Genomic DNA, 57,671 nt, shown 5'->3' on the forward strand with positions numbered 1-57,671 from the left:
GCAAGACTTCGCTTTCCGCGGGCGGCCGGTGAGCCTCCTCGTCGCATGCGCTCCTGCGGGGTCTCACCTGTCTCGCTTTTCCCGCAGGAGTCTTCGTCTTGCACTCCAATCAACCGCTGGATAGAGCTAAATCTAAATTTGAACAATTTAAAAACCCGAACTAATTTGCCTCCTTGACAGAAAATTAGTTCGGGTTTTACTCAGACTAAAAAACTTTTGTCCCAGCCTCAGATTTTATACATGAAAATTCATTCAACGATGGTCAGTAGTAATAATAATATCTTTTTCCGAACCCATTAAATGGGCCGCCGACTATCTGGCCTCCTAAAAATCCTAAGCCCAAACCTATCAACCCGGCACTTAACGGATTTAAACCGTAGCCGTAGCCAATGCCAGGTCCGGGTCCCTGCACGGGCGGAGGATAACCGGGAAAACCATATCCGTATCCAGGTGGTCTCCCGACAGGTCCATACTGCGGGCCTCCCCCGTAAAATGGTTGATTTATATTTGAAAACCCGGGACTTTGGTAAAGGTTTTTTCCATAAATATTTCGCTTAAAGTTCATAGCTGACACTCCTCTTTATCAGCCTATTAACAAAATGGAAATATGGAAGGGCTTTTGACTAGTGATTGAAAAGTATTGATTTAAATCACTGAAGTATACACCGAAAAAAAGAAGTCCAAAAGGATTGGACTTCTAAAATCTGTCATGAAAATAGATTTTTAATCGACTTAAAGAACTCAGCTATTGCGTCTAATAAACCGGTGAAGAAATCGGATACCTTTTGACCAAAGCTCTCGTCATTCACTATGTCTTTGATGGTGGATTGAATATCTTTCGTCAAATCCTGGAGCTGCTGCTGCACATTATCAAAGTCGATATCAAGTGATCTGATTTTATCAAATAAATCAATCAATAATTGCCGATCTTCGGGACTGAGCTCGATATTCATACTTTGAAGCTTCTCTTCAACGATTTTCTCTACTTCTTCCTTAGTTGCGGGATCTTGTTCTGCAATCTCTTTTTTTATTTCTGTCAGAAGCTCACTGACTTTTTCTTTATCGATACCTGCATCTTTTGCCAATTCTGTTGCTACGTTTAACTCTTCATTGGCAACTTCCATACGTACAGAATCAAGTTTTTCCCCGCTTACATCATAAGCTTTGTAGATCCCTGTTAGAGCGGAGTGTCCGCTTACCTTTTCCGGTGAGGCAACTTCTACATTTGCATTTTCCACCCCTGCCGTCAATAACGCATTTGCATACATGGATTCCGTCACTTCTGTAATATTCTCAGGAGTAACGATTTCTACATTCAGACCCTGCCCCTTTTCCTGTCTGGTGATTTTTGCTGAAGAAAACATACGGGCATTTCTGTTCTCCCCTTCTATATATTTAACAAGGTCTTCCCCTGTTGCTGTAAATTCCTCAACATCAGCCTTCTCATCAACACCAAGTTGTTCCTGGACTGCCTTCTTTTGCTCTGCAGTAAGTGTCTCACCATATACAACAATCGGAACTCCGAATTTTTCATTTATACTCTCGCTGTTATTATCTGAAGCCGCTGCCGACTGTCCTAAACCAATTACCAATACTATCAGAAGTACTAAACTAACTATTTTTTTCATTTTTAATTCTCCTTTTTTACTGCAATCGATGTTTTATGGGATCTATAAACTTTTAACCATTGTACAAGTCTCTATCTTCATTTGCATCCTTCTCTGGTCTTATTTTTCTACATTGTAATAGACGTTTAATATGAAAATAAGTTTCAAATTTTTTAATCTGCTGCTTTTATTAATTTTTATTTTTTGAAAACTCTTCTAAAAAAAAATACCTGTCACTCGCTGCGATAACGGAGATTAACGCAGCGAGTGACAGGTACCCATCTAACTCTTATAGGATATCCATCCATATTTTAATGGCTGTACCTAAGATCAATACGGCCAAAATAGTTTGCAGTAATTTCGTGTTCATTTTCTTACCTGCTGTTGCACCTAGTGGAGATGCAATTAAACTCGCAACCACCATGATTAATGCAGGTACATAATCTACCTGACCTGTAGTGACCTTCCCGACTGTTGAACCGATAGAAGAGATCAGGGTAATCGCAAGAGAGGATGCGATCGTCATTTTAGTAGGAATTTTAAGCACCACAAGCATGATCGGTACTAATAGGAATGCTCCTGCGGCACCAACGATCCCAGCTCCAACTCCGACGATTAAAGACAATATGGCGGCAAGCCATTTATTGAATGTAACATCTTCAAACTTGATGTCATCAATACCTTTTTTAGGGATGAACATCATGATTGCAGCTGTAAGTGCAAGAACACCATATACAAGGTTTATTCCATTCTCACTCATTGCCTTTGATCCGTATCCGCCAATAAAACTACCGATCAGGATGCTCACACCCATGTAAGCGATGAGAGTCTTATTCAGATATCCGCCTTTCCTATAGGCCCAAACCCCTCCAAGTGTTGCAAAGAACACTTGTACTGCACTGATGCCGGATACTTCGTGTGCAGTAAATGACGCCACTCCAAGTAATGGTGGAATATATAAAAGCATTGGATACTTGATGATACTGCCTCCGATTCCTACCATCCCGGAAATATATGAACCAACAAAACCAATTAAAAAGACTGTAATGATAAATGCCAAATCCATGGTACAGTTCCTCCTTTACTGTTAAATGGGAACCTTTTTAAGTAAGGTTCCCATTTATTTCATAGTCTACCCGGATTCAAATTATCGCACTGCGCAACGATTTGGTCCGATTTCCATTTCACGCTGTTTTTCTTCATCTGGAGTTACTTTACCCATATTCGTTTCACGAATTTCCTGATATGCATTTGGCTGAGGAGGAAGATTTTCAGACACTAATTTTCTGAATTCCTCTTCATCTGAAATGTTAAGACCATGATTCTTCTCAAATAGTGTACCTAATTTTTCTCCTACAGTACCATCTTCGTTTAATTCATCTATGATCATGAAGTGTGCAGGTAATACTGTAAGGTCCATCGATAAATTCTTGTAACGCTTGTATAGACTTTCTCTTAAGTCTGCTACCCAGTCCTGTGCTTTACCAGCCAGGTCAGGACGTCCAATGCTGTCTATAAACAGGATATCTCCTGATAATAAATACTTTTCATCGATCACAAATGAAGTAGATCCGATAGTATGACCTGGTGAATATAAAGCATTGATATCGATAGTTGAGTTACCGATCTCCACTTTATTTCCATCTTCTAGTGCTGCATAGTCGAAAGTAACTTCTTCCGCATCTTTAGGTGGTAACCAATATGTCGCATTCGTCGCTTCTGCAATTCGACGACCGCCTGAAATGTGATCCGCGTGTAAATGCGTATCGAAAATATTTGTAATGACTGCATTCTTTTCTTTTGCAAAATCGATAAAGATATCCGCCATACGAGTAGCATCTATAATGGCTGCTTCACCGTTTGAAACCACCATGTATGAAAGGCAGCCCTTACCTAAACGCACGAATTGATAAAGTTCACCGCCGTCTGTCAGGTCACCGACTTTAACTGGCTCTAAATGTTCACTCCATGCTTTCATACCGCCTTCTAGATACGATACGTCCTTACCTTCATCTGAAAGCATTTCAGCCACCATTATAGAAGACCCTTCTTTCGCACATACAACCAGGATATCTTTATCGTTTGGAAGTTTTTCTAAAATCTCTTCCACTCCATCTAAAAGATCGAAGTAAGGAATGTTCAGGTATTCAAAAGAATGACCGTCAATTTTCCAATCTTCAAACGCATCCGTGTTACGTACATCTAAAATAAATAAATCTTCTTTATTGATCACTTTTTGTGCTGCTTCTTTCGGACTCATAGCTTTAACTGCCATTATTTCTACCTCCCAATGTTTTTAATTAATCTGTTGTTTTTTATTTAATGTCGGATTCTACGTCGCCTGACCATTCGCTCATACCAGGGACAACGTTAATCACGTTTGTAAATCCTTTTTCAGTTAGTAACTGTGCAGCCATGTCGCTGCGGTTACCTGTACGGCATACAACATAAATATTCTTATCTTTAGTTAACTCATCCGCTTTTTCTTCTAATTCCCCAAGTGGAATTGACACCGCTCCAGGAATGCGTTTGAAGGCATACTCAGCTTTTTCGCGGACGTCAAGCACTAGCGTGTTGGCATCACCGAGTTTACTTGCCAATTCTTCATTATTTGTTACAGCTTCATGCTTACGCTCCACTTTATCTTCTCCGCTTGATTTACGAACGAAATGTTTTAGAACATCCCCTTCTTCAATCGTACCCAGATAATCATGTCCTGAACTCTTTGCCCAAGCTTGTAAATCAGCTTTTGAACCTTTATCTGTTGCCTGGATCTCAATCACTTGACCAGCTTCAAGGTTATTAATAGCTTTCTTTGTTTTCACGATTGGCATTGGACATGCTAATCCTTTAGCATCTAATACGAAATTTGCTTCAATGTTCATAAAATAACCTCCGATTACCTCATAGGGTATATTTTTTATCAAAAAAATTTAGATGAATAAGTTTACATTACCGTCTTCTGCATCAGCTAAATAAGCAGCTACACCTGCATATTCGATTTCTTCCATTAACTCATCTTTATGAAGACCTAGTAAATCCATTGTCATTGTACATGCTACCAGCTTAATGTCTTGTTCTTTTGCCATCTCGATTAAGTCAGGAAGTGGCATTGCATTATGCTTTTTCATGACACCTTTGATCATTTTTGGTCCCATTCCTGCAAAGTTCATATTGGATAAACCTAATTTATCTGCACCACGCGGCATCATTTTACCGAACATTTTTTCCATGAAACTTTTCTTTACTGGTACCATTTCTTCTTTTCTTAATGCATTAAGACCCCAGAACGTGTGAAAGATCGTTACCTCGTGATCGTATGCTGCAGCACCATTCGCGATAATGTAAGCAGCCATCGCTTTATCGTAATCTCCACTAAAGAGAATTATATTTGTAGTTTTTGTCTCTGACATCAGTTTTCCTCCTTATTAATACTGAGAGGGGTAAATACCCCTCAAAATACTTTATCCTTTTTTAATCCAGAATGTGAATACTTCATTTTCTTCTTTAGATTCCACAAGTTCATGACCTGTTGTTTTAGCCCAAGCAGTCAAGTCACTCTTAGCACCTTTATCAGTTGTTTGAACTTCAAGGATCTGACCTGATTCAATTTCTTTAATCGCCTTTCTTGTCTTTACGATTGGCATTGGGCAAGCTAGTCCTTTTGCGTCTAATACTTTATCTGCGTTCATTTATTATTCCTCCTAAAAATTTGTTTTTTTATTTTTTCTTTTTAAAATACCTATAAGGGTATGTTAAATGATATAAAAAAAGTTGTCAACACTTTTTATTTATCTGCTTTTAACTAACAAGTTTACTGCTTCTTTTACAATATCCTCAGTGTTTTCTCCTGTTTCGTGTGAATCTCTCACACATTCCACAAGGTTTAAACTTACAATTAAGCCGATAGAACGATCAAGAGCGGTTTTCGCTGCAGATAATTGCGAAATGACATCTTTACAATCATCGCCTTGCTCCATCATTCTTAATATTCCCCGGAGCTGCCCTTCTGCTCGTTTTATGCGGTTTTTAACTTGAGAATTGTATTCCATAAAGACACCTCCCAGAAAATAGCTTATTGCGTTGTTTTCTTGCTACATTCACTATAATATACCCTATAGAGTATATAGTCAAGGAGAAATGAAAATATTTTTTATAATTGTATTCAGAAACCGGAATGTAATAACTTTCTTGATAGATGAGATCGGGGAATCAAGCTGTCGTTTCCTTTGCGGCCGGCTCGCCTTATGCATCTGGTCCCTTGACGAGCCGCCTCCCGGAGAACATACCTGATTTATAGTTGGCAGATAATGTTCCGGTCCTTATACCCCCCTGTATACTTCTTCCCGTAAGTACTGGGCAAACGTTTCAAGATGGTTGACTGAACACACATCTTCTTCTAGTAAAGGAATTTGATATAGCTTTTGTTCGATAAATTTCCTTTTCATCAGCTGCAGGTAATCTTTCTCCTGCTTTTTCCTTTTTTGAAGAAATGAACCGTCGGCTGTTGGTGGAAGGATTTTGTTTACAATCAGCCCTTGAATTTTCAAATCATGCTTATTCATCATTTCAATTGCTTTTTCTGTTTCCAGGATAGGAAGCCTCTCTGGAATCAAGACAAAAATGAAGCCTGTCTTGGCTGAATCCAAAAGGATCGAGCGCACGCGTGCAAATTTATCCCTCCTCTTCTGCAGCACTTCAAATATTGGATCCTCCACAGGCTCTCCATCATTCAATAGCTGAGAATAGTTTTTATTCGTTTTCTTTCTTCTTTCAAGCATGCCGTCCATCCATACCCCCATTAACTCGGGAAGTGAAAGCAAACGGATTGTATGTCCGGTGGGAGCAGTGTCAAAAATAATTTTTTCAAATTCTACTTTTTCTTCTAAGATGATTGATACAATCCGATCGAACAATGCTGCTTCTTCGGCACCTGGTGCGGATGCAGCCATATCGATTTGGCGGTGGACCTCATCAATCATAGAAGACTTAACCATTCCCTTTAGATTGTTTTTTACACCATTGATATACTTCTGTGTTTCCATTTCAGGGTTGATTTCCACACCCCAAAGATTCTCAAGTAAAGGTGTCTTACCCTTACCTATATTAATATGAAAGATATCTCCTAAATTGTGTGCAGGATCCGTTGATACAATAAGTGTCTTCTTCCCGGATTTTGCGTACATCATAGCTAATGCAGAAGCAGAGGTTGACTTTCCGACGCCGCCCTTGCCCCCTACAAAAAGGATCGCCTGATTTTCGATTTCATTCATTTATCTTTTCACCCCTTCCCTGAGCATCAACAGCACCTTATTCCTTCAAGAGGGGAATGCTCCATGCCCATCCGTAAATGCCAATCATGAAATTTCTCTATCATATATGGATAAAGTTCTAATGTGTAATAAAAGACAGGATTGGGCAGCCCCAGCATATCAGAATATAAGAGTAGGAAGAATAAATCATCTTCATCTCTCAGTTCTCTTGCTATTTCTGTTTTATGGGGATGCTTAATAATCTCGTCGTAAAGATTGATTATTCGTTTCAATTTTTCTTTCATGGATGAATCAATCAAATTGTTTCCTCCCCAGAAATATTTTGTACGAACGCAATGGCTGCAGGCTTTCAAAAATAGAGAACCCCTTCAGCACTTTTTAGTTGCTCCAAAAGGTTCTCTATCTTCTTGGCCATCAGGCAGTGAATTGTGTCGGTTCTTCTCCCTTTTTAGACAAAGATGAAGCCGCAGTAACCAAAATCCATAATGTGAAAATCAGGATGATACTGCCAAAGATAAATAAAAGCATGTTTCCTTCTGCTCCACCCATTCCGGACCATTCGAAAATCACCTGATTAATCATTGCCCATAGAGTCATGAACATTAGAAACAACATAGGGATCAATGTTGCCATGTAGTTTCTTCCCTGTCTCTTTAGCCATATTGTAATCAATAGTAAACTGATTCCGGCCAATAGTTGATTCGATGTACCAAATAACGGCCATAGCAGGTACCCTCCTGACCCGAACCCTTTAGGTCCTTGCGGCAGAAGTGTCAGAGCTGCACTGGATACAACGGCTATAGTTGTGGCGACATGTGTTTTTGTGAGTGGCATTACATTATATTCTTCACCTAGTTCTGCAATAATGTATCTCATTAAACGTACAGAAGAATCCAGAGTGGTTGCAGCAAAACTTACAATGATTACGGAAACGATTGTAGCGGCAATATCTGCAGGGATTCCCAAACCTGACGCTAGCTGCCCTGCCCCTTTGATAAATACGCCAAGACCTGCGCCGCTTGCAGCTGCAAACCCGCTGTAAGTAGCTCTAAATTCTTCTACATTTGGGAAAAAGGTGATACATGCAATGATGGCGATCAGTGCCAATGCACCCTCACCAACCGCTCCTAAATAACCAACGAATCGTGCTTCCGTTTCATTGTTTAGCTGCTTCGATGAAGTACCTGATGATACTAACCCATGGAAACCGGATATTGCCCCGCACGCAATCGTAATGAACAATAATGGAAACCATGAAACATCAGCGGAACTATTGGTCATCGGTGCTGTTATTTCAGGATTGGTAAATAACAATCCTAAATACAGTAATCCAAGTCCCACCACCAATTGATGTGAATTGATATAATCCCGTGGCTGTAATAACTTCCAAACAGGAAGGGTAGATGCGATATACACATAAATCATCAATATGACAATCCAGACAAAGAAGGCCATACTGGTTGCACTTAAACCAAACAGAGAAGTTGCACCTTCACCGCCGAAGTATTTAACCATGTCGATTTGAAGGAATTCCACCCTGCTCGCAATAATCGCAGATATATACATCACTGCAAGAGCGACAATGGATGGCAGCAGCATGCTTCCGCTTCGCTTATAAACTCTATACCCGATCCATACAGCTAAAGGTATTTGAATGAAAACAGACAGCACACTTGCCGGAAATGAAATAAATAAGTTCGCGATAACCCAAGCAAAAACGGCATTTACCATTAATACAAGGATAAGGATAATGAATAGAAATAGTACCTTTGCCCTTTTTCCTATCAACTTGCTGGCCAAAGTGCCAACTGATTGACCTTTATTTCTGACAGAAAGAACAAGTGTCCCGAAATCATGGACTCCAGCCGCGAAGACTGTTCCAAGAATCACCCATAGAAATGCGGGAAGCCATCCCCAATAAACAGCAATGGCAGGACCCACAATCGGTGCAGCACCCGCTACAGATGTAAAATGATGTCCCCAGAGCACAAACTTATTAGTCGGTACAAAATCCACACCATCTTTATATTGGTGGGCAGGTGTGACATAATTCGGGTCTAATCGATAAATACGTTCTGCAATCAGCTTAGAGTAATATTTATACCCTGCGAAAAATACAATACCCCCTATTAATGCCAGCCAGATTCCTCCCATAAAACTCCTCCTTGTAAATAAAAATACAGCCACAGCATTCACTTTTCATTCAGGAAGCAATTCATGTTGCAAGAGTATACAGAATTTTTAGAATGTATGCGCTTACTACATTTTACATTGGCTTATCCAGGAATTCAACGGGAAATTTATATTAGAAAAAACAAGAGAACATGAACCGGAACGAACAAATAATGAGTCGATAAAAAAGCACCGGATCAAAATAAGATCCGGCGCATCCGTTAACTTACTATGATGCTATCTTCATCTGTCGGGTCCACGGCTTGAGGGATGTCTATCGTCGTTCTTAAAATGGTTTGATTTGTATCCGTAGTTTTCGGATGATTTGTGTCTGTAGGAAACTGAAAGGAAATTGTCCTTTTTTCCCCTGCTTTTATGGTACCGATATCATTTAATTCAATAGTCTTCAATTCTTTTTCATGATAGGGAAAGTCACTGTCCTCTTTGTCTTCTTCATATTTATGTAACAAGAGTAATTGAACTTTATTAATTGGCTGATCCGCCATACCTCCCTCTATGATTACTTCACCTTTGATCATGTCGCCTTGTTTTATAGACGCTTTACCTACGACCGTATCTACTTTCACATGTCCAATCCCTATACTGGATAGAAATTTCTCTAACATGGATATGACCACCTTTCCACTTCAAAAATAGTATGCAAATCAAACCTTATACATATTTTGCTAAATCTTAGTTGAAACTATCATAGAAACTTATAGAAAGAAGGGATATAAATGAAAAAAATTATTTTCACACTAATCACGGTATGTCTCGTTAGCTTAAGCTTCCAAGGCTATGCTTCTGCTGAAGGACAGCAGCTTGCTCCTCAGAAAGTCAATCTTTCGGACGCTCAAAAACAAGAATTGGATACATTGCATAAGCAGTTGTTCTCTACAAAGAAGGAACTGATTAACAAGTATGTTGAGTACGGGGTTTTCACTCAGGAACAAGGTGATCTTATGCTTAAGAAAATGGAAGAACGCTATCAAAAACTAAAAGATAATGGATATATGATGAGATGGCATCATCATCAGGAAAAAATGCCACACCCTCAAAAAAACAATTAATAATATAGCTGGTTTGAGGCAGCAGCTTCTAACCAGCTTTGCTTACAACCTGCATTTACAGAGATTTGAGTATAATCGCCGTCTTACGGATATCTTCCATAGATACGTCGTAGTGAGTAGTAAACCGTACTGTCTCTGCCCCGAATCCCCCTATTAAAATCCCCTTTTCTTTTAGGAGCTCCACATATTCTTTTGATGAAAGACCTGTTCCTTGGACATCTGCAACCACAATATTTGTATCAACATCATTTATAACTGAGATTCCTTTACTGTTTTGTAAGGCTTCTTTTAGGACGGCGGCCTTTTCATGGTCCTCAATCAATCGTTCCCTCATGGTTGTGAGCGCCACCAAACCAGGAGCAGCAATCATCCCCACTTGCCGCAAGCCGCCTCCAAGTCGTTTTCTCCACTTTCTTGCTCGCTGTATGAATTTTCTATCCCCTGCTATGATTGATCCAACTGGTGCTCCCAAACCCTTGGATAAGCATACTTGGACGGTATCGCAATGTTTGGTGAATTCCTTTACATCCCTTCCGATACCTGCTGCAGCATTAAAAAGTCTCGCTCCATCAACATGAACGGGAACCTGATTTCTGCATGCGACTGAATAGATAGCCTCCATGTTTTCTGGTGAAAGGATTGCTCCTCCTGCACGATTATGTGTATTTTCAACACAAATCAGGCCGGTTTCCGGAAAATGTTGATCTTCAGCCCTAACAGCTTCTTCTACGACTTCAGGGTCCATCGCTCCCTTTACCCCTGGGAGGGTTCTGGTTTGAACTCCTGCCAAAGCCGCCACTGCCCCTGATTCATAATAAAATATATGAGAATTTTCCTCTAAAATAATTTCATTCCCTGGACGGGTATGTGTCAAAACAGCAATTTGATTCCCTTGTGTTCCGCTTGTTACAAATAAAGCAGCTTCTTTCCCCAGTACCTTTGCAGCTTCCTCTTCCAGCCTTGTAACAGTGGGATCTTCCCCGTACACATCATCCCCCACCTCTGCCTCAAATGCAGCCTGCCTCATTTCAACGGTCGGTTTCGTTACTGTATCACTTCGTAGATCAATCATTTTTATCCTCCCTGAACTCATTGTGTATTGAACATTATATCAAACTTTTTTATCTTCTTAGGTTAAAATATACATGTTTGAAAATTGAAGATAATACCAATTACCCAGAAAAAATATAATTATAGGAATATTCTTAACATTCCGTTCTTTTTTATGATACTATTTTAATAATCTATATATGGATGGTATCAGGAATCATAAATTTTGTCCTGCACCATGTTCCTTCTATATTAATTAGACACACTTTCGCTTTCGTGCATATTAACGATAAACGATTATAGGAGTATGAATATGAACATCGGTTCTAAAATCCGCTTTCACAGACAAAAAAGGAATTTAACTCAAGAGGAATTATCAAAAGGGATTATTTCCGTATCATACCTTTCAAAACTTGAGAATAACCAAGTCACTCCCTCCGGTGACATTATTCAATTGTTATGTGAACGACTTGGAGTGTCCTCACTTCAAAACGACAAGCACGAATTGAATCAGCTTCTTGAAAAATGGAATCACTCATTATTATGGAAAGATTTTAAAGCAGCTGACACGTATCATGAACAAATAAAAAAACTGCTTGATGACACGGAAGACTTGTCACCTCAGCTTTTTTATAAAATTTTGCGCATACGTTATCATTTGATTCATTCCGACCTTGACAGTGCCCGTACCAACCTTATACATATTCATTCTCATTATAAAGAATTAAGCGATACATTAAGGTTTTATTATCACAAATATAAAGGCAACTATTATTATTTGCTGCACCAATACGATAAAGCCCAAGCTGAACTGAAAGAGGCTGAAACATATTATGTATTAGGCAGTGTGATCAATGAAGAAGAAAGAGCCGATCTATATTATTTATTCAGCCTGGTCTTGACACGGTTGAACGTGTACAGACTTGCTATTTATTATGGAGAAAAGTCATTATCCATCTTTCAAGGCGTTTACTTTCAAAAGAGATGTGCGGAAGTACACTTGCTGCTTGGTATATGCTACCGCAGAATCCGATATAGTGAAGAAGCCCTCAAACATTATGAGTGGGCAAACTTCATCAGCATGTCAATCAATTACAAGACCCTTAACTCAATGGTTGAACAGAATCTGGGATATTTGAAATCTGTTATGAATAAAAGTGAAGAGGCTATTCATCACTATTTGAAAAGTATTGAACTGAAAGAGTCAGATGTTGAAGGAAAGCTGAATTCCATTTTATCACTTGTAAAGGAGTATTATAAACTAAACCGTTTTAATCAGGTCCCCCTTTGGCTGTCAAAAGGGCTGGAATTATCTTCAAAAGACAAATTCCCTGATAAATATTATCAGCTTTCCTATTACCAATATGCTTTAAATGGGTTCCCCGATGGATTTGAATACTTCATGAAAGAACAGGCACTGCCCTGCTTTAAACAAAGTGGCGAACATCTCTTATATGCTGAGTACTCTAAGCTCTTTGGTCAATATTACCAAGGAGTTAGAAAATATAAAAACGCTGCATTTCATTTAAGGGAAGCCAATACCATTTATGAAGAAATGCTGTCTTTATAAGGAGGTGAGAACATGAAAAAGTTCAAGCAATTTATCATCGTTACTAGCTTAACAGCAATGGCGCTGGGTGGAGTCGTTGTCATCAATTCTCCAGAGGAAGACTTCCCGCCATTCAGTGTGAAACAATAATAATAGAGGGCTTTTTAAAATGCTTTACATCAAAGCACGATAAAAGAGCCTAATAGAAAAAGACTGGTTATTTAAAACCAGTCTTTTTCTATTCCAATTCATCAGGAGGCTCAATTGGATGAGAACCGGAGACTATTTCATCAAACAAATCATTCTCTTTTTGCAAGGAAGACCCCGAAACAGTTGTTGTTTAGACGGAGTAAATCCAAACCGGTTCTGCCCTTCCGAGGCTATATTTTCTACCATAAGTCTCAAAGCATGTGCCAATTATTGAATTTCACTTTTGGTGATCCAATTAAAACTATCCCTTAAATAAATGGAAATTTTCTGAATAAAGTTATATAGTTAGAAAGGATACTTAAAGGGGGAATATAAAATGAATGCAAGATACACAGATAATTTAGAGAGATATGCAGACCTTATCGTACATGTAGGGCTGAATCTGCAGAAAGATCAGGAGTTATTAATTTCCGCTCCTATCTCAGCTTATGAATTCGTCCGTCACATTACGATTAAAGCGTACGAAGCTGGAGCCCTTCATGTCATGACAGACTTTTATGATGAGGAACTGAAGAAAATACGTCTTGAGAAATCGAGTGAGGAAGGTTTAAAGGTATTTCCTCATTGGAAACAAAAAGGATACATAGAGATGGCTGAGAACAATGTTGCCTTGTTGAACCTTATCGCACCTAATCCTTCTCTGCTCAGAGAAGTGGATCCAGGCAGAGTGGCTTTACTGAATAAGGTATCCGCAGAAGCTTCTAAGGAATTCTCAGCATATATCGGAGGAGGAAAAATCAGCTGGCTGATTGCAGCTTATCCAACTGAGGAATGGGCTGAGACTGTTTTCCCTGAACTCTCAAAAACAGATGCAGCCGAAAAACTATGGGACACCATTTTCTACACTACCAGGACAGACCGTGAGCAAACTGTTGAACGGTGGGAACAGCATATTAATGAACTGAATGAAAAAGCCAGCCTCCTAAATGACGCACAGTATACTAAACTTCACTACACAGGACCGGGTACAAATTTGACGATTGGATTCCACCCTCAAACAAAATGGATAAGCGCCCAATTCACAAATGATAAGGGAATACCATTCGTGCCAAACCTGCCAACAGAGGAAGTCTTCACAATTCCTGATAAGACCAGTGTAAATGGAGTGGTGACCTCTACAAAACCTCTTAATTATGGAGGAACACTGATAAAGGACTTTTCAATGACATTCAAAGACGGAAAAGTCGTGGATTTTTCCGCTAAAGAAGGATATGATACACTCAAAAATCTTCTAAATGCGGATGAAGGTGCTTCTTATCTTGGAGAAGTTGCCCTCGTTCCACATAATTCACCTATTTCCAATACAAATATCATCTTTAATAATACATTGTTTGATGAAAATGCATCTTGTCACATCGCACTTGGCCGGGCGTTGTCTGTATGCGTGGAAAACGGAAAAGAACTGAATCCTGAAGAACTGAACGCAATCGGTTTTAATGAAAGCGCAATTCATGTGGATTTCATGATTGGTTCTGGTGATCTGGCTATCGACGGCGAAAAACCTGACGGAACCATTCATCCAATCTTCAGAAACGGCGACTGGGTTTAAATAGAGAAATTTCTTTAAGACAAAAGTGTTTTATTGTCTAAGTAACGCACGAACTAATTTGCATCCTGGGAAGCAAATTAGTTCGTTTTTTTTATAGTTTTTTACACACTTGTGTTAAGGTTTAGCTTGTTCCAGCGGTTGATTGGAGTGCAAGACGAAGACTCCTGCGTAATGTGAGACCCCGCTGGTAAAAGCTAGGAGGCTCACGGGCTACCCGCGAAAAGCGGAGTCTTGCACGGAAATCAATAGCGGTAATTAGAGCCTGCATTCATAACTTCCATAAATTACATACATAATGACAAATTAATTTCTTTTATAACATTTTCAATACCGCGTTTATCGCTTACAATATACATATAGCATCTAAAGGAGCGATATCATTGTCAATCTTCACGAATAAACCTACATTATTTTGGAGCGGACTTATGTTAGTCTCTCTTTTCATCTTAATAGCTTTATTCAGGACATCTAATGTTCAATCAAGCGAAAAGGCATTAACTGCAGTTGAAAGATACCCAACTGTGTTTGTACACGGATATAAAGGAACGTATAATTCGTTCAAAACGATGCTTGAACGCTTTGAACATCATCATGGCTGGGGGAAAAAGAATTTAGAAATATATGTTTCTGAAAATGGGAGCGTTTCTTATAAAGGAACAATTCCTAAAAAACCTACGGCCCCCCCTCTCGTTCAGGTCATCTTTGAAGATAACCGGGCTGCTTTGGACAAACAAGCGGTCTGGCTTGAAAATGCAATGAAGCTTTTGCATCATCAATTTCAGGTTGACAATGTAAATCTCATCGGTCATTCCATGGGTGGTCTTGCATCAACTAAGTATCTGGAAAACGCACAGGGAAAACCCTTGCTGCCTAAAACATATAAATTTATATCTATTGCCACCCCGTTTCTCGGAGTGACGAAAGATTCCTATGACCAAATCAATACCGGTGCTGCTGTAATTGACTTAAAACCCAATTCAAAAGCAATTGAACACCTATATCACAATCGTCATTTAATCGATCCCGCTGTGAAGGTTTTATCCATAGCAGGTTCAGGTGATGATGTAGTGAACGTACCAAGTGCTCTGGCAAGCGAGAAAATTTTTGACAGAAATGAATTCACTTCTAAAATTATTTATGACCCTTCCATTTCACATAGTGGTTTACATGAGACAACAAAAGTAGACCGGCTTGCTGGTGATTTTTTATGGGGGAAATAATGACCTCGGAATCTTACTCGAGAAATCAGGGTAAGATTTTTTTATTTCCCCTCTCGAGAAATAATCGATCTGTGTGTATGACCCGATAACAAGAAACGGGCTTTTACATAGAAGACAGTTGCGTTATACCTTCAGAAGTTCTATACTACACAAGACTAACGATACGTAAGGATGAATAGCATGACAACTGAAATCACCTTAAAAGCTAACCCTAAATACATAAAACAATTTCAAAAAGGTTTCCCTCTATTAAATAAGGAGAATGTCAGTACCCCACTGGAAAATCTTGATGAAGGAAGCATCGTTAACCTTGTAGATACCAACAAGAATTTTATTGCCAGGGGATACTTTGGAAAACAAAACAAAGGATTTGGATGGCTTGTAAGCTGGAAAGAGGATGAACCAATCGATAAGGAATTCTTTAATAAAAAGTTCCAAAATGCAGTCAATCAAAGGCTTCATTTTTTCTATGATGAACAAACAACTGCCTTTAGAGTGTTTAACAGTGAGGGAGACGGGTTTGGAGGCATCACCCTTGATTACTTTGAAGGATACTATCTCATCCATTGGTACAGTATGGGAGCCTATTCTTTCAAAGAAGATATCATCACGGCAATAAAGAAACTTCCTAATTATAAAGGTCTATATCAGAAGAAGCGATTTGCCGTTGAAGGTAAGTATGTTGAAGAAGATGACTTTGTTCATGGGGAACGTCCTTCCTTCCCTCTCCTCGTAAAGGAAAATAGCGTTAACTTCGCCATCTATCTTAACGATGGTGCAATGGTCGGGGTTTTTCTAGATCAGCGTGAAGTAAGAAAGCTGATCCGTGATAAATATGCTGATGGTAAAAGGGTTCTTAATACCTTCTCCTATACAGGCGCTTTTTCAGTGTTCGCTGCCCTGGGAGGAGCTGCAGAAACAACAAGTGTGGACTTGGCAAATCGTAGCCTGAGTAAAACGATTGAACAATTCAGCATCAATGGAATTGATTACGAGGCGCAAAATATTCTCGTGGAAGATGTATTCAAGTATTTTAAATTTGCTGTTAAGAAAGAACTTACATTTGATATGGTCATCCTTGATCCGCCAAGTTTTGCACGTTCAAAAAAGCACACTTTTTCTGCTTCTAAAGATTATACGGACCTTCTTAAAGAAGCGATTGCCATCACTGAAAAGAATGGTGTGATTGTTGCATCAACAAATTGCAGCACTTTTGATATGAAGAAGTTCAAAGGATTCATAGAGACGGCTTTCAAAGAAACCAATGGATCCTATAAACTGCTGGAGGAATTTACACTTCCTGAGGATTTCAAAACGATCAATCAATACAAACAAAGTGATTACTTGAAGGTCGTATTTATTCAAAAACGGTGATACCTGTTTCGGGGAAGTTTCTGTAGAGACTTCCTTTTCTTATTGCTCTCTTCCTCCACTACGTAAATATCCAGTCAAATTGGGTAAACTTAATAACAATATACTCTCATCCTTAACCAGGAGCAGACATGAAACAATTAAAGACAAAATTTTCGCACCGAAATAATGACAGAATAGTCTGTCATTATTTCCTTGGAAACCGCAAGATGCGACAAATAGTACATATCAATGTAGAAAATAATCGAATGAGGAGTGTTATTGTTGAATAAAGCCGTATTTCTGGATCGTGACGGGGTCATTAATGAAGTGAAAACAAAAAGAGTGAAGTTTGTGAACAAGCCTGAACAGTTTTATTTCCTGGAAGGCGTGAAGGAAGCAGTCAAATTATTGACTGCTTCTGGCTATCAATTATTTGTAGTAACCAACCAAGGCGGCGTTGGTCTGGGTTACCTATCACATGAACATTTACAAACCATTCATGAATACATGGTCGGGGAACTTGAAACAGCAGGAGGAAAGATTTATGAAGTTTCCTGCTGCACCCATAAACCTCACGAAGGTTGCGCATGCAGAAAGCCGGAGCCGGGAATGATCCTGAACCTCTCTGAAAAATACGACCTTGACCTCTCTTCTTCCTTTATGATCGGTGACAGGGAGCCTGATATTGAGGCAGGTCGTAAAGCAGGCTGTAAAACGATCTTAATTGCCGATGCCCCTTTCCCTCTCTTTCATGCTGATTATGTCTTTAAGACTTTATTAGAAGCATCGAAGTTTCTGGTGAAGTGATTCATGTATCCCCTGCTTTCTCTAAAGCAGGGGTTTTTGTTTCTTATATTGAAGAGAGTGGCTGATCTTTCTCCCCCCTATAACCCTTGTTTTATCGTTTTCCAAATAGGGAATTCTATGTTAGAGTACTATGGAACTAGTTAGCAAGGGAGGGTATCATTTTGGAACAGCATGAACTTTTGGAAATTATTAAGAATGTCTATCCTTTTGATGTTCTGACTGAAGATCAGTTGCACTACATTATTTCAGGTTCAACTTACACGTCGTTTAAAAAAGGGGAATTTCTTTTCCATGAAGATGAAACGATTGAAGAACTTGATATCTATTTTCTCGTCTCGGGCCTCGCTAAAAACGTCCTTCACAGATCCAGTGGAAAACAATATTCCTTAAGATTCTACTACCCTGGAGATTTAATCGGAATAATGATTATGCTGACAAGCGGAGAAATGACCTTTTCGGTTCAGGCAATGGAAGATTGCAATGTGTTCCGTATCCAGAAGCAGCGCCTTCTTGATATCATGACTAAAAATAACGATTTCTCAAAAATTGTGTTTGAGAGTATCGGAAATCGCATGAAAACCCTATACGATGAAATCAAATCTAAATCATCTGAAAACGATGATGAAAATATCACACTTTTCCGCACAAAAGTACATAATTTAATGGACGTCCCTTCTTTTATAGGGGAAGAGGATACCATTCTGGATGCTGCAAAGTTAATGAAAGAAAGAGATACCTATGGGTTGGTCTCGTTAGATTCAAATGGAAAAATGAAAGGAATCCTCACCCAAAGAGAGATTCTTTCTTATCTAACTGAGCCCACAGGTTCTGAGAAGGTTAAAGATTGGATGAAACGTAACCCTTTCTGGATCCGGGATGAGTCTTTTGCGTACGAAGCACTATCCTATTTCAAACACGAAGAGGTTGATTTTGTCCCCATCATCAGAAAAGAATCTGTGGTGGGTGTACTAACAAGCAGCTCATTCCTGAATATTCAGGACTCCAATTATCTGGACTTATCCTATCGGATTCAAAAAGCAGTCAGTAATGAAGAATTGGTTCAATTGGCTACAGTTAAGAGTGAGACCTTCCAGCAATTCATCGGCGACCTTCTCCTTCAAGACAGTCCTGGATATGATGTATGTGAAGTTATCAGTAACTACAATGACCGCCTTCACCGCAAAATCATTCAATTAACTGAAAAAGAAATGCGTGAAGAAGGATTTGGCCGGGCGCCTATCAATTATTGTTTCATAGTAATGGGAAGCCAGGGACGGAGTGAACAAGGGTTCCATACCGACCAGGATAACGGCATCATTTTGGATGACTACAGTCATTTATCAGATACAAAAAGAGTGGATACGTATTTTCAATCCTTTACAGAAAAGTTAAACCGTAAGCTTGATGCATGCGGATTCCCTGAGTGTACAGGGGGCATCATGGCAAAAGAGCAGAAATGGAAACGCTCCTATACTGATTGGAAAAAAGCAATCGATGAATGGCTGCATGAAATGGACGCTCAAGAAGTACAGAATACAACGATGTTTTATGATTTCCGCCCAATCTATGGTGATTATTCGATTGCTGAAGAAATCCGAAATTATCTGGCTGATAAATCGAAGCGTTCTCTCAATATGCAGCAGCTGCTAAGAAAAGATGCATTGCGATTCAAGCTACCAGTCGGACCATTGGGAAGAGTCAATCTAAAGCCAAAAAATCATTTGTTTAATATCAAGAAGTCAGGTCTCTTACAAATTGTAAATATGATCAGAATCCATAGTGTAAAGTATGGTGTAAAGGAAGTTAATACCATCAAGAGAGTGAATGCTTTAAAGAACATGCAGGCTTTTCATCCAAGAGATGCAGAAAATGTGAAGATGGCCATGCATATCCTATTAAGTCTCCGTACAAAACAAAACCTTATTGAGTTAAAAGAAGGTAAACCTCTGAGTAATGATATTGATGTCCGTAAATTAACGAAAGAAGATCGTCAAAGATTGAAGGAAGCTATCCAGATTGCCAATCGATTACATCAAGTAATGGAAATAAGCTTTAACAGAAATCGGGTGGTCTGATGAATGATATTGGAATTAACGCGGGATACCGTATCTTCAAATATTATTTATGGCATCAATTTTTCTTCAGGGTTCAGGTTAATCGTGAAAAAGCCAGACCATCATATTACAAAGTAGCACAAGCTTTAAAAGAGTTTGAAGCAGAGAAGCCTGTACTTCAACAGAAACACCTGTATCATTGTACATTCACCATTTTCGATTTGGAAACCACCGGCTTCTTTCCTGAAGTAGGTGATGAGATCATATCGATAGGTGCAGTGAAAGTTTCGGAAGGTAAAGTTCAGGAAAATAATACGTTTTATCTGGTCGTCAATCCTCTGCAAACTGTCTCTAGAAACACCAAGAAATTCACGGGACTCAGGAGGAAAGATTTTCGGAACGGTGTCACGCTTCCTGTTGGCCTCAAGCATTTCCTTGAATTCAGTAAAGGGACGATTTTAGTTGCGCATCCTGCAAGCTTTGATATTAATTTCCTTCAGAAAAGGTTGCATAAGTGGGAACTCCCCTCATTTCAACCTGAGTGCATTGATTCATTTTCTTTAGCTAATGCGCTGCTGGAACGTAGTGACTGCTACTTGGATGCAATGGTAGAAAGATTTGAAATCAAAAAGAGAACCCGTCATCATGCGTTAAATGATGCAATCATGACAGCTGAGGTATTTCAGGAACTGTTAAAGCTTTGTTATAAACAAGAGGTGCATACAATCCGCGCAATGCGTGAGCTTATCAATGAAGGTAAAGACTAATGTCAGCATTTAAATTATGGCATTAACTTTAAAGTAAATTAAAAGACTCTCAGGGAGCTGCCCTGAGAGTCTTTCTTATACCATAATCAATTTAGCGAATCTGACCTGTACCATGCATCATATATTTAACTGTAGTCAATGCAGGCAGTCCCATTGGTCCTCTTGCATGCAGTTTCTGAGTAGATATTCCGATTTCAGCACCAAAACCTAATGCTCCTCCGTCTGTAAAGCGTGTTGAAGCATTATGATAAAGAGCTGCTGCATCAACAAGCATCATGAATTTCTTTGCTGTTTCTTCATTTTCAGTGACAACCGCTTCTGAGTGCTTTGTACCATATTGTTCGATATGTTCAACTGCCCCATCAAGTGATTGTACAACTTTTACAGCGATATCAAGACTAAGATACTCGTTCGCCCAATCTTCTTCACCTGCAAGCTTGGCATCTTTAATTGCTTCAACCACTTTTTCATCACCATGAATATTCACATTATACTCAGCTAACTTGGATGTTAAGGCATCTTTGTGTTCTTTAAACCATTGTTCATGAATGATGACAGTTTCTGCTGCATTACAAACAGCAGGTCGATCGGTTTTCGCATTAATTAAGATATTCAATGCTTTTTCGACCTCTGCATCTTTATCGATGTAGATATGACAGTTACCAACTCCGGTCTCTAGGACTGGAACGGTTGCATTGTTAACAACGGCATTGATAAGTGCGCCTCCACCGCGCGGTATCAGTACATCTATATATTCTTTCATTGTAAACAATTCATTTGTTGCTTCACGATCTGTTGTATTAATGAACTGAACCGCTTCTTTTGGAATATCTGTTTGTTCTAACGCGTCGTGCATAACATCGACAATCGCTTTGTTTGAAGTGATCGCATTCGAACCGCCTTTTAATACAATGGCATTCCCTGATTTTAAAGCTAAACCGGTAGCATCCACCGTTACATTCGGGCGTGCTTCATAAATCATGCCGATGACACCTAAAGGAACTGTTACTTTCTGGACTTGAAGCTGATTCTCAAGTGTCCAGTCTGAAACAATTTTCCCGGTTGGGTCTTCTAAGTCTGCTACTTGTCTAAGTCCGTTTGCAAAGTCTTCCACACGCTCTTTTGTCAATGAAAGACGATCCATGAATGCTTCTTCAAAACCTTTTTCTCTTCCTTTTTGAAGGTCTTTGTCGTTTTCATCTAAGATCGTTTGATAGTTTGCGTCCAGGTGGTCAGCAATTTTGTGCAATGCTTTGTTTTTTTGTTCGGTTGTCAGTAAACTTAATGTTTTAGAAGCTTTTTTTGCCTTCATTGCTTGTTTTTTCACATCGGTTTTTTCAATTGTTAAAGTCATCAAATGCCTCCTGTATATAATGAAGTAGTTTCTTTATTTTTTAATAAGTCTGTTTCATAAATTTAATGATCTGTTCATCACCGCTGTTGATTTCCGTGCAAGACTTCGCTTTCCGCGGGTGACCTGTGAGCCTCCTCGGCGTTCCGCCTCCGGGGTCTCACATTGGCCACTTCTCCCGCAGGAGTCTTCGTCTTGCACTCCAATCAACCGCTGAATCTAGCTAAATCAAAGTAACTAGGTTAAACATATCATTTCTGTCCTATACGCCTACCGGAATCGGGAATTCGATGTGGCATACCAGGTGATCGATTTCTACTGCAATTTGGTCGTCTTGGATTTCAGTCGGATTTTTCAGTTGACCAGAACGGTAATTCACCATACCAAGGCCGATTTCTTCATTTCGGTTGTCAAGGATACGTACCACTGCACCTTTGTCAAAACGTCCTTTAACAGTATAGATATCGTTGATTGTCAGGCTTTCCTTCTGTTCCAGGATACGGTCTTTCGCAACTGAATCAATCATGATTTCACCTTCAGGACCAGAGTTGAAAGCAATCCATTGCTTTTTCGAATCCAAGTTTACTGCATCATCTGCTGATTCAAAGTAGGTTCCTTTTGCCGTATGCTGCACTGCATCATATATGATATCTGCGTTTCCGGATTTTCCAAGAAAAGCAGGGATCCCTGATGCCATTGTAATTTTAAATGCATCAATTTTAGAGCGCATGCCTCCGGTTCCCACTGAACTTCCAGGTTCTCCAGCCATATCTTCTATATCGTCGTTGATTTCAGTTACGCTTTCCAGTAATTCTGCTTCAGGATTCTTACGAGGATCAGAATCGTATAATCCATCGATATCAGATAGAATGATTAATTGATCTGCATCCACCAATGCCGCTACTTTCGCAGAAAGGGTATCATTATCTCCAAACTTCAAACGATCTACTGTGACCGTATCGTTTTCATTCACGATCGGGATGATGCCTCTTTCAAGCAGGACATTTATCGTGTTACGCGCATTGTTGTAACGGTCTTCATCTGAAAAGTCACTACGAGTAATCAGAATTTGCGAAGCTACGTATCCATGCGAAATAAACAGATCAGAGTAGGCTTCAATTAATAATCCTTGACCAATTGCAGCTGCAGCTTGCTTCTCCGGTAAAGAGCTAGGACGTGTTAAGCAGCCGAGTTTACGATATCCTGCAGCGACAGCACCTGAAGATACAAGCAATACTTCATGACCGTCATCTTTCAGACGTACAACTTCATCCACTAATCGTTCTAACTTTCTACGGCTCATCTCTCCGTGCAAGCTCGTTAAAGAACTACTTCCAATCTTGATCACAATACGTTTCTTCTTATTATCTTGGGACATCCAATCACTCCTAGTAAAAAGGTCCGTCCCTCGTCCCTTCTTTGTGATGAGGAACGGACTTGTATTTCTTATGTTTCTAATTCTTGACTATTTGGTAATTTACTTTATATGAGGTTTATTTAACGTGTTAATTAGTTCGTCACTAATTGTCGGGACTGTAATTCAGAGCTGATTTCTTTCGATCTTTTTTCTGCTCCTTTTACAGCTTCTGAGATAGCCTTCCCTCCGCCAAACTCTGCTAATGCATCTAGTCCGGCAGCTGTCGTGCCATTAGGGGATGTTACATTTTCTCTTAGCTGTGTAGGTGTTTCTTCTCGTTCAAGCATCATTTTAGCTGCTCCGAAGATTGTTTGGGCACCTATCTTGCGTGCAAGCTTAGGGTCTAACCCTGCTTCAGCACCAGTCTTTTCGATATGCTCCATAAGATAATAGAAGTAAGCTGGTCCGCTTCCGGCAATTCCTGTGAAAATATCCATTTCACTTTCATCGATTACATATACTTCACCGATGCTTGAAAGCAATTCTTTTGCGCTCTTCATATCGTCTTCTGACGTGAATCTGCCGGCACTGATAGCAGTGGCAGACTCTTTAAGCATACTTGATGTATTTGGCATCACTCGAATGACTGATTGACCTGCAGGCAGCTGTTCTTCCATATGGGAAGTAGTAATTCCTGCAAGAACTGACATGATGACTGTATCTCTCTTCACAAGATGGTTAATAGAATCCAGTGCTTTGTCAATATCTTTAGGTTTCATTGCCAGAATGAGAATATCTATTTCTTCAAAAGGAAGATCATCTTTGAGCATTGTGAGCACATTATATTTAGCATTTACTTCTTGAAGTCTTACTTTATTACTGCGATTTGAAACAATGATTTGATCATTTGGAATTTTACCGCTTTGAACCGTACCGGAAATCATTGCTTCAGCCATATTTCCTGCACCTAAAAACGCTACTGTTTTATTTTTCAACAAGCCTATCCACTCCGTTCCATTCATTTAATTTAAAAGGTTGTTTTCAATAATAATTTGTTTGAATGTTTTTATATAGTTGTTTAAATGTTTGTTTTGTCCTGTGTTTTGTTCACAACGTTTATAATCGTAACATGCTGGTAAATGATATCAAGGCGATATTCGGAAGTAGTAAGGAATAAGCCGAAAAAGCCCGTGGAAGCGTTATCATTTCTTTTTCAGTTATTCAAATGCTCTCTGAGAGCTCTAAATCACTGATAATCCCGTATAATCAGAATTATATGGGATATTTTTTTCTGCAAATGGGTTTTAACTTCATTCATTGGGGTAAATGGGCTCCAAAACTGCGCCTCCTACTGAATAAATAAGAAAAAGCTCACCGGGCTACGAGAGCCGGTGAGCTTTTTACTCAATATATATTATTATTCTGTGACTTCCTTCGAGCTTTTTCCGTTAAGAAAATCTTTCAGGGCTTGGATATTTTGTTCATAATCCAATTCAATGACCGAGCCGACACCTTCGTAGCTTCCGAAGTCATATGCTCCTTCCACAGGGATCGTAAGTTTGTCGATTTCATCGCTGTTACTTAAGAGGACATCCTTTACTAGTGAAATCTGATCGAGTTTGGACATGTTTGTTTGGATATAAGGCTGAATGGAGCCAGCGAGTTTAGGCAGCTTGGTGACTCCGTCGATGGTGAGCACCTCTCCTTTTAAGGCTGTGATAACCTTCTGCTGTCTTTCCACCCTGCCGAAATCCCCTTCTTCATCGGCGCGGAATCTGGCATAGCCTAATAATTCTTTACCATTTAATTTCTGCACCCCGGGTTCAAGTGCGACTCCGATATTCTCGGACATTGCTTTCTCAACATCCAACTCAATTCCTTCAGGAGCCAGAGTATCAACAGATTGTTCAAATCCTTTAAAATCTACCATCATATAGTATTGAATATCAATATCAAAATTGTGTTTGATCGTTTTTCTTAATAATTCCGGACCACCTAAGTAGAATGCAGTATTCAACTTATAATTTTGGTACCCGGGGATTTCAACATAAATATCCCTCATAAATGAAACAAGCTTCGTTTCATTTGTTTTAGGATCAACTTGGGCGAGCATCATCGTATCTGTTCGTGATTTTTCTTCTCCCCTGCTGTCTACACCCAATAACAACACATTAATCTTACCATTTTCGTCTTTAACTCCATTGAATTTATATTCTTTCATATTCTGGTTGCCGTCAGCCATCTGATACCCTTTATAAAATTGATAAGCAGAGTAGCCCAGTAAACAAAAAATAATTAATAATAGCACTACGATAATTTTTCTGCCTCTTTTTTTCTTGCTCTTCTTGCGATCGAGTCTTGAATCCATTTATCCACCTTCTTTGCAAAATGAAATGGCAGCAAGCTAATGAGAGATTTTACTCTACGATCAGGCATAACTCAATACTCAGGTTATGGAGGAAGTAGAATGAATTTCCAAAATGATAAGAATATATAGTCTATAGTATCATAGATGCTTTGATATCTCTCTTTTATTTAGGTGAACGTCCTAAAACCACATGCCATTTAAATGATACTTGAAGTTATTACCCCGATATATCTTAAAATTAAACTAAAAAAGCTGAGGCTGTTTAAAACTGCCTCAGCTTTCATATATTCATTCTGTTTTCTTGTTAAAGGGCTCGCATTCTATTTCTATAGGATTCAATTGCTTTCTTAGTTGTTTCAAATACGCCTTTCCCTATGAGTCTTCCCAATGGCGTGATACTGCCGGCAAACGGGTAAGTGATTCCTTTGTGAGTGGATGCGATAAGTATACTGTCTGTGGGGGTTCCGGTAGCAAGCGTTTGAGTTCTGTGATCATACACTTCTTGATGCTGCAATGCCCTTACTTTTGCTTCAGTAGAAGTTACAACAGCCTCTATAAAAGCCTCATCCGAAAGCTTCCCATTTATAACCACCCAAGTATTTATAGTCCCCGGCCTTATCTCTTGAGGGAACAAATGACTCCCGGTTACATCGATCGCATTCCCTATACCTGCTGTCACTACTACAAATATAGAGTGTTCTTCAATGGTAAACGTACCATACTCTACATCCTCCATATTGACAGCAGTCATCATGCCCACTGTGAAAGAAGGATCAAATTCATTTTCTGTAAGGAACTTGATCATATCCTTCCTGTAGTCGGTGCAATCATATTCAGGAGGTACATGCCGGTTCACAAAGGTTTTATACCAGCCAAATCCTGAACCAACAACGCCGGATGACATACATTTTAAAGGAAAGGGTGACTGATAGGTGATCATTCCGCGGGAAACACTCAGTAAGCTTTCTCCAGAAATCCCAGTGTCCTTTTCCGCTTTCTCATCAGGAAGTAAGACGATTTGAGGCTTAGCTATATGTGGATGAGCTTGTTTATGTACTTCTGTATCATATACTTCTTTAATATTGTGTTCGTTTAGTACCTCTTCAGGGTGATCGACTACTTTGGATCGTCCATTCTGCAGGAGAAGAAGACGGTCACAGTAAAGGCTGGCAAGATTCAAATCGTGAAAAATGGAAATAACTGTAAGGTTACGTGCTTTTGTCTGATTCTTTAACAATTCGAGCAAATTTTTTTGAAAAGCCAAGTCCAAGTGATTGGTCGGTTCGTCTAAAAGTATGACCTTAGGTTCCTGGGCAAGAGCCTGGGCAAGAAATACCCTCTGCTTCTCTCCCCCTGATAATTCATCCAGTTTCCGGTGTTGAAGCCCTTCCACCCCCGTATGGGTCATTGCTTCGTATACGATTTCTTCATCATAAGTGGACATTGCCTTGAAAAGCCCCTTCTGATGAGGATAACGGCCAAGCATCACCGTTTCTTTAACACTGTAAGAAAAGGAGTACGAGGAATTCTGCGGCAGCACTGCTATCAGCTTCGCTAATTCTTTTGAAGAATAATCACTCAAATACCTCCCATTAAACAAGATTTCTCCCGAAGAATGGGATAGGATGCCTGAGAGTGCCTTCAGGAGTGTCGTCTTTCCACTGCCATTTGGACCTAATATGCCAAAAAACTCACCTGTTGCTACCTGAAATTCAACTTTGTCCACTATAACAGTTTCCTCATAACCAACAGATAATCGGTGAACATTCAGCATGTCACTGCCCCCTTTTCTTTAGCAATATATAGGCAAATATCGGCGCCCCGATTAAAGCGGTGATCACTCCGATTGGTAATTCCGAAGGACTAATCACCATACGGGAAATCAAGTCTGCTACGACCAAAAAAGCCCCGCCTGAAACCACCGAAAGCGGAAGTACATGCTGATGATTATACCCGATGATCCTGCGGATAAAATGAGGGATCACCAAGCCTACAAAACCGATCGTACCTGACACTGCAACCGCTGCGCCAGTAAGCATGCTGCCGGCTATCAGAATGATGAATTTTCTCTTTTGGACCGAGATTCCTATATGGCGTGCTTGTTCTTCGCCGAAGCTCATGCCGTTCAGTTCCTTGGCATTAAACATCAAAATCAATGTCCCGGCAATAAAGAAAGGAAATACAATGAAGATATAATCCCATCCTCTCATTGAGACGCTGCCGAGAAGCCAGCTGATGATCTGCCTTAATTCTTCTCCCGAAAGAGCAATCATTAAAGAAATGACCGATCCTAGAAATGAACTAAAAATGATGCCTGTCAGGATAATCGTTTCGACTTTCATCGTGCGGTCGACTTTCCGCGCAAAAGTCAAAACAAGGAATACGGTAAGCAAAGAGCCAAGAATACTGATGAGCGGCAGTGTGAATAATCCAAAAAACGGCAGGTTTATATTGAAGAACAATGTAAGCACGGCACCGACCGATGCTCCAGACGACATTCCAAGAGTATACGGATCAGCCAGCGGATTTCTTAATAAGCCTTGAAAGGAAGCCCCTGCAACTGCTAAAGAGCCTCCTACTATTAAAGCTAATAATACACGCGGTAAACGAATGGAAAACACAATGTTAGAATGCATGGGATCGACATTCTCTGCTAGGTTTCCCCCTATGATTTCGGCACCGATAATGTTGAGGATATCATCTATCGGGACATGTACAGTACCAATTGAGATGCCCAGCAGCAATGATAGGATAAGAATACATATTGCCAACAGATAGATAATCCATATTTTATTCTGTAAATATCTCCGGATAAACTGATTTGGCAATTTCCTCTACTCCTTCAACTAATCTCGGACCGGTTCGCGTCACCAAGTCTGAATGCACATCATGCACATTTTCATCTTTGATCGCATTTATATCCTGCCAGCCAGCCCGAGCCAACAACTGTTCTTTTGACTTATCATTATAGTATCCGTAAGTTGTTATAATAACATCAGGATTTGCTGCAATGACCTCTTCTTGATTTACAGCTATCCATCCCTCCTGGTCCTTTAAAGCATTCTCAGCATTAATCAACTCAAGCATTTCATTGATAAACGTTTTATCCCCAGTTGAATAAATATCTGGTGAAGGGGCCACTTCAACGTATACCTTCTTCTTTTCTTGTACGTCTTCGGCTTTTGCTTTAATTTCTTCTAAATCCTTTTTCATTGAAGATACCAGCTTTTCAGCTTCTTCTGTCTTTCCAGTCAATTTTCCAATATTGTCAATAATTGTATAAACCTCATCTATCTTTTGCGTATCACGCACAACGAATACGTTGATTCCTGCATCCCTTAATTGATTTAACCCTTCTTTCGCACTTACTGCGGTGGATTCATGCGCGAGCACAAGATCAGGGTTAAGACTGATGATTTTCTCTACATTAAATTCCATTCCCCCGATTTTTTCTTTGCCCGCTGCTTCTTCAGGATAGTTATCGAAATCTGTTACTCCCACAACTTCCTTACCAAGACCCAATTCAAATAGTATTTCCGTATTACTTGGAATTAACGAGATGATTCTTTCGGGCTCTGAATCTAATTGTATTTCATCACCTAAAGCATCCTTAACTTTTATGGTATTACCTGCTGCTTTCTCTTCCTGACCTTTTTCAGCTTGTTGATTGGTGGAAGATCCATTTCCACACGCTGCTGTAAATACCATTGATAACATCAAAATAATGAGTAATCCAATAATCTTCTTCATTTTTACTCTCCTTCTCTCCTCATAATAAAAAAACATCCCCGAAAAGGAGATGCTGTGTAATATGCACAATGGGTCGACCAATCATAATTCAATCATGCATGTTACACCTTCCTATCCGCGTAGTACCAGTGTCAATGATGATAGGCAGGTCTCCTGGCTTATGGTCATTGCTTACTGCACCTTCCCGTACAATTGTACAGTGGCTGATATCGCAGCTTACTCCCATTTACAGTGGCGGGACCGCGTTGGATTTGCACCAACTTCCCTTTTAAGAAGCAGAGGAATATGAAAACACATTCCGCTTCACCCAATCATTCAACTATGTAATTTTCCGTTCACAAGAATTATACAGGAGCTCAAGTGTTCAGGTAAACATATTTTTTGAAGTATTTTTAAATGTTCAAATTAGATAATGGAGTTTAAAACAAAAAATAAATTCATTGTCAAAAATGGATCATAAGTGATAAAATTTGTTCAATCTGATATTTCTTTAACACATTAGAGCACCAAATACTGCAGGAGGTTTTTTAAAAATGAAGAAAGAGATAGAACTTGCTACCTTTGCCGGAGGGTGTTTCTGGTGCATGGTAAAACCTTTTGATGAATTACCCGGCATCATTGATGTTGTCTCCGGATATTCAGGGGGACACATCGAAAATCCCACTTATAAAGAAGTTAAAGAAGGAAATAGCGGGCATTATGAGGTAGTACAAATTACGTTTGACCCTTCTGTTTTCCCATACGAAAACCTATTGGATCTTTATTGGCCACAAATAGACCCGACAGATGATGGAGGACAATTCCATGATCGCGGTGATCAGTATCGTACCGCTGTCTTTTATCATAACGATAATCAAAAACGAGCTGCAGAAGATTCCAAACATAGAATCATCGAGAGTGGTCGATTCAAAAAGCCGATCGTTACAAAGATACTTCCTTCAGCTGCCTTTTATTCTGCTGAAGATTATCATCAAAAATTTTATAAAAAAAAGCCAGAGGACTATAAAGCTGATCGTAAAGTATCCGGCAGGGATGAATTCATCAACACTCACTGGCAGCAATAACAACGAATGAACAAACCCCCTTTCTCACATACTAAAGAGCAGAAAGGGGGTTTGTTCATGAAAAAGCAAAATCAAGACAAAGATCAAGTTGCGGGGTACGATAGACCGGGTGGCGTTGTAAACTTTTTCGACCCTTATCCTGATGAAGACAAAGTAAATTACAAAGATGCAGAAAACGGTGAAGAAGAAACCACAGAGATTAAGTCTAAAAAAGGTCAATGAATATAATGATAACTTTTGTATAAGTTAAGAAGAAGGAACCGAGGAAGTCCTCCACCAAGAAAAGCCATCAATCGCTAGATTTTCTCGGTTCTACTAATTTTTCATATTCACTGTAATCCCCATAAAAATCAGCTGCCCCTGTAAATGCAAATCTCTTCTGATAGTATTGATTTAAATCCCTATTACTGAATAAACACTCTTATCTTATCTTCTTAAATCCCTCCTGTTTTAAAATAAGTCTCGGCCCAATCGAGAAAGGCTGCTCCAATACCTCTATTTTTCAGTTCCCGTTTTATTATAAAACAATGCAAATACACGTACCCATTCTCTTCTGCCTCATTTCAATATTTCACGATCCCTGTCATTCCATTTCCAGGTATGATGCTTGAACCTGCCTGCCCTTTTGGACCTCCTCACAAAAATTTCACATTTTTGCCGTAAAATAAGCTACGATAAAAGTAAAGGTAAACACTAGGAGGTCAGCAAAGATGGGCATGACGATAATGATCATAGATGATGAAGAGCAAATGAGAAAGTTGGTCCAGACCTTTCTGCAAAATGAAGGATATACAGTAATACAAGCTTCAAACGGGATGGACGCCTTATATAAACTACGCCAAACTCCACCTGATCTTTTATTAGTGGATGTGATGATGCCTTATATGGATGGTTTTTCTTTTGCAGAGGAAATGAAGAAGATGAATGATATTCCGCTTATATTCTTGTCTGCCAAGGGTGAGGAATGGGATAAGGTGCACGGGCTGCGCTTAGGAGGAGATGATTATATCGTCAAACCATTTCATCCGGGTGAACTGATCGCAAGAATTGAATCGGTATTAAGAAGATCAAAAGCTTCGGCAGTTCAATCTTCCACCTTCACTGCCGGACCTCTTACAATAAGCGTGGAAACTCATTCCGTCCTCCTTCATGGAAAACCGCTTTCTTTGACCTTGAAGGAATTTGAATTACTCCTTTTATTGATTAAGAATCAAGGAAAGCTCTTTACAAGGGAGCAGCTTCTTTATTTGATTTGGGGCGACAATTATACAGGTAGTGAACGTACGGTAGATACACATATAAAAACGATACGATTGAAATTGAAAAATAATGGACAGCTCATTCAGACGGTTTGGGGCAAAGGATATAAATTAGAGGTGCCGCTTTGATTAAACAAAGGAGTTCATTAAGCCAAAAGGTCTTTCTTCTCATCCTTGGGAGTATTGGTGCTACTATCCTTTTTTCTTTCTTCTTCCTTCATTTTCTATATAAAGATTTGTATCTGAAGAGCATTCGGGAATCCGTTCTTCACCAGGGAGAGAATACGGCTGCTCATTATCATTATGGTACATTGAACGAAGAGATCATTGAAAAGATCCACTGGTTTAATATTGTTTCTGAATATGAAGTTCTGGTTGTAAATAACTTTGAGGAACTGGGTGAACATTTTCCCTATAGAATTGAGAACAAACCGCTGATAAGTCCTGACGATCGATCCGCACTTTCAGAAGGTAAGTCAGTGATGAAGGAAGGCTATGTCCAACACTTCGACCGGGACATCGTCAGTGCCGTGTTTCCTATCCAAGGTGAAACTGACTTGATCGGATTAGTTCTCATCTATGTCCCCCTTGAGGCGATGCAGGAAGTCTTTCAAGCAAGTATGCCGATTTTGATTCTTGCGGGTGGGCTTTATTTTATTCTCTTGTTTCTGGTGGTCAATCGCATCCGGCAAACATTGTTCAAACCTTTGCATGATATGCAAAGGCTTTCGACTGAAATAGCACAAGGAAACTATTCTCACCGCCTCCATCCTGCTGAGTATGATGAAGTCGGACAGCTTGCTGAAGCATTCAATATCATGAGCTCTTCCCTGGAAAAACAAGAAACACGGAAAAAGGAATTCATTTCAAATGTGGTCCATGAGCTCCGGACGCCTTTGACCTATATCAATGGGTACACAGAAGCGCTAAAAAAGAATATGTATTCATCAAAGGAAGAAGCGGAGAGCTATTTGACCACGATCCAGAGGGAAACGGACCGGCTGAGTCAAATTGTCCATGACTTAATCGACCTAAATTACCTGGAAGAAAACCTATATATGATCAACAAAGAACCGATCGCCATTGCCCAGGTCCTATATGACACACTGGAACTATTCAAGATCCGCTTATCTCAAAAACAGCTTCATACGAACGTAAAGATTGAAGAGGATATAATCATTCTTGGTGATCAAAAGCGTATGGAACAAGTCTTCTATAACGTTGTTGATAACGCGATCAAATACTCCCCGGATAATGAAGAGATCATGATTGAGCTAACCCGCAGCCAGCACCAAATGGCATTCACGATTACTAATAAAGGCATTACGATAAGTCAAGAGGATCTTCCGCGGCTGGGTGAACGCTTCTTTCGTACTGACAAGGCGCGAAGCCGGTCCAGCGGCGGAACAGGCCTGGGCCTGTCCATTGTAAAGCAGATCGTTGCCCTTCATAATGGGACGATCAAGATAAACAGCGATGTTAAATCCGGTACAGAGGTTAGGGTGATGATTGATTTGATGGATGATACTTTTTAATGGAGCTTCTTAGCGGAAGTCAACGGCCCCTTTTAAGAGCTGAAGGAAAAGAGGTTTTATATATGAAGAGAGTCTACATCCCCTTTCTCCTGCTCCTGGTCATGCTGATGACCGGCTGCGGAATCGATAAAAACAAAGAATATCAAATGGACTCATTTAGCTATACCGACCAAAACGGACAGCCTTTTGGCAGTAAAGACCTTGAAGGTAAAGTTTGGATTGCAGACTTCATCTTCACAAGCTGTGAAACCGTCTGTCCCCCGATGACCGCCAGCATGGCAGCATTACAAGAGGAAATGAAGAAACAAGGGATAGAAGTGGAATTTGTTTCATTCAGTGCCGATCCCGAAGTCGATACACCAAAAACCTTGAAGGATTTTGCAGCGAAATTCAGTGAGGAAACTGCCAATTGGCACTTATTAACCGGCTATACACAGTCAGAAATTGAAGTGTTTGCCAGAGAAGAGTTCCAAACACTGATTCAAAAACCAGATTCATCAAACCAAGTCATCCATTCGACCAGCTTCTATGTGATCGATCAACAGGGCAGCATTGTCAACAGCTTCGGTTTCCAAAAAAGCCACTTTGAAGAAATCATACGAGAGGTGAAGAAGCTGGATTGACAAATGAATGCTTGAATCGATTCACGTTAGCATTAGCGTGCGCCTGTCTCCATGAATGTGAAGGGGTAGTCGAAGTATGGGGACAGGCATTCTTACCATTATATTTTCCCGATGTTCTTCGGATCTCTACTGATTCCTGGTTGACCCGGCACCCAATTGGCAGGTACACCTTTTCCAGTGCGTCTGTTATATTGCAAGCCTTGGATTATCCTTAACAGTTCGTATACATTCCGGCCGACTTCTAAAGGATTTACGAATCTTGAAACAATCATTCCATCCGGGTCGATAATGATGGTTGCCCTGAATGTAGCTCCCGTTTTCTCATTCAGAACCCGATAAGCTTTACTGACTTGATGTGTCCGGTCACTTAAAAGCGGAAACGTAACTTGTGAAGCAGAAGGGGAAATCTCTGTAAATACTTTATGTGAGTATACACTGTCCGTACTTATAGCAAGTACTTCAGTATTAAGTAATTTCAATTGCTCATAAATAGCAGCGACCGCTGCCAGTTCTGTCGGTCAGACAAAAGTGAAATCACTTCCATAAAAAAATAAAATCACCCATTTTCCCCGATAGTTTTCGAGACTGACCTCTTTTATTTTTTTCTCTTTATTATCATAAGCTTCTGTTGTAAATAAAGGGGCTACATCCGTTGTTTGTGCACAATATGGAAGAGCACATCCTGCTGTACCTTCATCTTCCCTTTTATATGCCATGTTCTCACCTCCTTTACATATAAAAAGTGAATTCGGAGTGCTGCTATCAGAAACATGATTTGCCTTACAATCTCACCTTTCACTCCTTTTATTACTTTACTAGTGTATGTGGGGGTTTTTGTCCAGATGAGACCATAAAAAAAAGCGGCCGTCCGCTTGCGTTGCGATATGTACACAAGCGGGACGGTCACCCGATTTACATTCCATATTCTTTTCGATAATCATCGTGTTTAGGGTAAAATATATGTTCATCTGAATCCCTCACGACAGAGAAATGATCAACGTTATAATGCCCATGCAGCACTTGGTTATGATGCTTGATAATTTGTTCCCCTGTCAAAACCGCTGAATCCTTCGTGGAATGTCCATCGGCCACCAGTGTCACGTCCATTCCGTTTACGGTTGCATACCGGACGGCAGTATCGATGCAATATTCGGTCTGACAGCCCACCACCACAATGTGTCCGATTTTTTCCTTTTGTAAAAAGTCGATCAGCCCAGTGCCATAAAACGAATTCGTCGCCAATTTATCAAAAGTTACAGCATGTTCCGGTATTTTAATTCCGTTATGCACCTGAAATCCTTCACCTTTTCCTCCGGCAACATCTCGATCCCGAACAAAAATGACTCCCGCATCCGCTTCTACCGCCTTTTCGATAACACGATTGATCGTTTCAATCAGTTTTTCCTTTTGAACGACCCCCTGTTCCTTCTCATTTCCTTCAATTAATTCTTGTTGTGCATCAATGACGAGCAATGCCTGTTCCAATACCATCTCCCCTTTTTAGTTCTATGTTATTATTGTTCGACTTTAAAGGGAGGGAACCCTTCTTCATTACTGATTGGGAACGTTGAACTAGAAGAATTGGGGTGGAGACTGATTTCTATCCTCTCATGAACGTAATCGTTTCTGCTATCCCTTGTTCATACGGGGTCCCCTTCATTTCTCCCATGAATTTTTCTAGTTTTACACCGGAGAGAATGGTAGGCTCCGAGTTTATATATTGCATTTCGAGTGCTTCACGCATCGCTTTTCCAGCGAAAAGCGCGAAGACAGTAAACATCGGCTTTGAGATGTAATAGAGTTGTTTCTCAGCCCCGAGCTGTTTCTTTAGAAGTTTCTCCAATTCTTGTCCGGTGATAGGTGCTACGGCAGGAACATTCCAACTTTGCCCATACGCCCCCGGACTGCATGCCAGATCCACCATCATCTTAGCCCCGTCCATTGTATACATAAACTCACGCGGAACATTCCCCGGACCGACGAATCCCGCCTTCCTCTTATTCAATATTTGTTGCAATGTGTAATGGATATAAGTGTTGGCGGCGTTCGGTCCATAGAAGTCCGGAAAATGACAGATAAACGAAGGGACTGAGGATTGCTTGATCATTCGTTCCATTTCCAATCGGAGTTTTCCTTTTCGCGTATGAGGATGCTTCACTGTATCTTCAGTCAGCTTGGCTCCTCCGCTTCTTCCATAAGAATAAATATTGTCCACTACTGCCAGCTTCGCTTGATTTTTTTCGGCTGCCACGATCACGTTTTCCGTGATGGCAGCTAGTTTATCTTTCCAATCATAATAAGGAATGTTCATGGCATGGAAAATGACATCACATCCCTTCCCCGCATCAATCAACTGTTCTTTCATTTCCGCGTCCCCGGTCTGGATTTTGACGTGGTCCGTAGCGCCGAATAATCCGCTTAACTTCTCTTTTCCCCGGGCAAATGCCACCACTTCTATCCCGCGGTTTACCAGCTCCGTGACGAGCGCGTACCCCATTCCACCAGAAGCCCCGACTACCATTGCCTTTTTCATTTTTGAATCCCCCTTTAATTAACCACCGGTCAAATAACTTCAAAAAAATTTCATCCTATGGATTTGAGGATAAAATTCACGTGGGAATGCGCGAGATTTTCCACGTCTTCATATGTTTCATCACAACGGCAATAATGACTGACGAAGCCATGCAGCGACAGAAAAATCGACCATGTCTGCTGGATAGTGATCTCTCTCTTGCTAAGTTCTAAAAGCGACTGTGAGAATTTTTCATATGACTCATTCGGTCCCTTGTTCACATAGCTTTTGACTTCTTCGTCAGCAAGGAGGAACATCATTTCATACTGACTTTTGTGACTCAGCCCGAAGCGGATGAACGCTAACAGAATCTCTTTCAATTTCCTATCGTTATCCATTTCCAGATTCATCATGTCATCAAGCCATTGATCCAAAAGTTTAAAATCCGTCTCGATCATCGCATAAAATAATTCTGCTTTGTTTTTAAAATGGTAGTAAATTGAGCCGTGAGTGTATCCCAGTTCCGATGCAATCTGCCTCATCGAAACCTGCTGATACCCTTTTTCTCGGAAAAGCTTTCGCGCCGCCGCCATCACCATTTCTTTTGTGAGTTCCTGTGCTACTGCTTTTCTTGGTGACATTTTGTACCTCATCCTTTTTATTGACCAGTGTTTAATTAAACTATATTCCGGGGACAGCAAGTATGTCAAGAATATTTTCCCAACATTTTCTAACAACCTGTAAACTAAAGGCCCATCCCTGACTGCTTTAAAGCGTTAGCGCAGTCTGGGACGGGCCTTTCAATCATTTATTCAGCGTCAATGTAGCGACACATTCGACGTGAACGGTATGTGGAAAAAGATCCACCGGCTGAACGGCATCAAGCGTGTAGCCGAATGGTTCAAGTTCCTTGATGTCCTCCGCGAATGTATCCGGGTTGCATGAGACATACACGATCCGTTCAGGCTGGGAACGACCGATTCTTCTCATGACTTTACCGCCTGCACCTGAGCGCGGCGGATCGAGCATCAATAATTCAGGGTGGCCAAAGCTTTCCAACACTTGGTCTATCCCTTTGCGTGCGTCCTTTGCAAGGAAGTACGTGTTGGTGATTCCATTATCCTCAGCGTTGCGCTTCGCCGACTCGATCGAGCTTTCGACGATTTCAATGCCGGCAAGCTCTCCTACTCTGCTGGCAAACGGAAGGGAAAATGTACCGACTCCGCAGAAGAGGTCGATCATTTTCTCCGTCTTCTTCGGCTGGCTCATTTCAACCGCCAAGTCAACGAGTTTCTGCGCCTGCACCGGATTCGTCTGGAAGAATGTATCGAACCAAAGTCGGAACCGGTATCCATCCATTTCGTCATTAATGTAATCTCGGCCGGCAAGCAGATGAATTTTCTCCGCCTGTGTGCGGTCAGCCCAGTCTGTGTTTTCCATCCAAAGGAAACTTTTCACATGCGGGAACTTTTTCTCCACACGGGCTTTTAAATCATCCACTGCAGATTGCAGTTCACCTTCAGGAGCCTTCGTTGAGAATACTGCAAGCATCAGTTCACCTGTTGCAAATGATTGACGCACCATCAAGTGGCGGAGCAGTCCTTCATGGGTATCCTTGTTGTACCCTTCCAGTCCGTGCTCCTTTACCCAGCCAGCCACTTCCATTGCAGCTTCCACCATTTGCTCGCTGGCGATCAGGCACGTTTCAAGCGAAATGACCTTTCGGAAGTTCCCTTGCTCATGAAGGCCCATTGAACCGTCAGGAGCGAATGTGAATTCCATTTTATTGCGGTACTGCCAAGGCTCGTCCATCCCGAGCGTATCAAGGACAAGAGCCGGGTCGAAGCCTTGAGATTCAATCGCCTGCCTCACATGTTTCGTCTTTTCCTTCAACTGACCTTCATACGTCCAATGCTGCCACACGCAGCCGCCGCAGCGTTCAAAGTGCGGGCACGGCGCGTCAGTCCTTTCAGGGTGAGCATCCACGATCTCGTCAGGCATCGCTTTCCGTCTCTTTTTTTCTGGATGATCGACCGTGACGCGCACCTTTTCCCCCGGAAGCGTCTGCGGGATCAACAATCTTAATTTCTTCGGATTTCCTAGTTCATTCTCACGCCAAACCTCGGCTTGTCCTGAACCTTTCTTATCCAATCCATGTATAGTCACAACCATTTCTTCATTGGTAGTAGGCAATTTTTGGTCCTCCTTGATACATACTGTCTAACATAATACTTTATTAAAACTGGAGAGGGAATGCAACCTTTTTTCGGCGATGGGGATTGGATCAACTTGGAGGTCGAATCAAGGGCTTGAAATCAAAGGCCCGTCCCAGACCTTGGTAACGCGTTAATACACCGCGGGACGGGTCTGCATTGTCAGTCGATCTTTTTAGCCCGGCATGCAAATAAGCATTGAATGTGATGTAGAATAATGGAATAATATGGTTATAGTTTGATATTTTTCAAGGGGGAATGTCCTATCCAAATACAGGGACCTGAAATTGAACAATATTTACACACGGTGGAGATCAGTACGTTCACAGTGAGTGAATATGGAGAGAAATTGGTCTTCAGTACGAATTTGAATGGTAAATATAATTTATGGGCGATGGATTTGCCCAATACGTTTCCTTATCCGCTGACTTCCATCAATCAAAATAGCAGCCTCATTCATATCGATAGGAAGAACCATACCATTGCTGCTACTTTTGAAAACGATGGAGATGAAAATTTTCAGCTGCATTATCTGCCTCTTTCAGGCGGCAAGCCGATACCTTTCAATGAAAAGGAACAGCAATCGACTTGCTATCATGCTTGTTTTACACAGAAGCATGAAATGTACTATTCGGCCAATCATGATAATCCGCTGTTGAATATTTATAAGACGGATTTGAAGTCGAATCAAACGATCCTCATCCAGAAAGGGGAAGTCGCCCCGATTGTCGTGGCAGCCGTTTCACCAGATGGATCGGCCTACATATTCACCGAGACCTACTCAAACACTCATGCAGCGGCATTTTATCAATCAACCGGGGGGAGGGTATCCATGGTCCCGGACTCGACGATTCCCCATCTCATCAAAGACGTTCGATTCTACGATAACGAAACCGTCTACTTCGTGACAAACTATCAAGAGGACTTCTCTTATCTTGCATCTTTCAGTCTTTCAACCTATGAATTCCAACCTGTATTAAAAGTGGAAAATGAAGACATGAAAGCCTTCAAGGCTCATACAGGCAGCTTGTTTATCGTGACTGAAAAAGGCGTAAGGGATCACCTTTATCAATATGACATCACATCAGAAAAGATGGTTTTCATTGACTCACCCTGTGATCTGATCAAAAAAATCGAATTGACCGTTGAGGGGACACTGTTTGCATTAGGCATTTCGGCACATCGAATCGATACTATTTTTAAAAGGAAAGCAAATGGCGTCTGGACACAGCTGACCAACAATAAAGTGCTCGGCATTAGCGATGAAAGTATGATCAAACCTGACGTCGTCCGCTACCCTTCCTTTGACGGATTATCGATTGAAGCATTACTATTCAAACCGGCTGCCGAAAAAGCGAATGGCTGCACGATCCTTTGGCCCCACGGCGGGCCTCAGAATGCCTCACGATTGAAGTACAGACCATTATTTCAATATCTGCTCCAGAGTGGATATGCCATTTTCGCCCCTAACTTCAGGGGAAGCACAGGGTACGGCGCCTCTTTTCAACGAATGGTCGAACAGAATTGGGGTGACGGTCCGAGGCTTGATTGTGTAGCCGGGCTGGATTGGCTAATTGAAAACGGTCATACCCAAAAAGGAAAAATTGTTGCGATGGGCGGCAGCTACGGTGGATATATGAGCTTGCTGCTGGCTGGCAGACATTCGGAGTATTTTTGTGCAATCGTCGATATTTTTGGGATTTCCAATCTACTGACCTTTTTGGAAAATGTCCCTCCAAGCTGGAGGACCTTGATGGATCAGATGGTGGGTAACCCTGAGAAAGATTATGAGAAACTGGTAAGGGACTCTCCCATTACGTATGTAGAACAGATGAATAAGCCGATGTGCATTCTGCACGGGGAAAACGACCCCCGGGTGAAAAAGGAAGAATCAGAAAGAATCGTAGATAAATTGAAAGAAAAAGGAGTATACGTTGAATACCTCCTCTTTGACGATGAGGGGCATGGTTTCTCGAAAAAGGCAAATGAAATGGAAGCTTATACACGAATCCGGTCTTTCTTAGACACTGTCATTGATTAAAAACGGGGACTGCCCTTTGGCGCGTTAACGCATCGCGGGACAGTCCCCAATTTTTATATGACCGCCCTCTTTAAATCTTCGGACGCCTTCTTGACATCATCTGCCGCTGCGATAGCTGAGATCAGGGAGATGCCGTTTGCGCCTGCCTGAATGACGTCCCTTGCGTTGGCTGAGGTGATGCCGCCGATTCCAACGATCGGGATGGTGATGCCGTTTTTCCGGAAGTTTTCGATGATTGTAAGTCCGCTGACCTCCCTCGCATCGTCTTTGGAGATGGTCGGATAGATTGGGCCGAGACCGAGGTAATCCGCTCCGTCTTCGATTGCTTTCTCAGCTTCCCCAATTGTATGTGTCGACACGCCAAGGATCATATCGGCTGCCTTTTCACGGACCAAGTTGGCAGCTAGGTCCTCCTGGCCGATATGAATGCCATCAGCATCCAACTCCACTGCCAGTTCGACATCGTCATTAATAATAAACGGAATGCCTGCATCTTTGCAGACTCGATGCAACTTTTCTGCGAGTTTCTTTTTTTTCAGACCTTCCAACGAACCGACACCCTTTTCACGAAATTGAAAAAGGGTAATCCCGCCTTCGATGGCCTGTTTTAGGACATAAACAGGATCTTTCTTGCAGTTCGTACTCCCCATAATAAAATAAAGCTGGAGGAATTCTTCGATTTCATGCTGTCTATAAATCGTCAACTTGGGCCACCTCGTTTATTATAAGCCCAGTGATTTGTCGGACCGTGTCCGCCGCCGATCCCAAGCTCGTCTTCGATGGCAGCCCGGATGAATTCCTTGGCTGTTATAACAGCATCCTTCATCGATAGGCCGTTGGCGAGCTGTGCCGTGATAGCTGCTGAGAAGGTGCATCCGGTTCCGTGAGTATGAGACGTGTCTATTCTTGGTGAAACGAGCTCTTCAAAGCTGCCCCCATCATAGAATAAATCGATCACTTCCTTGTCATCGGCGTGTCCTCCCTTGATGACGACAGATTTTGCCCCCATGTCCACCAGAATCTTCGACGCTTCCCTGCGATCATCAATTGAATGAATTTTCATATCCGTCAGCACTTCTGCCTCGGGTATATTTGGTGTGATGACTGCTGTCAACGGAATCAGTTTTTCTTTCATCGCCCGTACAGCTTCATCTTGCAAAAGCTTCGCCCCGCCCTTCGCGATCATGACGGGATCTACCACAACATTTTGCCAGCCGTAATGATGGATGCGTTCACTCACTGCTTCGATCACCTCACTGGAAAAAAGCATGCCTGTCTTCAGGGCGTCAGTCCCTAGATCCTCTCCGATCGCATCGATTTGTTTCACGATCCCTTCAATGCTTACAGGGTAAACGCCATGGACACCCAGTGTATTTTGTGCCGTCACCGCGGTGATCGCTGACATCCCGTACGCGCCAAGTTCCTGGAACGTCTTTAAATCCGCCTGGATACCGGCACCGCCGCCGCTGTCAGACCCGGCAATCGTCAGTGCTTTCTTTATTGACATGTTCAACCCCGCCTTTACTCTTTTATGATCTCTATTTTAGCAAATGCTTCGTCTTCTTTTCGAATCTTGGAAAGTTGATCAAGGAAATCGATTTGAAAGCTGCCCGGCCCTTTGTGAGCTGTGGTTTCAGCTGCTTTCTCAGCCGCAATGCCATATACTGATACCGCTGATGTCGCAGCCTTCACCAGATTCTTTTCAATCGCCGCAAATGCGCCTATGACAGATGATAGAAGGCAGCCCGTACCGGTGACCTTTGTTAATAAGGGATGTCCATTGGCAACCGTATTGGTCGTCTTTCCATTGGAAATTACGTCTATCTCACCCGTGATTACCACCGTGCTGCCGAACTGTACCGCCACTTTCTCAGCTAGCTCAACCGTGCTGCCGTTGCCAGAACCTGTATCGACGCCTCTGATTTCCCACTTCTTTCCTGCTATATTGGCCACTTCCGCTGCATTTCCTCTTATAACTGAAACCTTTACTTCCTTAAGAATTTTCTTGGACATGTCCGTACGGAACGATGTTGCCCCCGCACCCACGGGATCAAGCACAACTGGTACACCTTGTGCATTCGCTGCTTTTCCCGCGATGATCATTGTCTCCACCTCATCATGAGACAAGGTACCGATATTCAGGACAAGCGCACCGGCGATCCTCGCCATGTCCGCGACCTCTTCCTTGGCATACGCCATCACCGGTGATGCACCAATTGCAAGCAGCCCGTTTGCCGTGAAATTCGTCACCACGACATTCGTGATATTATGTACCAGCGGATTCTTCTCTTTCACTTCATTCACCAAACAAAACATAGTGGATTCCCTCCCTCTGATTGAAACCTTTACAAAAATCATTCTACCATGCACTCGGATGATCTGTCCTATCTGCGAAAAAGCTGCGAAGATGTGGACTTCAATTTAATAGGAGGCATTGCTATTGCTCACCTTTTCACTTAGATAATGATATAGTAGTAGTATCATTGCATAGAGAGAGGCTTGATAAAGTTGGCGCTAACAAAAAAGAAACGCGTTGTGAATGAAGTGAAGCAGATCATTATGATCACCATCGGAGCAATGATTGCTGCGGCCGGCCTTGAATTTTTCCTTGTACCGAATAACATCCTGGATGGCGGCGTAATCGGGCTATCGATCATTGCAGCGGAATTGACCGGAACGACGATGAGTATCTTCCTCATCCTACTGAACCTCCCCTTCTTATACATAGGGTACAAGAAAATTGGCATGAAGTTCACCGGGCACACATTATATGGAGTCGTTGTATTATCCGCAAGTACCGCTTATCTGCATCATTTTGAACCGGTAACGGACGATTTATTCCTCGCAACTGTCATCGGCGCCGTAATACTGGGTACCGGGGTCGGGCTTGTGATCCGGACTGGAGGAGCTTTGGATGGGAGTGAGATCATCGCCATCCTTGTCAGCAAAAAACGCCCGGTTTCTGTCGGACAGTTCATCATGATCATCAACGTATTTATCTTCATTCTTGCCGCTTTTCTTGTTTTCAGCTGGGAAACTGCGATGTACTCGATCATCACCTATTATATTGCATTTAAAATGATTGATATCGTCGTTGAAGGAATCGAGGAATTGAAGTCCGTTACGATCATTTCAAATGTACCTGAAGAAATCGCAGGGGAACTCACGAAACAACTAGGCCGCGGAATGACGTACATTCAAGGTCAAGGCGTGTATTCAAAAGAACCTAAGAAAATCATCTATACTATCGTTACCCGTATCGAATTATCCACCCTCCGCTCAATTGTGAACGAAATCGATCCCGACGCACTCGTCGCCATCGAGAATATCGCGGACGTCAGCGGAAGCAACTTTGATCGAGGCACTGCTCATTAAAAACAAGGCAGCTCCGTTTGCGCGGAGCTGCCTTTTCTGAAGGAAGGTGGTATTTTAAAGGCCCGTCCCAGCGTGCATTAACGCGTTTATGCATGTTGGGACCGGCCTTGACTCTTCGATACGATGATGTCGGGGCTACTCTTTCACCTTCAACCCGAACACCGATGCAAACGAAACCGCCTGCTGTGGCGAAACGATGCACCCTCTAAGGTTTTCTGCTTCTACACGGATTCTCTCAAAGAAGCTGGAGCTGATATCGATTCCATTCAGATTCGTCACCGTGAAATCAATGTCGTCCAAGTCGCACTGATCAAACGTTGTTTTTTCTAAACGGCAGTCGTAGAAATTGGCCGTGTGCAGAGTGGATTTTTCAAAGAGCACCTGCTTTAATTTCGCATCAATGAAGCTGCTGATGTTAAGGATGCAATTATCAAACGTGACGTTTTTTAAATTGGCTTGCGACAAATCAAGCCCGAGCAGCTTGCAGTCCTTGAAATGAACTCTATGTAGTATTCCTTCTTCAAACCGGGTGTTCGATAAGTCGCAATTATCAAAGACTGCATCGGTGACATCCGCTCTTCTAAACGACGAGTTCAGAAGCCGTACCCCTTTAAATGAAACCCTCGATAACACCAGCTTGTTCAGCTCTTCCCCTTCTACAAATGCATGCTTGACCTCGCAATCACTCAACATGGGATCTTCATCAAAATAGATATCCTCAAATTGAGCCTGCTGCAAGTCCGAATGGATCTTTGGCTTTTCTATTTTAAATGTCTTTGTCATAGTAGATCTCTTCCTTTCATGTTTCGTCAGGAACCTCTTTACAAGTTTAGTAGATATAAAAAATGAATATAAGTCTTTTAATCCGGGAGGGAGTCTGCTACTCATTGGGGTGATTTCATTCGGGGACAGTCCCGCGGTACGGTAATGCGTTAAAGTCGGGAGTATGCCCTTGTCCCCCTTCCTTTAAAAAACCACCGGACCCTCATCCCGGCCGGTGGTTTGAATTTTATACATTTTGTCCTGAAATACGTGTTATGTGTTATCCCTGTTTTACTTTCGGACTGCCGATGTTCTTCGTGACGAGCAGGCTGGTGCGCTTTTTGTTGGTTGCAATGACGTAGATGGCTGCCATGGCGATCAATGCGGCAATGAATGTTCCGAGATTGAATATCCCTTTTTGTGAATACCAGACGATCGAGTATCCGAGTGAACCTGCAAACAGGGCATAGTACGCAAATGGCAGCAGTGTTTTCCGGATGACGGCTCCTTCTTTCCCTACTAAACCTACTACAGCTGACGCAGCGACAACGTTATGGACGCAGATCATGTTCCCGGCTGCTCCGCCGACTGCCTGCAGGGCCACGATCCAGCTGGCGTCGACTCCCATTTGTGACCCCACATCATATTGGAACAGTGAGAACATCATGTTGCTGACGGTGTTGCTTCCGGCGATGAATGCACCGATTCCTCCGATGAATGTCGAGAAGAACGGCCAGTAGTCACCTGCGATTGCCGCCACCCCGTTCGCAAGTTCGATCGGCATCTTTTCAAAGCCGGCCGCTCCGCCCCCTGTGTTCAGGAACACCTGGACCATCGGGACCGTGAAGACAAGTGCCGTCGAGGCTGCTATCATTGTTTTCCCAGATTGTGCCCACGCCCTCTTGTATGCGCTTCCATTCATTCCGTGAAGGAAGAATGTAATGACCGACACGGCGATGAAGATGGTGCCCGGTAAATACAGGGGCTGAAAGCTGGAGCTGATATCCGTCCCGAACAGATTTGGGAACGAGACCGTCCAAGATTGAAGCCACTCCAGGAATGGAAGCGATTTCAATCTTGTCAATACCAAGAACAGTCCTACCAGGATATAAGGGGTCCATGCGCGGACCATGCTCATGCTTCCGCTCTTATGGGCGATATCCTTGATTTCAAGACTTCCGCTCCACTCTGAATCCCACTTCGACTTTTCTTCAAAATCCCATACTTCTTCCTTCTTCGATATCAGGAATCCTTTTTTCGCTGCTGTGATTACGATTGCCAGACCGACCAGGCCGCCGATCATGGAAGGGAATTCCGGCCCGAGCACATTCGCGACGATCAGGTATGGTATCGTCATGGAAAAGGCTGCAAACAATGCGAATTTCCATACTTTGATTCCTTCCGAGAATGATTTATTTTTCCCGAAAAACCTTGTCATTAACGCTACCACGAACAACGGAATGAGTGTACCTGTAACCATGTGCAATAACGCTACCTTTGTCCCGATATCCGTTACGAATGCCAGCAGATCGGAAGTGATGCCTGCATCAGCGGACAATCCTGTTTGAACACCGACCAATATAGGTGTACCCACGGCCCCAAAGGATACCGGTGTACTTTGAATCACCATTCCGGCAATTACGGCAGCCATGGCCGGGAATCCGAGACCAACGAGCAGCGGTACTGCCACTGCTGCAGGTGTCCCGAAACCTGCAGAACCTTCAATGAATGACCCAAATAGCCAAGCGACGATGATCACTTGAATTCTTCTGTCTGCCGAAATGTCCGTGAAGCCTTGACGGATCGTCTTGATTCCGCCGCTCTCCTGCAGCGTGTTCAATAATAGAATCGCCCCGAAGATAATGAACAGGAGTGTACCTGCCACCACCAGTCCATTGACAGACGCAGCAGCTACATTGGCTCCCGGTACTTTCCATACAAATAACGCAAGCCCGACTGCGACTATGTAAGAAATGGGCATTGCTTTACTTGCCGGCCATCTGAGGCCTACAAGAAAAATACCTACTGCCAGGATGGGTAAAAGAGATAGAATTGCCAACACACCAGTACTCATGAAACGTTTCCCCTTTCCGTTTTGTAATACCAAACAACGTTTCTTTAAAACTGCATAAAAAGCAACACTGTTATATAACCATTTCATCTTGTGTTATATAACATTACGAAATCCTATCTAAAATTATACATACATTCCAGCTTGTTTCAATGATTATTTTGAAAATTTATAATATTATAATAAAAAGGTTCTGTTTTTCCTATAATAGAAAAACAGAACCTTTCTCTCACATGATTTAATTAGTATGAACATGTCCCAATCTCGCCGAAATTCGCTTTGCCATTTGCGGGATCCTTATTTTCAATTCTTCCATCCGCTCTCCCGACATACGCATCGTCGGCCCTGATATACTGAGGGCAGCCACGACCTTCTCCAGATGATCAAAGATTGGTGCGGCGATACAGGTAATCCCGTACTCGTTCTCCTCGAGATCAAGCGCATAGCCTTTTTGCTTCACACCGATCAGTTCTTTTAAAAATCGATCTTTATCCGTTATCGTTTGATCGGTATGCATCGGCATCCCCTTGCGATCAAGGATCTCGATGACATCATTGGCCGGTAAATGCGCGAGTATTGCTTTCCCCACAGACGTACAGTGCATAGGGGCCCTTTTCCCAACCTTTGAATGCATTCTGAGCACTTCATTGCCTTCAAGTTTCTCGATATACACCACTTCGCCCTGATCGTAAACAACGAGATGGATGACTTCATTTGTCTCTTCTTCAAGCTCTAGTAAAAAAGGCTTCGCTTCCTCACGCAGATCAATCGATTCCAGAAGCTTCGAGCTTATCTCCAGAAACTTATATCCAAGCTTGTAGCGGCCTGTCAGTTCATCCTGTTCTATGAATCCGTACTGAACGAGGGTCGACAAAATCCGGTATACTGAGCTTTTATTTATGTCGATCTGATTCGCAATTTCCGTCACACCCATGCCGCCCTTTTTCATGCTGATTAACTGGATGATATCCAGGGCACGGCTTACAGACTTAACCATATTTTCTCTTTCCACAACTTTCACCTCTGCTGACAATACATCTTGCCTTCCATTATAGCACAACAAACACGAGCGCTTATGAAACTCCAACGCCCTCCCCGACAGCCGCGAATGTATTCTTCAGCGTGCCGATTTCCTTGATTTCACATTCGATTACATCTCCGGCACCTACCATTTCAGCGCCTATGGGACTTCCCGTTAAAATTACATCACCAGGCTTCAGGGTCATCACCTTTGTCAGATATGAAATCATCTCCCGGATTGGTACAATCATCAGTGAAGTCGGACTATTTTGCTTCTCCTCTTCATTCAGCCTTGCCTCAACGTTGATGTTAAAAGGATCCAGTTTTGTTTCAATCACGGGACCTAACGGTGTAAAGGTGTCGAACGACTTCCCGACCGTCCAGTGTCCAGCCTCATGGAAGTATTGTGGAGCAGTCACATCGTTACCGACTGTATAGCCAAATACATAATCGAGGATATCCTCTTCTGACACATTCTTTGCTTCCTTTCCGATAACCACTGCAAGTTCAGACTCAAATTTCACAGAATCAATTTCATCCGGGATCATGATGTTTTCATCAGGTCCAATAACCGATGATGACGGCTTGAAGAAAAATACAGGGATTTCAGGTAATGAGTCTGGAAGTTCATCTGCCTTTGTTACGAAGTTGGCTCCGATGCCGATGATCTGATTAGGTGCGAGGGGTGCGAGGAGCTTCACCTTATTTGTTTCGTAGACGCGGCCCGTATATTCCCAATCTGAAAAAATGTCCCCCTTGATTTGTTTAACCCTGCTGCCTTCGAGTACTCCGGCAGATACTTCATTATCTGTTTGGAATCGAGTGAATTTCATTGTGTTTTCTCCTTTCTGTGAGTAGAGTGACTGCTTTTTTGAACAATACTGTGCTTCGAGTGAAAAGTGAAGCAATGACTTCATATTGTCTTTATCCAAGTATCTCCAACGCCGATATTACAGAACAGGGCATTCCAAAAACAGAATGCCCCATTCACTTTCCTATTCTTGATTCACTGGATACTTTGCTTTTGCCTCAATTCGTCTTCGGTGTAAAATTGGTTCCGTGTAACCGTTCGGCTGTTCATTGCCTTTGAAGATCAAGTCGCAGGTTGCTTGGAAGGCGATTGAGTTATCGTAGTCTTCTGCCATTGGTCTGTATTCCGGATCCCCTGCGTTCTGCTCATCCACGACTTTCGCCATTCGTTTCAGGGTTTCCATCACCTGCTCCTGCGTACAAATGCCGTGGTGGAGCCAATTTGCCATATGCTGACTGGAGATGCGCAGCGTAGCTCGGTCCTCCATCAAACCCACATTGTTGATATCTGGCACCTTCGAGCAGCCCACTCCCTGTTCTACCCAGCGGACGACATAGCCTAAGATCCCCTGCGCATTATTATCGAGCTCCTGCTGGATTTCTTCAGCTGACCACGAAGGAGTCTCTGCTACAGGAATCGTTAAGATATCATCACGGACGTCCACAGCAGTTTCAGACATCTTATCTTGGACAGACGGTACAAAAACTTCATGATAATGGAGGGCGTGAAGCGTCGCAGCAGTCGGCGAAGGCACCCATGCCGTATTGGCGCCAGCATTGAGATGACCGATTTTTTGCTGCATCATATCTGCCATCATGTCCGGCATTGCCCACATCCCTTTACCGATTTGAGCGCGCCCTTGGAAGCCAGCAGAGAGCCCGACCTGTACGTTTGATTTTTCATAGCCCTGGAGCCATTTCGTTGCTTTCATATCATTCTTTCTGATCATAGGGCCAGCTTCCATGGATGTATGCATTTCATCACCCGTACGATCGAGGAATCCAGTGTTGATAAATACGATTCGTTCCTTCACCTTGCTTATGCAGTTCTTTAAATTAAGCGTGGTTCGGCGTTCTTCATCCATGACACCGATTTTTAGTGTATTTCTGTCTAAATCAAGAAGATTTTCAACGCGGTTGAACAATTCATTGGCGAATGCCACTTCTTCAGATCCATGCATTTTCGGCTTAACGATGTAAACAGAACCCTTGCACGTATTTTGATAGCTTCCCGTTCCGCGAAGGGTGTGCTTGGCTATTAAGCTCGTAATCACTGTATCAAGGATACCTTCATGCACCTCTTCACCGTCCTGATCCAAGACCGCACTGTTGGTCATGAGGTGGCCGACATTTCTGACGAACATCAGGGAACGGCCGGATAATGTAAGTTCTTCTCCCGAAGGAGCAGTGTATGCCCGGTCGGAATTCAACGTCCGTGTAGTCGTCTTGCCTGCTTTTTCAAAAACGGCCGCCAAATCACCTTTCATCAGGCCCAGCCAATTCCTGTAGACAAGCACTTTGTCCTCAGCGTCGACTGCAGCTACCGAATCTTCGCAGTCCATGATCGTCGTGACAGCTGATTCGAGTACGATGTCTTTTACATTTGCATCATCTGACGCTCCGATCGGATGCTTCCCGTCAAATTGGATCTCTATGTGAAGACGGTTATTTTTCAACAGGACGGCTGAAGGGTTTGATGCGTCCCCCTTATAGCCGGCAAACTTAGATTCTTCTGCCAACCCTGCCGATTTTCCGTTTGAAAGCGTCACGGCTAATTTGCCGTCAACGACTTCATACTTCAAGGCCTCTTTATGTGAAGCGTCTTTTAGCGGTACAGCCTGATCCAAGAAGTTTCTGCCGAAATCGATGACCTTCTCGCCGCGGACAGGATTATAAGCACCTTGACGGCCGGCGCCATCATCTTCACTAATTGCATCAGTTCCATATAACGCATCGTACAGACTTCCCCACCTTGCATTAGCAGCGTTGATGGCGTAACGTGCATTATTCACGGGAACGACCAGCTGCGGACCAGCCTGCAAGGCCACTTCGTCATCGACATTTTCAGTCGTTACGCTGAAATTTTCTGTTTCTGGCTCAAGGTAACCCAGCTCTTCCAGAAACGCTTTATAACTAGTAAAATCAAATTCTTCATTTTCGTTATGCCAATTGTTGAGCTTTTCCTGAATTTCATCACGGCGTGCTAACAGCTCTTTGTTTTTCGGTGTCAAATCCTGTACAAGTACACCAAACCCCGACCAGAAATTTTCACTCTCCAGCCCAGTTCCCGGAAGAACTTCGGAATTAATAAACTCATATAACAGCTGATCTACCTTCAAGGATCCTGCATTAACATAATTACTCATTATTCGATTCCTCCTATTTAATTTTGCTTTGGCTTTGTATCCCGGTTGTTGATTCCCTTGCAAGACTTCGCTTTAAACAACACAAAGAGTCAAAACTGCCAGATGTTTCTTATTATGAAACACCGTTTCGTATTTGTTAAGAAAATGATACCATGTTCATTCGCGTCATTCAATTAATTTTCTAATAATTCCGCATTTTCATTAAGTTATTCGGGAATATGGAGCGGCTTCTTTCGCAACACTTTCTTCATTCTTTTTGTAAGTCCTGCCTCTAACCCGTTAAATCTATGAGCCAACCGCTTCTTGCTGGGCTTTCAATTCTCTCTTAATTTCCACACAGCGTCCGGGGCTCGGGAACAGCTTGCCGGCATTGAGTAGATTATGAGAATTGAAGACTTCCCTGATGTTGCTTTGGGCGATGATTTCATCATCGTTGAAAACAAATCGCATTTCTTCTTTCTTTTCAATTCCTACGCCATGCTCGCCGGTGATTGAGCCGCCTGCATCGGCGCATGCCTTCAAACATTCGCTTCCTGCTTTTAACGCTTTATCCGTTTCACCCTTGATCCTCGCATCGAACAGGACTAGCGGATGAAGGTTTCCATCTCCGGCGTGGAAAATGTTTGCGATCCGAAGGCCGTATTTTTCACTGATTCCGTTGATTTTCTTCAGCACCTCCGGCAGTCTGCTTCGCGGTATGACACCGTCCTGTACAAGATAATCTGGTGAAATGGCACCCATAGCGCCGAATCCTGTTTTCCGGTTGGCCCACCATCTGCCTCTTTCAAGCTCATCCTGGGCCACTTTCACTTCCCGGACATTTCTCGTTCGGCACACTTCTAAAATTTGATGGATCTGCTCATCAATGCCTGCCGATATCCCATCCACTTCGATCAGCAGGAGGGCTTCGATATCCTTAGGATGTCCCACAGGGAAGGCGGCTGCCTCGACTCCTTCAATGGCGATTTTGTCCATCATTTCAAGGGCTGCAGGGACGATTCCTTTTGAGATGATATCTGAAACGGCCTGACTGCCATCTTCCACACGGTCGAAATAAGCCAGCACCGTCTGTTTCGCTTCAGGACTCTTTAATATGCGCACAGTGATTTTCGTCACGATGCCGAGCGTCCCCTCTGATCCTGTCAGCAGGCCAAGTAAGTCATAGCCAGGTACATCAGGAATACCGTTATGACCGATTTCAATGATGTCCCCGCCCGGAAGCACAACCTCCAATCCGAGAATGTGGTTGGTGGTGACGCCGTATTTTAAACAGTGGGCACCGCCCGCATTCTCCGCCACATTTCCCCCGATCGTACAACAATATTGACTGGAAGGATCGGGTGCGTAGTAATAGCCCTTATCTGAAATAGAGTTTGTCAGCTTTAGATTTACGAAACCCGGCTGGACGACTGCGCGGCGATTTTCCAGATCGACACTCAAGAGCTTTTTCATTCGTACCAGGCTGATGATAACTTCTCCATTAATGGGAATCGCACCGCCGGAAAGACCAGTCCCTGCCCCCCTTGCCAAAAAAGGCAGCCCGTGGTCCGAGCAGTATTTCACAAGCCCGGCAACCTCATCCGTGTCTTTTGGAAACACGACCGCTTTGGGCAGATGCTTATGAAGGGTGAAACCGTCGCAGTCATAGGCGATCAGGTCCTCTTTGTGATATAGAATACCGTTGGGACCGCTAACTAGACGGGCAAGAGCTTTGATATGCGGATCCTTCGTTTTCAGTTTTTTCGTCCCCATCATTCTCCCTCCTTCTGCTGATTCTCTTTTTGATATGCCCAGTCAAGGAGCTGGACGGTATGAACGACCCTTTGGTTCTTGCCGTATTTCTGTACGCCCATTGCCATTTGCAGCATGCAGCCAGGATTCCCCATCGAGATCATTTCGACATCATCAGGGACATTCTGCATTTTGCTTTCCAAGACGGCTCCGGCCATTTCAGGATTCGTGATATTATAGATTCCTGCACTTCCGCAGCAGCGGTCCGAATCCGTCATATGAACCATTTCGACCCCAGGGATATTGAGCAGTAGATCTCGCGGCTCCTCACGCACGCCTTGCCCATGCGCCAAGTGGCAGGCATCGTGATACGTAATCCTTGTGTTCACCTCCGCCTTGGGCTTTTCATAGCCAGTGTCATAGAGGTATTTCGAGATGTCGTCGACTTTATCGGAGAATTCCTCTGCTTTCGCTCTCCATTCGGGATCCTCATGGAACAATTCAGGGTAATCCTTCATCATACAGCCGCAGCCAGCAGCGTTTACGATGACCTTTTCGGAATCCTTGAACGCTTCGATATTCTGCTTCGCAAGCTTGCGTCCCATTTCACGGTCACCGGAGTGGACATGCAGTGCACCGCAGCATGTTTGATTCTTCGGAATGACGACATCGTTCCCGTTTCTCGTCAGGACATTGATCGTCGCGTCATTGATTTCCCCGAACATCACATCCATCACACAGCCCGTCAGCATGGAAACTTCGTGCTTCGTTTCCCCTTTTGCTTTGATGATTTCTTCATTCTTATATTTTTTCCGGACGGATTGTTTGATCTCAGGCATGATTGCTTCCATTTCGACAAGATGCTTTGGCATCACATTGATTAGGCCGGTCTTCCTTACAAGCGTCTGTACGCCGCTCTTCTGGTAAAATTTCAGCATTCCTCCGAGTGTATTTAACCGGTTCGGATGAGGGAACAACCCTTCGAGGAATGTCTTGCTGATCATCCCTTTCCAGCCCTTCAAAGGCATGGCTTGGCGTATCTGTCCGCGAGCTTCTTCAATCAATCCCCCAACATCTACATCGGCAGGGCATGCGGTCGTGCAGGCACGGCAATCGAGACAAGCGTACACGGGGTCCATGAATTGCTCATTCACTTCAAGCTTTCCTTCCGCAACTGACTTAATCAAATGGACTCGGCCACGGGGGGAATGTTGTTCCTGCCCCGTCAATTCATACGTCGGGCATGATTCCAGGCACATTCCGCAGTGAACACAATCGGCCCATTTGTTTTCGTCAGGTTTGTCACTCCATAGATAGTTGCTTAAGCTTGTGTCTGAGCAGGGCGGCGTTTTCGTAAGCTCTTTTACACTCACCTATATCCCTCCTACAAATCGTTTGTGGTTCAATACTGAATTCGGGTCTACTTTTGCTTTAATGCCTTGGAGTAAAAAGAAATATGAAGGGTTGTCTCCCCATACTTTGATCCTTTGACGATGAACAAATGGCAGGCTTTTGACAACGACGTACCCGCCGCGTTTGGTGACTGTAGCTCTTAGTTCATTAATGGCTGAGAGTACATTCTCTCCATCTCCTGTCATATGCATGGAGCATAATCCGTGGCCAAACCCGCCGTGCGCATCTATCCGGACTCGATGCCTGTCTGCGAGTAATTCCCCTTCTTTCAAAACGTGGAGGACGTCGAGATTGACGACACCAATTTTCAAAATGGCACTTACTTCGCTATCTGGATTGCGAGCTGCCCCCAGATTTGAAAAATCCCTCCAAAACTGCCGGGCTTCACTCTCCTTATAAATGGAGAACTCACTGCCCTCCGGCTTCAATTTTGCTGCTATTTCTTCCTGATAAAGGACCGAGCTTTCCACATCCTCAAAGCTCATTGTGACTGTAAACTGCTTTACACCTGTCAATTTCTCAGCAAGCGCAGGGTTCAGGAGCTCAACTGAAGTCGGTTCGAGTGTTGAATCGAGGATTTCGACGACAAATGAGCGTATGCGCTCCGCCTTATCTGCCGGAAAAGATACAAGCACCAGGCTTTCACACTTTGAGATCGGACGCAGTTTAAGTGTCACTTCAGTGAGTACGCCCAATGTCCCCATGGAGCCGATGAACAACTTGTTCATGTCGTACCCTGCCACATTTTTCACAACCTTACCGCCTGAACGGATGATGGTTCCGTCCGGGTAGACAATTCGGAGCCCAATGACATTATCCCGTGCTGAACCATAGCCGAGTCTTTTGGGACCGCTTTCATTTGCGGCAATGATACCACCGATTGTTGCCTCATCAGTCAAGCCCGGATCAAGTGCAATCTTCTGTCCATGTTCAGACAAATAGGTTTGAAGCTCGTTGAAGGTCGTGCCCGCTTTAACGGTTATCGTCAGATCACCTGTTGCGTGCTCCACCACGCCTTTATACTGTGCCAATGAAAGAATAAAGTCCGCGGATTCAACAAGACCTCCGTACCCCTTTTTTGTTCCTCCCCCTTCTACGTTTACTTTCTTCCCATTTTCGTTTGCATATTTTAAAATCGAAGCAATTTCTTCCTCTGACGTTGGATATACGATGAGACTTCCGCCATTCCCGAATCTGTCAAGCTTCCCCTCTTTTATCCGATCCTCGGGCACTGTATTTTTCAACTCTGTCACAAGTTCTGCCAGCATATTAAACACCCCTTGTTTCGTATTAAGAAACACCGTTTCTGAAAAATGATTAAAAAAGAAACGTCTTATGTATGGATAAGTACGTTATTAACTAATACCTTTTCAACATAGTCTAAATGAAGAATCATGTTTTCCTTGGCTTTATTTGACTCATTCGATTGGATCGATTTGAAAATCTGGACATGCTGCTCATTAAGGAAGTTCGAGATCGATTCCTGGGTTTGGATGTGCTGATGAACATCAATCATCGCTTTCCTCGTCGCAGCTGAAATGAACTCTATTAATCGTACGACTATCCCATTTCCGGTAATGCTGGCAATCTTCATATGAAACTGGTAATCGGCTTCCCACTTGTTCACGGATTCTTTGGTAAGCAGGTTCTCTAGCCTCACGACGTCCTCTTCAGTTCTCTTTTCTGCTGCAATTTCTGCCAGCCCCGGCTCCAGCAATTTTCTTACTTGAAACAGTTCCCTGATATCCTTCGTGTCCGGAAGCATTAACTGAGAGGCAAATAAGTTTTTGGAATCAAACGCACACACATAGGCGCCCTAACCTTGCTTCACCTGCAGGATGCCCTTCCCCTTGAGGGTCGTCATTGCATCCCGAACAGCGGATCTCCCCACTTCGTACATCTCGCAAAGCTCACGTACAGATGGAAGCTTCTCGCCTGCTTTAAACATCCCCGACTGGATCATCCCTTCAATCTGTTCCTCCACAAAGTCGGAAACTTTCTTAGTTGAAATCTTTCCTGCTGCCACACTCTCACCACCTTATTACAAAGTCTTCTTCACAAGTTGTCACATATCTGATAAGTATGACTCTATTTAAACACCAAAATATTGAAATTTCAATAAGTTTTTTGAATTTGTCTAAAATTCAAAAAAATAATAATCCGATGGACCTAATTTAAAGCTCCCACCCCTAAAGAAGAACCCCTCCTAAAATAAAAAAGTGTCAAACATATTCGTTCAACACTGGATACTTGTTTCATATTTATCAAAAGTTAGTCTATAAATTTTCTTACTCATTTAATAGTAAAAATGGACAGTCATAACAATCATCGCTTATACCTGTGCAGGTAGCGATGACCTCTTCTGATGAATCCTCGCTCCTTTTTGCTACGGAAATTTCTACGTTGACTTTTTCTTCAGTCCTGCTACATGTTCCCGCCATCCGATATGTTTCGCATAAAATAAAGATACCCCCTTTGCATTCATTAGAGGTATACCCTATACAGGAAACCGTAAACTATATTTTTGAAATACTTTTAAATTCTACTATTATTCATGTCAATTTTCATTCCGGTATGCTGCACCTTAAGAATTAACTTGTCCAGTTTTTCACTGAAACTCACCGTCTCAGGATGCGACAATCCTTTAGACAGTCCGGCATCGATCATTTTATCCTTGAGGAAACTTATTTCTTTTATGATGGGTTGTTCAGTGCTCATGTTCATTGCTTTGTTCTCTCCCTGTTCAATTAAGCTTTGACGATTCACCCAATATATCGTTTATTTCCTCCTCCTTTAAAGCCTTTCGATAAAACAAGTCATGATTCTACAAAATCCCACCGTTTTCGACATGCTGTTTCAGCAGGGTCATAAGGTCACCCTGTTGATTAAAAAGATGCGACAAGTGAAATATTCAAAACTACTGAAACTATTTACTTATAGTCAAAGTTCCATCCCTTCATCCATTAAATACTACTATCATGCTCAAGATTTATGCTACGATGGTGATACAAAGAAGGGGGATGAGTTCATGTCAATGTTCAATAAAGTGATTGCCAGTTTTGGAATCGGTTCCGCCACTGTGGATACAAAATTGAAGAGTGCCTATATCCAGCAGGGAGAAATACTCGAGGGGATTATAGAGGTTAAAGGCGGAAGCACTGAGCAAAGGATTGAAACGATCAATCTAAAGTTAATGACGATGGTTGGGCATGAAGGCAGCGACCGATTGTCACCTGCCACTGTCGAAGACCAGCAGCTGAACCAGCCTTTCACGATTTCAAAGGGTGAGCGGAAGACCATTCCTTTCTCATTCCAAGTACCTCTGGATACTCCGATCACGATGATTGACCCCGAAACGCAGAAAAATGT

Annotated in this window: 56 protein-coding genes and 1 riboswitch (1 of these 57 running past the window's edge); of the genes, 16 read left to right on the forward strand and 40 right to left on the reverse strand. The window is 42.3% G+C overall.

All coding sequences use genetic code 11. From position 1 onward, the window contains the following. Positions 1 to 262: 262 nt before the first annotated feature. The 12 genes from AAEO50_RS12735 to AAEO50_RS12790 form a co-directional block, all read right to left on the reverse strand. Entirely contained in the window at positions 263 to 565 is a 303-nt protein-coding gene (locus tag AAEO50_RS12735) for a hypothetical protein (RefSeq protein ID WP_341984183.1), read from the reverse strand. Positions 566 to 707: 142 nt separating this feature from the next. Next, positions 708 to 1,628 (reverse strand): DUF1002 domain-containing protein, encoded by a 921-nt coding sequence (locus tag AAEO50_RS12740; RefSeq protein ID WP_341984185.1) that lies wholly within the window; start codon positions 1,626 to 1,628, stop codon positions 708 to 710. A 268-nt stretch (positions 1,629 to 1,896) separates the two neighbouring features. Beyond that, positions 1,897 to 2,673 carry a sulfite exporter TauE/SafE family protein gene (locus AAEO50_RS12745; protein WP_341984187.1) on the reverse strand — a complete coding sequence of 259 codons (777 nt, stop codon included), beginning with the start codon at positions 2,671 to 2,673 and terminating at the stop codon, positions 1,897 to 1,899. A gap of 81 nt (positions 2,674 to 2,754) precedes the next feature. Continuing rightward, on the reverse strand, positions 2,755 to 3,882 hold the full coding sequence (locus AAEO50_RS12750; RefSeq protein ID WP_341984189.1) for an MBL fold metallo-hydrolase: 1,128 nt from the start codon (positions 3,880 to 3,882) through the stop codon (positions 2,755 to 2,757). A gap of 40 nt (positions 3,883 to 3,922) precedes the next feature. Next, the gene (locus AAEO50_RS12755; protein WP_341984191.1) at positions 3,923 to 4,492 is read right to left on the reverse strand and encodes a sulfurtransferase TusA family protein; all 570 of its coding nucleotides are present in this window, start codon (positions 4,490 to 4,492) and stop codon (positions 3,923 to 3,925) included. A 48-nt stretch (positions 4,493 to 4,540) separates the two neighbouring features. Next, a complete protein-coding gene (locus AAEO50_RS12760) occupies positions 4,541 to 5,020 on the reverse strand; it encodes a DsrE/DsrF/DrsH-like family protein (protein WP_425383197.1) in 480 nt (159 codons plus the stop codon). 51 nt (positions 5,021 to 5,071) lie between these two features. Continuing rightward, a complete protein-coding gene (locus tag AAEO50_RS12765) occupies positions 5,072 to 5,299 on the reverse strand; it encodes a sulfurtransferase TusA family protein (RefSeq protein WP_341984193.1) in 228 nt (75 codons plus the stop codon). 99 nt (positions 5,300 to 5,398) lie between these two features. After that, positions 5,399 to 5,659 (reverse strand): metal-sensitive transcriptional regulator, encoded by a 261-nt coding sequence (locus AAEO50_RS12770; RefSeq protein WP_341984195.1) that lies wholly within the window; start codon positions 5,657 to 5,659, stop codon positions 5,399 to 5,401. Positions 5,660 to 5,929: 270 nt separating this feature from the next. Next, the gene (locus AAEO50_RS12775) at positions 5,930 to 6,880 is read right to left on the reverse strand and encodes an ArsA family ATPase (protein ID WP_341984197.1); all 951 of its coding nucleotides are present in this window, start codon (positions 6,878 to 6,880) and stop codon (positions 5,930 to 5,932) included. Positions 6,881 to 6,906: 26 nt separating this feature from the next. After that, positions 6,907 to 7,164 carry a cory-CC-star protein gene (locus AAEO50_RS12780; protein ID WP_341984317.1) on the reverse strand — a complete coding sequence of 86 codons (258 nt, stop codon included), beginning with the start codon at positions 7,162 to 7,164 and terminating at the stop codon, positions 6,907 to 6,909. A 130-nt stretch (positions 7,165 to 7,294) separates the two neighbouring features. Continuing rightward, positions 7,295 to 9,034, reverse strand: a complete 1,740-nt coding sequence (locus AAEO50_RS12785; RefSeq protein ID WP_341984200.1) for a carbon starvation protein A — start codon at positions 9,032 to 9,034, stop codon at positions 7,295 to 7,297. A gap of 239 nt (positions 9,035 to 9,273) precedes the next feature. Continuing rightward, complete coding sequence (locus AAEO50_RS12790) at positions 9,274 to 9,678, reverse strand: sporulation protein (protein WP_341984202.1); 405 nt, start codon at positions 9,676 to 9,678, stop codon at positions 9,274 to 9,276. A gap of 111 nt (positions 9,679 to 9,789) precedes the next feature. On the opposite strand from AAEO50_RS12790, the gene AAEO50_RS12795 reads away from it, so the two are divergent. Continuing rightward, positions 9,790 to 10,122, forward strand: coding sequence for a YckD family protein (locus AAEO50_RS12795; protein WP_341984204.1), 333 nt, complete (start codon positions 9,790 to 9,792; stop codon positions 10,120 to 10,122). 55 nt (positions 10,123 to 10,177) lie between these two features. Here the strand turns inward: AAEO50_RS12795 and AAEO50_RS12800 are convergent, their stop codons facing one another. Continuing rightward, positions 10,178 to 11,194, reverse strand: coding sequence for a GntG family PLP-dependent aldolase (locus tag AAEO50_RS12800; protein ID WP_341984206.1), 1,017 nt, complete (start codon positions 11,192 to 11,194; stop codon positions 10,178 to 10,180). A 291-nt stretch (positions 11,195 to 11,485) separates the two neighbouring features. On the opposite strand from AAEO50_RS12800, the gene AAEO50_RS12805 reads away from it, so the two are divergent. The 7 genes from AAEO50_RS12805 (at position 11,486) to AAEO50_RS12835 (ending at position 20,681) form a co-directional block, all read left to right on the forward strand. Then, complete coding sequence (locus AAEO50_RS12805; protein ID WP_341984208.1) at positions 11,486 to 12,742, forward strand: helix-turn-helix domain-containing protein; 1,257 nt, start codon at positions 11,486 to 11,488, stop codon at positions 12,740 to 12,742. Between the two features lie 505 nt (positions 12,743 to 13,247). Next, positions 13,248 to 14,480: an aminopeptidase gene (locus AAEO50_RS12810; protein ID WP_341984210.1), complete on the forward strand. Its 1,233-nt coding sequence runs from the start codon at positions 13,248 to 13,250 to the stop codon at positions 14,478 to 14,480. Between the two features lie 425 nt (positions 14,481 to 14,905). Then, positions 14,906 to 15,700 carry an alpha/beta hydrolase gene (locus AAEO50_RS12815; RefSeq protein ID WP_341984319.1) on the forward strand — a complete coding sequence of 265 codons (795 nt, stop codon included), beginning with the start codon at positions 14,906 to 14,908 and terminating at the stop codon, positions 15,698 to 15,700. Between the two features lie 180 nt (positions 15,701 to 15,880). Then, the gene (locus AAEO50_RS12820; protein WP_341984213.1) at positions 15,881 to 17,074 is read left to right on the forward strand and encodes a class I SAM-dependent rRNA methyltransferase; all 1,194 of its coding nucleotides are present in this window, start codon (positions 15,881 to 15,883) and stop codon (positions 17,072 to 17,074) included. 261 nt (positions 17,075 to 17,335) lie between these two features. Further along, positions 17,336 to 17,860: an HAD family hydrolase gene (locus tag AAEO50_RS12825; RefSeq protein ID WP_341984215.1), complete on the forward strand. Its 525-nt coding sequence runs from the start codon at positions 17,336 to 17,338 to the stop codon at positions 17,858 to 17,860. Between the two features lie 161 nt (positions 17,861 to 18,021). Further along, complete coding sequence (locus tag AAEO50_RS12830) at positions 18,022 to 19,935, forward strand: DUF294 nucleotidyltransferase-like domain-containing protein (RefSeq protein WP_341984217.1); 1,914 nt, start codon at positions 18,022 to 18,024, stop codon at positions 19,933 to 19,935. Then, positions 19,935 to 20,681: a 3'-5' exonuclease gene (locus AAEO50_RS12835; RefSeq protein ID WP_341984219.1), complete on the forward strand. Its 747-nt coding sequence runs from the start codon at positions 19,935 to 19,937 to the stop codon at positions 20,679 to 20,681. Before AAEO50_RS12830 ends, AAEO50_RS12835 begins: the two co-directional genes overlap by 1 nt. 91 nt (positions 20,682 to 20,772) lie before the next feature. On the opposite strand, the gene AAEO50_RS12840 is transcribed toward AAEO50_RS12835, so the two are convergent. The 7 genes from AAEO50_RS12840 to AAEO50_RS12870 form a co-directional block, all read right to left on the reverse strand. Beyond that, positions 20,773 to 22,035 (reverse strand): glutamate-5-semialdehyde dehydrogenase, encoded by a 1,263-nt coding sequence (locus AAEO50_RS12840; protein ID WP_341984221.1) that lies wholly within the window; start codon positions 22,033 to 22,035, stop codon positions 20,773 to 20,775. A 259-nt stretch (positions 22,036 to 22,294) separates the two neighbouring features. Beyond that, positions 22,295 to 23,410, reverse strand: a complete 1,116-nt coding sequence (gene proB, locus AAEO50_RS12845; protein WP_341984223.1) for a glutamate 5-kinase — start codon at positions 23,408 to 23,410, stop codon at positions 22,295 to 22,297. Positions 23,411 to 23,541: 131 nt separating this feature from the next. Further along, on the reverse strand, positions 23,542 to 24,411 hold the full coding sequence (gene proC / locus AAEO50_RS12850) for a pyrroline-5-carboxylate reductase (RefSeq protein WP_341984225.1): 870 nt from the start codon (positions 24,409 to 24,411) through the stop codon (positions 23,542 to 23,544). Between the two features lie 395 nt (positions 24,412 to 24,806). Then, the gene (locus tag AAEO50_RS12855) at positions 24,807 to 25,757 is read right to left on the reverse strand and encodes an LCP family protein (RefSeq protein WP_341984227.1); all 951 of its coding nucleotides are present in this window, start codon (positions 25,755 to 25,757) and stop codon (positions 24,807 to 24,809) included. Positions 25,758 to 26,061: 304 nt separating this feature from the next. Continuing rightward, the gene (locus tag AAEO50_RS12860) at positions 26,062 to 27,531 is read right to left on the reverse strand and encodes a heme ABC transporter ATP-binding protein (RefSeq protein WP_341984229.1); all 1,470 of its coding nucleotides are present in this window, start codon (positions 27,529 to 27,531) and stop codon (positions 26,062 to 26,064) included. 1 nt (position 27,532) lies between these two features. After that, the gene (locus tag AAEO50_RS12865) at positions 27,533 to 28,585 is read right to left on the reverse strand and encodes an iron ABC transporter permease (protein ID WP_341984231.1); all 1,053 of its coding nucleotides are present in this window, start codon (positions 28,583 to 28,585) and stop codon (positions 27,533 to 27,535) included. Next, positions 28,548 to 29,507 (reverse strand): ABC transporter substrate-binding protein, encoded by a 960-nt coding sequence (locus tag AAEO50_RS12870; RefSeq protein ID WP_341984233.1) that lies wholly within the window; start codon positions 29,505 to 29,507, stop codon positions 28,548 to 28,550. Before AAEO50_RS12870 ends, AAEO50_RS12865 begins: the two co-directional genes overlap by 38 nt. Before the next feature lie 126 nt (positions 29,508 to 29,633). Continuing rightward, a riboswitch (cobalamin riboswitch) is annotated at positions 29,634 to 29,831 on the reverse strand. Between the two features lie 209 nt (positions 29,832 to 30,040). Here AAEO50_RS12870 and msrA point away from each other — a divergent pair. The 5 genes from msrA (at position 30,041) to AAEO50_RS12895 (ending at position 33,988) form a co-directional block, all read left to right on the forward strand. Continuing rightward, entirely contained in the window at positions 30,041 to 30,571 is a 531-nt protein-coding gene (msrA, locus tag AAEO50_RS12875) for a peptide-methionine (S)-S-oxide reductase MsrA (protein ID WP_341984235.1), read from the forward strand. Positions 30,572 to 30,628: 57 nt separating this feature from the next. Then, on the forward strand, positions 30,629 to 30,793 hold the full coding sequence (locus AAEO50_RS12880) for a hypothetical protein (protein ID WP_341984237.1): 165 nt from the start codon (positions 30,629 to 30,631) through the stop codon (positions 30,791 to 30,793). A gap of 488 nt (positions 30,794 to 31,281) precedes the next feature. Further along, complete coding sequence (locus AAEO50_RS12885; RefSeq protein ID WP_341984239.1) at positions 31,282 to 31,959, forward strand: response regulator transcription factor; 678 nt, start codon at positions 31,282 to 31,284, stop codon at positions 31,957 to 31,959. Then, the gene (locus tag AAEO50_RS12890) at positions 31,956 to 33,365 is read left to right on the forward strand and encodes a sensor histidine kinase (protein ID WP_341984241.1); all 1,410 of its coding nucleotides are present in this window, start codon (positions 31,956 to 31,958) and stop codon (positions 33,363 to 33,365) included. Before AAEO50_RS12885 ends, AAEO50_RS12890 begins: the two co-directional genes overlap by 4 nt. 62 nt (positions 33,366 to 33,427) lie before the next feature. Then, positions 33,428 to 33,988: an SCO family protein gene (locus tag AAEO50_RS12895; RefSeq protein WP_341984243.1), complete on the forward strand. Its 561-nt coding sequence runs from the start codon at positions 33,428 to 33,430 to the stop codon at positions 33,986 to 33,988. 98 nt (positions 33,989 to 34,086) lie between these two features. On the opposite strand, the gene AAEO50_RS12900 is transcribed toward AAEO50_RS12895, so the two are convergent. From AAEO50_RS12900 to rlmD, 5 genes are all read right to left on the reverse strand, one after another. Next, positions 34,087 to 34,704, reverse strand: coding sequence for a peroxiredoxin (locus AAEO50_RS12900; RefSeq protein WP_341984245.1), 618 nt, complete (start codon positions 34,702 to 34,704; stop codon positions 34,087 to 34,089). Positions 34,705 to 34,900: 196 nt separating this feature from the next. Next, positions 34,901 to 35,473 carry a cysteine hydrolase family protein gene (locus AAEO50_RS12905; RefSeq protein ID WP_341984247.1) on the reverse strand — a complete coding sequence of 191 codons (573 nt, stop codon included), beginning with the start codon at positions 35,471 to 35,473 and terminating at the stop codon, positions 34,901 to 34,903. Positions 35,474 to 35,588: 115 nt separating this feature from the next. Continuing rightward, the gene (locus AAEO50_RS12910) at positions 35,589 to 36,521 is read right to left on the reverse strand and encodes an NAD(P)H-binding protein (RefSeq protein WP_341984249.1); all 933 of its coding nucleotides are present in this window, start codon (positions 36,519 to 36,521) and stop codon (positions 35,589 to 35,591) included. A gap of 50 nt (positions 36,522 to 36,571) precedes the next feature. Then, positions 36,572 to 37,141, reverse strand: a complete 570-nt coding sequence (locus AAEO50_RS12915; RefSeq protein ID WP_341984252.1) for a TetR/AcrR family transcriptional regulator — start codon at positions 37,139 to 37,141, stop codon at positions 36,572 to 36,574. 163 nt (positions 37,142 to 37,304) lie between these two features. Continuing rightward, positions 37,305 to 38,672 carry a 23S rRNA (uracil(1939)-C(5))-methyltransferase RlmD gene (gene rlmD, locus AAEO50_RS12920; RefSeq protein ID WP_341984321.1) on the reverse strand — a complete coding sequence of 456 codons (1,368 nt, stop codon included), beginning with the start codon at positions 38,670 to 38,672 and terminating at the stop codon, positions 37,305 to 37,307. Positions 38,673 to 38,951: 279 nt separating this feature from the next. Here rlmD and AAEO50_RS12925 point away from each other — a divergent pair, with 279 nt between their 5' ends. Continuing rightward, complete coding sequence (locus tag AAEO50_RS12925) at positions 38,952 to 40,754, forward strand: S9 family peptidase (RefSeq protein ID WP_341984254.1); 1,803 nt, start codon at positions 38,952 to 38,954, stop codon at positions 40,752 to 40,754. Between the two features lie 53 nt (positions 40,755 to 40,807). Here AAEO50_RS12925 and thiE read toward each other — a convergent pair whose 3' ends face one another. From thiE to thiM, 3 genes are read right to left on the reverse strand one after another with little or no spacing between them, the layout of a single operon-like run. Further along, complete coding sequence (gene thiE, locus AAEO50_RS12930; RefSeq protein ID WP_341984256.1) at positions 40,808 to 41,458, reverse strand: thiamine phosphate synthase; 651 nt, start codon at positions 41,456 to 41,458, stop codon at positions 40,808 to 40,810. After that, a complete protein-coding gene (gene thiD, locus AAEO50_RS12935) occupies positions 41,455 to 42,261 on the reverse strand; it encodes a bifunctional hydroxymethylpyrimidine kinase/phosphomethylpyrimidine kinase (protein WP_341984257.1) in 807 nt (268 codons plus the stop codon). Before thiD ends, thiE begins: the two co-directional genes overlap by 4 nt. Positions 42,262 to 42,275: 14 nt before the next feature. Continuing rightward, complete coding sequence (gene thiM, locus AAEO50_RS12940) at positions 42,276 to 43,070, reverse strand: hydroxyethylthiazole kinase (RefSeq protein ID WP_341984258.1); 795 nt, start codon at positions 43,068 to 43,070, stop codon at positions 42,276 to 42,278. Positions 43,071 to 43,262: 192 nt separating this feature from the next. Between thiM and AAEO50_RS12945 the strand changes: the two genes are divergently transcribed. Beyond that, positions 43,263 to 44,129: a YitT family protein gene (locus AAEO50_RS12945; RefSeq protein WP_341984261.1), complete on the forward strand. Its 867-nt coding sequence runs from the start codon at positions 43,263 to 43,265 to the stop codon at positions 44,127 to 44,129. Positions 44,130 to 44,264: 135 nt separating this feature from the next. On the opposite strand, the gene AAEO50_RS12950 is transcribed toward AAEO50_RS12945, so the two are convergent. The 12 genes from AAEO50_RS12950 to AAEO50_RS13005 all read right to left on the reverse strand — a co-directional run bounded on the left by AAEO50_RS12950 (position 44,265) and on the right by AAEO50_RS13005 (position 57,068). Further along, on the reverse strand, positions 44,265 to 44,912 hold the full coding sequence (locus AAEO50_RS12950; protein ID WP_341984263.1) for a pentapeptide repeat-containing protein: 648 nt from the start codon (positions 44,910 to 44,912) through the stop codon (positions 44,265 to 44,267). Positions 44,913 to 45,171: 259 nt separating this feature from the next. Then, positions 45,172 to 46,965, reverse strand: a complete 1,794-nt coding sequence (locus AAEO50_RS12955) for an L-lactate permease (RefSeq protein ID WP_341984265.1) — start codon at positions 46,963 to 46,965, stop codon at positions 45,172 to 45,174. Positions 46,966 to 47,200: 235 nt separating this feature from the next. After that, on the reverse strand, positions 47,201 to 47,974 hold the full coding sequence (locus AAEO50_RS12960) for an IclR family transcriptional regulator (protein ID WP_341984323.1): 774 nt from the start codon (positions 47,972 to 47,974) through the stop codon (positions 47,201 to 47,203). 61 nt (positions 47,975 to 48,035) lie between these two features. Then, the gene (locus AAEO50_RS12965) at positions 48,036 to 48,815 is read right to left on the reverse strand and encodes a fumarylacetoacetate hydrolase family protein (protein ID WP_341984267.1); all 780 of its coding nucleotides are present in this window, start codon (positions 48,813 to 48,815) and stop codon (positions 48,036 to 48,038) included. A gap of 162 nt (positions 48,816 to 48,977) precedes the next feature. Further along, complete coding sequence (locus AAEO50_RS12970; protein WP_341984268.1) at positions 48,978 to 51,158, reverse strand: malate synthase G; 2,181 nt, start codon at positions 51,156 to 51,158, stop codon at positions 48,978 to 48,980. Between the two features lie 285 nt (positions 51,159 to 51,443). Beyond that, entirely contained in the window at positions 51,444 to 52,910 is a 1,467-nt protein-coding gene (locus AAEO50_RS12975) for an FAD-linked oxidase C-terminal domain-containing protein (protein WP_341984272.1), read from the reverse strand. Next, positions 52,910 to 54,262, reverse strand: a complete 1,353-nt coding sequence (locus tag AAEO50_RS12980; protein WP_341984275.1) for a (Fe-S)-binding protein — start codon at positions 54,260 to 54,262, stop codon at positions 52,910 to 52,912. Before AAEO50_RS12980 ends, AAEO50_RS12975 begins: the two co-directional genes overlap by 1 nt. Continuing rightward, a complete protein-coding gene (locus tag AAEO50_RS12985; RefSeq protein ID WP_341984277.1) occupies positions 54,263 to 55,570 on the reverse strand; it encodes an FAD-binding oxidoreductase in 1,308 nt (435 codons plus the stop codon). It lies immediately after the preceding gene. A gap of 65 nt (positions 55,571 to 55,635) precedes the next feature. Continuing rightward, complete coding sequence (locus tag AAEO50_RS12990; protein ID WP_341984279.1) at positions 55,636 to 56,109, reverse strand: FadR/GntR family transcriptional regulator; 474 nt, start codon at positions 56,107 to 56,109, stop codon at positions 55,636 to 55,638. 9 nt (positions 56,110 to 56,118) lie between these two features. Next, positions 56,119 to 56,328: a FadR/GntR family transcriptional regulator gene (locus AAEO50_RS12995; protein WP_341984281.1), complete on the reverse strand. Its 210-nt coding sequence runs from the start codon at positions 56,326 to 56,328 to the stop codon at positions 56,119 to 56,121. A 262-nt stretch (positions 56,329 to 56,590) separates the two neighbouring features. Beyond that, positions 56,591 to 56,743, reverse strand: a complete 153-nt coding sequence (locus AAEO50_RS13000; RefSeq protein ID WP_341984283.1) for a hypothetical protein — start codon at positions 56,741 to 56,743, stop codon at positions 56,591 to 56,593. 94 nt (positions 56,744 to 56,837) lie between these two features. Continuing rightward, positions 56,838 to 57,068, reverse strand: a complete 231-nt coding sequence (locus AAEO50_RS13005) for an aspartyl-phosphate phosphatase Spo0E family protein (RefSeq protein ID WP_341984285.1) — start codon at positions 57,066 to 57,068, stop codon at positions 56,838 to 56,840. Positions 57,069 to 57,120: 52 nt separating this feature from the next. Between AAEO50_RS13005 and AAEO50_RS13010 the strand changes: the two genes are divergently transcribed. Next, positions 57,121 to 57,671 carry the 5' portion of a sporulation protein gene (locus AAEO50_RS13010; RefSeq protein WP_341984287.1) on the forward strand. The gene runs 454 nt beyond the window's last position, so 551 of the gene's 1,005 nt are visible here — the first part of the coding sequence; the start codon lies at positions 57,121 to 57,123; its stop codon lies off the right edge, out of view.

This window comes from Rossellomorea oryzaecorticis, assembly GCF_038405515.1.
GTDB classification, from domain to species: domain Bacteria; phylum Bacillota; class Bacilli; order Bacillales; family Bacillaceae_B; genus Rossellomorea; species Rossellomorea oryzaecorticis_A.

What these genes read in the sequence shown, in the direction of transcription:
- proB (WP_341984223.1), bottom strand. Translation starts at nt 23,410, where the DNA reads ATGTCCCAAGATAATAAGAAGAAACGTATTGTGATCAAGATTGGAAGT.
- thiD (WP_341984257.1), bottom strand. Translation starts at nt 42,261, where the DNA reads ATGTCAATAAAGAAAGCACTGACGATTGCCGGGTCTGACAGCGGCGGC.
- AAEO50_RS12820 (WP_341984213.1), top strand. Translation starts at nt 15,881, where the DNA reads ATGACAACTGAAATCACCTTAAAAGCTAACCCTAAATACATAAAACAA.
- AAEO50_RS12840 (WP_341984221.1), bottom strand. Translation starts at nt 22,035, where the DNA reads ATGACTTTAACAATTGAAAAAACCGATGTGAAAAAACAAGCAATGAAG.
- AAEO50_RS12790 (WP_341984202.1), bottom strand. Translation starts at nt 9,678, where the DNA reads ATGTTAGAGAAATTTCTATCCAGTATAGGGATTGGACATGTGAAAGTA.
- AAEO50_RS12755 (WP_341984191.1), bottom strand. Translation starts at nt 4,492, where the DNA reads ATGAACATTGAAGCAAATTTCGTATTAGATGCTAAAGGATTAGCATGT.
- AAEO50_RS12915 (WP_341984252.1), bottom strand. Translation starts at nt 37,141, where the DNA reads ATGTCACCAAGAAAAGCAGTAGCACAGGAACTCACAAAAGAAATGGTG.
- AAEO50_RS12880 (WP_341984237.1), top strand. Translation starts at nt 30,629, where the DNA reads ATGAAAAAGCAAAATCAAGACAAAGATCAAGTTGCGGGGTACGATAGA.
- AAEO50_RS12810 (WP_341984210.1), top strand. Translation starts at nt 13,248, where the DNA reads ATGAATGCAAGATACACAGATAATTTAGAGAGATATGCAGACCTTATC.
- AAEO50_RS12785 (WP_341984200.1), bottom strand. Translation starts at nt 9,034, where the DNA reads ATGGGAGGAATCTGGCTGGCATTAATAGGGGGTATTGTATTTTTCGCA.
- proC (WP_341984225.1), bottom strand. Translation starts at nt 24,411, where the DNA reads ATGAATGGAACGGAGTGGATAGGCTTGTTGAAAAATAAAACAGTAGCG.
- AAEO50_RS12745 (WP_341984187.1), bottom strand. Translation starts at nt 2,673, where the DNA reads ATGGATTTGGCATTTATCATTACAGTCTTTTTAATTGGTTTTGTTGGT.
- AAEO50_RS12855 (WP_341984227.1), bottom strand. Translation starts at nt 25,757, where the DNA reads ATGGATTCAAGACTCGATCGCAAGAAGAGCAAGAAAAAAAGAGGCAGA.
- AAEO50_RS12750 (WP_341984189.1), bottom strand. Translation starts at nt 3,882, where the DNA reads ATGGCAGTTAAAGCTATGAGTCCGAAAGAAGCAGCACAAAAAGTGATC.
- AAEO50_RS12765 (WP_341984193.1), bottom strand. Translation starts at nt 5,299, where the DNA reads ATGAACGCAGATAAAGTATTAGACGCAAAAGGACTAGCTTGCCCAATG.
- AAEO50_RS12795 (WP_341984204.1), top strand. Translation starts at nt 9,790, where the DNA reads ATGAAAAAAATTATTTTCACACTAATCACGGTATGTCTCGTTAGCTTA.
- AAEO50_RS12970 (WP_341984268.1), bottom strand. Translation starts at nt 51,158, where the DNA reads ATGAGTAATTATGTTAATGCAGGATCCTTGAAGGTAGATCAGCTGTTA.
- AAEO50_RS12800 (WP_341984206.1), bottom strand. Translation starts at nt 11,194, where the DNA reads ATGATTGATCTACGAAGTGATACAGTAACGAAACCGACCGTTGAAATG.
- AAEO50_RS12870 (WP_341984233.1), bottom strand. Translation starts at nt 29,507, where the DNA reads ATGAAGAAGATTATTGGATTACTCATTATTTTGATGTTATCAATGGTA.
- AAEO50_RS12805 (WP_341984208.1), top strand. Translation starts at nt 11,486, where the DNA reads ATGAACATCGGTTCTAAAATCCGCTTTCACAGACAAAAAAGGAATTTA.
- AAEO50_RS12965 (WP_341984267.1), bottom strand. Translation starts at nt 48,815, where the DNA reads ATGAAATTCACTCGATTCCAAACAGATAATGAAGTATCTGCCGGAGTA.
- thiM (WP_341984258.1), bottom strand. Translation starts at nt 43,070, where the DNA reads ATGTTTTGTTTGGTGAATGAAGTGAAAGAGAAGAATCCGCTGGTACAT.
- AAEO50_RS12740 (WP_341984185.1), bottom strand. Translation starts at nt 1,628, where the DNA reads ATGAAAAAAATAGTTAGTTTAGTACTTCTGATAGTATTGGTAATTGGT.
- AAEO50_RS12735 (WP_341984183.1), bottom strand. Translation starts at nt 565, where the DNA reads ATGAACTTTAAGCGAAATATTTATGGAAAAAACCTTTACCAAAGTCCC.
- msrA (WP_341984235.1), top strand. Translation starts at nt 30,041, where the DNA reads ATGAAGAAAGAGATAGAACTTGCTACCTTTGCCGGAGGGTGTTTCTGG.
- AAEO50_RS12775 (WP_341984197.1), bottom strand. Translation starts at nt 6,880, where the DNA reads ATGAATGAAATCGAAAATCAGGCGATCCTTTTTGTAGGGGGCAAGGGC.
- rlmD (WP_341984321.1), bottom strand. Translation starts at nt 38,672, where the DNA reads ATGGTTGTGACTATACATGGATTGGATAAGAAAGGTTCAGGACAAGCC.
- AAEO50_RS12815 (WP_341984319.1), top strand. Translation starts at nt 14,906, where the DNA reads ATGTTAGTCTCTCTTTTCATCTTAATAGCTTTATTCAGGACATCTAAT.
- AAEO50_RS13000 (WP_341984283.1), bottom strand. Translation starts at nt 56,743, where the DNA reads ATGGCGGGAACATGTAGCAGGACTGAAGAAAAAGTCAACGTAGAAATT.
- AAEO50_RS12895 (WP_341984243.1), top strand. Translation starts at nt 33,428, where the DNA reads ATGAAGAGAGTCTACATCCCCTTTCTCCTGCTCCTGGTCATGCTGATG.
- AAEO50_RS12885 (WP_341984239.1), top strand. Translation starts at nt 31,282, where the DNA reads ATGGGCATGACGATAATGATCATAGATGATGAAGAGCAAATGAGAAAG.
- AAEO50_RS12760 (WP_425383197.1), bottom strand. Translation starts at nt 5,020, where the DNA reads ATGTCAGAGACAAAAACTACAAATATAATTCTCTTTAGTGGAGATTAC.
- AAEO50_RS12950 (WP_341984263.1), bottom strand. Translation starts at nt 44,912, where the DNA reads ATGACAAAGACATTTAAAATAGAAAAGCCAAAGATCCATTCGGACTTG.
- AAEO50_RS12835 (WP_341984219.1), top strand. Translation starts at nt 19,935, where the DNA reads ATGAATGATATTGGAATTAACGCGGGATACCGTATCTTCAAATATTAT.
- AAEO50_RS12985 (WP_341984277.1), bottom strand. Translation starts at nt 55,570, where the DNA reads ATGCTGGCAGAACTTGTGACAGAGTTGAAAAATACAGTGCCCGAGGAT.
- AAEO50_RS12780 (WP_341984317.1), bottom strand. Translation starts at nt 7,164, where the DNA reads ATGAAAGAAAAATTGAAACGAATAATCAATCTTTACGACGAGATTATT.
- AAEO50_RS12975 (WP_341984272.1), bottom strand. Translation starts at nt 52,910, where the DNA reads ATGGGGACGAAAAAACTGAAAACGAAGGATCCGCATATCAAAGCTCTT.
- AAEO50_RS12860 (WP_341984229.1), bottom strand. Translation starts at nt 27,531, where the DNA reads ATGCTGAATGTTCACCGATTATCTGTTGGTTATGAGGAAACTGTTATA.
- AAEO50_RS12955 (WP_341984265.1), bottom strand. Translation starts at nt 46,965, where the DNA reads ATGAGTACTGGTGTGTTGGCAATTCTATCTCTTTTACCCATCCTGGCA.
- AAEO50_RS12770 (WP_341984195.1), bottom strand. Translation starts at nt 5,659, where the DNA reads ATGGAATACAATTCTCAAGTTAAAAACCGCATAAAACGAGCAGAAGGG.
- AAEO50_RS12910 (WP_341984249.1), bottom strand. Translation starts at nt 36,521, where the DNA reads ATGAAAAAGGCAATGGTAGTCGGGGCTTCTGGTGGAATGGGGTACGCG.